Origin of the sequence: Kribbella sp. VKM Ac-2571, from assembly GCF_004362255.1 — a bacterium.
GTDB classification, from domain to species: domain Bacteria; phylum Actinomycetota; class Actinomycetes; order Propionibacteriales; family Kribbellaceae; genus Kribbella; species Kribbella pratensis.
Genome location: NZ_SNWS01000021.1, coordinates 1 through 56,900 on the forward strand (window position 1 = coordinate 1; position 56,900 = coordinate 56,900).

The window sequence follows — 56,900 nt, forward strand, 5'->3', positions numbered from 1 at the left end:
CAGACGATGCGAGACGCGGACGCGGTCGTGCGTAACGCACGCAGGGCGCTGCGCCGGGCCACCGGGCCGTCGGGTCAGGCGAAGGGCCGGCTGCACCGCGCGCTGGACGAGCTGGACACGACACTGGAACGCACCCGCCGGGTGGTCGCGCAGACCCGGACCCGGCTGGGCGGCCAGGTGCCGGACAGCGCGACTCGGCTGGTCAGCCTGCACGATCCCGATGCCCGGCCGATCCGCAAGGGCCGGCTGGGCAAGCCGGTCGAGTTTGGCTACAAGGCGCAGGTCGTGGACAACGCCGACGGGGTGATCCTCGACCACAATGTCGAGATCGGAAACCCCGCGGACGCACCGCAACTGGCTCCGGCGATCGAACGGATCACCCGCCGCACCGGGCGCCCACCGCGCGCGGTCACCGCCGACCGGGGCTACGGCGAAGCGAGCGTCGAACGCGACCTGCACGATCTCGGCGTGCGCAGCGTCGCGATTCCCCGCAAGGGGAAACCCGGTGCCGCACGCCGCGAACTCGAGCACCGAAGAGCCTTCCGCGACAAGGTCAAATGGCGCACCGGATCCGAAGGACGGATCAACCACATCAAACGCAGCTACGGCTGGAACCGCACCGAACTCACCACCATCACCGGCGCCCGAACCTGGTGCGGATACGGCGTCTTCGCCCACAACCTCACCAAGATCGGACCCTGGCAGCGTCAGAAACCACGCCGAGGCGGACCCTGCCCACCCGATCCGGTCACCCGCACCCAAACCAAGCACCAGCCGCACCCACCCTCACGACGACCGACACTTTTCAGGTCGAAGTAGCTAGACAGGTACGACGCACACCGGCTTCGGCCAGACGGCCGGTTCGCCCACCTGGGTGAGCCGGCCGTCGGCGATGGTGAACGTGGCGATCTGGTCGGAGCGCTCGTTCGCGGCGTACAGCGTTTTCCCGTCGTTGCCGAAGGCAAGGTGCCGCGGCCAGTCCCCGCCGGAGGAGATGGTCTGCACCAGCTCGACCGACTGCCCGTCGGCGGCGGTCTCGAACACCGCGATGGTGTTGTCGCCCCGGTTCGACCCGTACAGGAACCGGCCGTCGGCGGAGATCAGCAGCTCAGCGGGGAAGTTCTCGCCGGGCGAGTCGGCCGGCCGGGTCGAGGCGGTCTGCACGACCTGCAGCTTCCCGTCGGAGTAGTTGCAGACGGTCAGCGTCGAGTCGAGCTCGTTGATCACGTACGCCGCGTCCGCCGTCGGGTGGAACACCATGTGCCGCGGGCCGGCGCCGGGGTGGACGCGCAGCTGGTCGACCTCGTGCAGCACGCCGTCCTCGCCCAGCGTCGACGAGTAGACCGTGTCGGAGCCGAGGTCGATGTCGAACACGTACGCACCGGCCGGGTCGAACGCGATCTGGTGCGCGTGCGGTCCTTCCTGGCGCTCCGCGTTCGGTCCGGTGCCGGAGCGCTGGACGAAGTACGCGCGCTCGCCGAGCGAACCGTCCTCGTTCCGGGGGTGGACGGCGACGGACCCCGACGTGTAGTTCGCCGACAGCACGAACCGGCCCGACGGGTCGATGTCCAGGTGGCACGGGTGCACGCCACCGGTCGGCTGCTGGTTGAGCGGCTCGAGCCCGCCGTCCGGCTGGATCGCGAACGCCGCGACCCGGCCGTTGTCCTCCTCATCGCATGCGTAGAGGAACCGCCCGTCCGCGGAAATGACCAGGAACGACGGGTCGGCGATGGTCGCCACCGTCTTGATCCCGTCCAGCGGACCGAACGCGATCCCGTCCCCGCCACCGGCCTGACTGGTATAGCTCCCGACATAGATCCGCTCAGAAGTCATGCCCCATACCCTGCCAGGTCGTGGGGCTTAGGGCACACCCCTGTCCAGACCGTAGAGCGCGGAGCCCCAGCCGAAGTCGGGACGACGAGTTGCCATCCCAACCGCCGGTACAGGCGCGGTGCCGGACGGTCGTCTCCGTCATCGAACGAGGCGGCGAACACGTGCCCGAGCTCGTCGGCGATGGCGAGAGCGGTAACTCGGTCGAGGACGGTGATCACCTCGCTTAGCCTAAGGCGCATGGACACCAAGGCGCTGCTGCAGCGAATCGGAATCGACCGGTACGACGGTCCGCCGCGGCTGGAGGCGTTGTCGCAGTTGCACGCCGCGTACGTGGACCAGGTGCCGTACGAAACGGTGCAGTACCAACTCGCGCCGGGCGGTCCGTTCGAGCCGGAGGACGTGGCGAAGCGGATCATCGCGCGGGAGACCGGCGGGTACTGCTTCCAGCTGAACGGCACGTTCGCGCTCCTGCTGACCGAGCTCGGGTACCGCGTTCAGATGCACCGTGGCGGCGTACAGACCGTCAACCACCCCGGCGACATCGACGGCAGCCACATGGTGCTGACCGTCAGCGGACTGGTCGAGGACCCCGAGCGCCAGTGGCTCGTCGACGCCGGCCTCGGCGACGGGCTGCGTTACCCGATGCCGCTGGAGCCAGGCGAGATGGAGCAGTACCCGTTCACGTTGCGGCTCCGCCCGTCCGAGAAGACCGACGGCTGGCGGCTCGACCACGATCCGCGCGCGAGCCTGATCGGCATGGACTTCGAGTCGGCCCCGGTCACCATCGACGCGTTCGCAGCCCGGCATGCAGCGCTTTCCGCGGACCCCGAGTCCCCCTTCGTGCGGCTGGCATCCGCGTTCCGCCGTACGCCGGAATCCGTTGTCGTACTGCGTTCCGTCGGCCTGAGCGAAACGTTTTCCGACCGCGTCGACAGCACGCTGCTCGAGAACCCCACGGACTACTTCACTGCGCTCGCGGACGTTTTCCGGCTGCCGCTCCCCCACTACTCCGCCGCCGACCGCGACACCCTCTGGCGCCGCGTCTGGGCCCAGTACGAGGACTTCCAGGCGCGGGCTACCGCGTCGTAAAGCTCACGATGACGGCGTCGCCTTCGGCGTACGTCAGGGTGGCGATGTGAAGCGGGCCGTCCTGGTCGCTCCAGCTGACCGCAGCGAGGCCGCCGGCCACGCCTCCGGCACTGCCGCCGCCGCTGCGGCTGACGTCGGTGCCGCTCCTGCTCAGGGAGATGTAGCCCTTCGAGTCGGTGAGCTTGAGCGTGCCGTCCGCCACCGTCGCCGTGAACTTTGCCCCCTTCAGGTTGATGACGGCCTTCTTGCGGATCATCACCTCACAGACGCCGTCGACACACGCCTGGTAGTTCTGCCCGTCCTTGGCCGCGGGCACGGCTGCGCTGGTCGGCGTACCGGCGGGCGTACCCGACTGTGAACTCGGCGGTGTCTCGCTCTTGCCGGACCCGCCGCAGGCGACCAACGTGAACATCAGAAGCAGCCCGGCGATTCCTCGTGTGATCACCCGCCAGAGGCTATCGAGCGAAGCGACGACCGCCCCGGCTGTGACCGGAACCTGTCAGGTCGCCAGCGCGAACATGATGCTCGGCAGGACGGAGAGTACGGCGGCTACCGCGGTGCAGAGGGAGATCATCGTGACAGCCGGGGTTTCGATGTCGACCGAGAACGGGGCGTCGGCGGGGAGGCGGAAGAGTTCCGCGATCCAGCGGAGGTAGACGGCGAGGCCGATCATGACATTGAGGGCCATGACGATCGCGAGCCAGCCGAGGTGGCCGTCGATGACGGCCTGGAACGCGGCGAACTTGGTGAACAGGCCCGCGAGACCCGGCGGGAGGCCGGCCAGCACGACGAGGAAGAAGATGAGTGCCGCAGCCAGGCCGGGCTCGGAGCGGACCATGCCGCGGTAGTCGGTCAGCAGACCAGCAGGGCGATGACGCTGGACGACGGCGACCGCCCCGAAGGCGCCGAGCGTGACCACGACGTACGCCGCGAGGTACCCGACAACGGCCTGCGCGTTGTCCACGGCCAACGGCGCGAGCAGGAAGCCGATCTGGCCGATCGAGGACCAGGCCAGCAGCCGGACCGCCTCGACCTGACGCAGCGCTGCCAGGTTGCCGACCGTCATCGTGACCGCCGCCAGGATCGCGATCACCGTCCGCAGTTGCGAGCCGTCCGGCGCGATCCCGGACGTCACCAGCACGAGCAGCCCGGCCACACCGGCCGACTTCGATACGACCGCGAGGAACGTGGTCACCTCGACCGGCGCGCCGACGTACGTGTCCGGCAGCCATGCGTGGAACGGCACCGCCGCGATCTTGAACCCGAAGCCGACGATCACGAACAGCCCGGCTGCGAACGCGACCCGCGCGAGATCCGGATCCAGCCCGTTCAGCCGGTTCGCGATCGTGGACAGGTACAGCGACCCGGTCACGCCGTACAGGTAGGAAATCCCGAAGAGCATGACGGCCGTCGACAGCACCGACACCAGGAACGCCTTCATCGCGCCCTCGGAGCCACGCCGGTCCCGCCGCAGCGCAACCATCGCGAAGCTGGGCAGCGACACCACCTCGAGCGCGATGACCAGCGTCGCCAGATCCCGCGCACCCGCCAGCACCGTCGCACCGGTGAGCGCGCTCAGCAGCAGGAAGTGGTACTCCCCGATCGGCACGTCCGCTGCCAGCAAGCGGTACGCCGACAGTCCGACGACGCCGAGTCCGCCGATGAGCAGCACCGCCCACAACCCGGCCGTCAACGGTTCGAAGACCAGGCTGCACTGTGCCGGCCCCTCAACCGCGGGCCGGCAGAACGCGGGCATGAAGTCGTCCCGACGGGCCCACACGAACACGAGCCCGAACAGGATCACCACGCTGGTCAGCACCGTGACCACGGTGTGGCGGAGCTCGGCCGAGGCACTCTTCCAGAAGCTGTCGACCAGCAGCACGGCAACGGCGCCGATCGCCAGCACCAGCGGTACGGCGATTGCCTGCCAGTCGGTCCAGGTCAGGGTCATAGGGCAACCCACTGTTGCAGAAGGAGGCCGGGCCAGACGCCGAGTAGCACGGTCAGCGTGATCAGCGGGGCCCAGGTGACCAGCTCGATGCGGCTGAGGTCGACCGCGAACGCGGCCGGCGGGTTCTCGGCCGGATCGCCCTGGCACAGGTTGCGGACCAGGCGCAGGAAATACGCGGCAGTGAGCACCGTTCCGAGTCCGGCGATCACCATGAACACCAGGAACGTTGTCCGCGGCAACCACGGCGCCGGGTGGTACGCACCGAGCAGGACCAGCATCTCGCCCCAGAACCCGGCCAGCCCCGGCAACCCGAGCGACGCGAGACACGCGAACGTCAGCAGTGCGGCGATCCGCGGCAACCGTGCGTACAGCGCCCGCCCGATCGTCCGCAGGTCGCTGGTGTCGTGACGGTCCTTGATGGCACCGGCCAGGAAGAACAGCAGCCCGGTGATCAGCCCGTGCGCGATGTTCGCGAACAACGCGCCGCGCAGACCGGCCGGCGACAGCGTCGAGATCCCGAGTCCGACGAATCCCATGTGCCCGACGCTCGAGTACGCGATCAGCCGCTTCACGTCGGTCTGCGCCAGGCAGGCCAGTGAACCCGCGACGATCGCGACCGTCGAGAACGCCCCGAGGTACGGCGCGATCGTCGCCGTCGCGTCCGGCAGCACCGGCACCAGGATCCGGATCATGCCGTACGTCCCCAGCTTCAGCAGTACGCCGGCCAGCAGCACCGAGCCGACCGTCGGCGCCTTCGCGTGCGCGTCCGGCAGCCAGATGTGCAGCGGCCAGAGCGGCACCTTCACCGCCAGCCCGATCGCGATCAGCAGCGCCGCGACCAACGGGATTCCGTGTCCGCCGGCCACCGGCGACCGGGTCAGCTCGACGATGTCCAACGTCCCCGCCACCCGCTGTACCAGCAGGAAACCGAGCAGCATCAACGCGGAACCGAACACGGTCATCAGTACGAAAGTGTTCGCGGCGCGTTTCCGTCCGACCGGGTCGTGGTGGTCGCCCCAGATGTCGATGACCAGCCACATCGGGATCAGCACGATCTCGAAGCAGACGAAGAACAGCACCAGGTCCAGCGCGGAAAACGTTCCGATCACGCCGGTCTCGATCACCAGCAGCAGCGCGATCAGGGAACGGGTCCGGCCGATCCGCGGCGTGATCTTCAGCGAGTACAGGCAGCACAGGAAGGTCAGCAGCGCGGTGAGCACGATCAGCGGCACCGAGATCGAGTCGACCCCGAGATGGAACCGGACGCCGAGCGACGGGATCCACGCAGTGTCGATCTCGGCCAGGGGCCCGTCCTGCGGCGCGTACGCGACCCAGCCCTCGGTCCGCGGCCAGAGCAGCACCGACCCGATCAGCACCAGCCCGGAAATCACCGATCCGTACGCCGCCGCCAGCCGGTCCCCGATCGCCGCCGGGATCGACCACAGCGCGCCCGCGGCCAGGAGCGGCAGCACCAGGATCGCCAGCAGGACGGCGTTCACGAGCCGATCACCCCCGCCAGCACAGCCAGGGCGACAACGCCGATGACGGCCGCGGTGAGATAGGTCTGCACGTTCCCGGTCTGCAGCCGCCGGAACCCTTGTGAGGCCAGCGTCCCCGTCCGGCCGACCGCGCGGACATAAGCCCCGATGACATCGCGATCCCCCGCCACGGTCAGTTTCGCCAGCCACCGCACGGGGACGACGACCAGACCGTGGTACGCCGGGTCAGCGCCGAACTCACGCTCCAGCAGGAGCGGCCGCGGATCCGCCCCACGCCGCCACAGCGAGTACGCCGGGATCGCGCCGAGGAGCACGAGCGCGGTCGAGATCAGCCCGATCACCCAGTTGAGATGCACGCCGTCGGCGTACCCGAGCGCGATCGCGGCGACCGCCAGCAGAACGAGCGGCGCCAGCATCACCCAGGGCGCGTCGCGCAGCTTGGAAGTGTCGGGCTCGTCGAGGTCGGCCGCCGCGTCGCCGTCCTCGAACGCGCCGATGCCGCCGGCGAGCGCCGGCGTACGGAAGAAGGTCCACAGCCACAGCCGCACGCAGTAGAACGCGGTCAACGCCGCCGTCAGGCAGACCGAGACCAGCACGAGCCACCCGACGACCGACCCGTCGCGCGCCTTCTCCCAGGCAGCTTCGATCACCGTGTCCTTGGAGAAGAACCCGGCGAACCCGGGGACGCCGGCCAGCGCCGCCAGACCGACCGTCATCGTCAGGAACGTGACCTGCAGCGCTTTCCGCAACTTTCCGCGGCGCGTGTACCGGCGCAGGACGACGAGGGCCGCGCTGCCGACCTGGTGCAGGAGTACGCCGGCGCAGAGGAAAAGCAGGCCCTTGAACGCGGCATGCGTGACCAGGTGGAAGAGCGCCGCGTGCCGGCCGTCCGCCGTACCGAGGGACAAGGCGGAGAACATGATCGCCAGCTGGCTCACGGTCGACCAGGCGAGGACCCGCTTCACCTCGACCGCCGCGGACGCGCAGAGAGCGGCGAACAGCATCGTCACACACGCGACGATCGCCAGCACCGTCAGCGTCGTCCCCGACGCGGAGAACACCGGGTAGAGACGGGCGATCAGGAAGACGCCGGCGGCAACCATCGTGGCCGCGTGGATCAGGGCGCTGACCGGGCTCGGGCCCGGCATCGCGTCCGGGAGCCAGGTCTGCAGCGGCACCTGTGCCGATTTCCCGACCACACCGACCAGGAGCAGCAGCGTCCCGGTCGTGAGCACCCCGGGGGAAATCCGCGCCGGATCGATTTCGGAAATCCGGAAAGTGTGCGCACCGAGGCCGAGCACGAAGATTCCGAACAGGAATCCGACATCGGCGAACCGCGTCATCAGGAACGCCTTCACCGCGCCCGAGCGGGCATCACGGCGTTCCCAGTAGTGGCCGATCAGCAGGTACGAGCAGGCGCCCATCACTTCCCAGCCGATGAGCAGGAAGAACAGGCTGTCCGAGACCACCACGGTCACCATCGCCGCGGTGAACAAGGTGACCAGAGCGTGGTACGACGCCGCGCGCTGATGCAGGTATCCGAGTGAGTAGACCTGGACGCACGTCGCGATCACGCCGACGACCGCGAGCAGCAGGACGGTCAGGTCGTCGGTGCGGACCGCGAAGCCGATGGTCAGGTCGCCGACCTGGGAGTTCATGAACGCGTACTGGTCCGGGGTGGCGCCGTACAGGAGCGCGGCGATCAGGAGGATCAGCAGCGAGAAGCCGACGCCGGCCACCCGCCAGACGGTGGCGATCACGACGCCTCCTCCAGGTCGCGGGCCGCATCGGCGTCGACATGGCCGTGACCGCGGAACAGCAGCAGGACGATCGCGAGGCCGAGCCCGATCTCCGCGGCGGCCAGCGTGATCACGAAGATCGCGAGCGTCTGACCGGTGGCTTCGTCCACGCGCCACGCGTCGAAGGCGACCAGGTTCAGGTTCACGGCGTTCAGCATCAGCTCGAACGACATCAGCATCGTGATCACGTTCCGGCGCGCGAGCACGCCGTACACGCCGATGCAGAACAGGACCACGGCCAGCAGCAGCGGGAGGACCAACGGCATTTCGTCAGTCCTCCTTCTTCCGTTGGGACAGGGCGATCGCGCCGATCAGTGCCGCCAGCAGCAGCACCGAGAGGACCTCGAACGGGAGCACCCAGTTCTTGAAGATCTGCGTACCCACGGTCTTCGCGGATCCGTCGGTCACCGGCTTGATCTTCTCGTTGCCGAAGGCAAGCACAACACCGGCGCCGAGGATCAGCGCGAGCACCGCGGCGAGACCGGCCGCGAACGAGCTCCGGCCGGTGGTGAGCTCGGGCAGCGGCTTCATCGGCGCCTTGGTCAGCATCAGCGCGAACAGCACGAGAACGACGATCGCGCCGACGTACACCAGGATCTGGACCAGCGCGACGAACTCCGCCTGCAACGCACCGAAGCAGCCGGCGACCGCGCCGAGCGCGAGCACCAGCCAGAGCGCGGCGTGCACGATCCGGCGGGACACCACCACGACAACGGCGGCCACCACCGCCACCGCCCCCGCGACGGAGAACAGAGCAGTGGTCACGCTTCGTCCTCGGAAGCCTGTGGAGAGTCGGAGGCTCCGGACGCCTCGGACGCCGCCGGACCAGGGTCGATGGGCTGCGCCGCCGGACCGGGGTCGATGGGCTGCGGCGCGGGGACCGTCCACATCCAGTCGCGGAGCCGGTCCTTCTCGTGGGTCAGGTTCCGGATGTCGGTCTCGGCGTACTCGAACTCCGGCGACCAGAACAGCGCGTCGAACGGGCAGGCCTCGATGCAGATCCCGCAGTACATGCAGAGGCTGAAGTCGATCGCGAACCGGTCCAGCACGTTCCGGCTGCGCTCGCGGGCCTGCTCACCGACCGACGGCGCGGTCTCGGTGTGCGAGTCGATGTAGATGCACCAGCTCGGGCACTCGCGGGCGCACAGCATGCAGGAGGTGCAGTTCTCCTCCAGCAGCGCGATCACGCCACGGCTGCGCGGCGGCAACTCCGGCTGGACGTCCGGGTACTGCTCGGTGACGGAACGACGGGCCAGGGTCCTCGCGGTGACCTTCAACCCCTCGACCAGGCCCTTGCCAGGCAGTCCCACGCTCCACCTCCCGTCTCTTAGCAGGACATTAGCCGATCCGCGCGTCCTACAGCTCGCGTTCCAGGCGGGCCGCGACCTGGCGGTACCGGCTGACCGGTATCAGATGAACACCCTCGAAGGCCCCGGAGTCACGGATCTTCAGGATCTGCTCGCAGGCGTGGTCCACGCCGGCGTCCCGGTCCCGCTCCACCGCCTCGATCAGCTCGGCCGGGATGTTGAGCTGCGGCAGCCCGGCGAGGTTGCGGGCCATCTGGGCGGAGGCGAGCACCATCACTCCGGCGTACACCGGGATGTCGAGCTCGACCGATTCGCGCCAGCGGAGCAGCTCGTCGAGGTCGTAGCTGACCTGGACGTACAGGAAGTCGGCCTCGGCCTTCCACTTCGGCACCGGCCGGAGACGGGTGGCGGCCCCGACCTTGAACGGGTCACAGCCCGGGTACGTCGTCTCGCGGGTCTGCTCGATCATCCGCCGTACCGTCAACTGACTCGTGCGGGCGCCCTCCGCCGGGTCGTCCCCGTGCACGAACAGAAAACGCTGGACGCCGTACGCCGCCGCGGTCAGCAGGTCCCGCCGGAAACCGAGCAGATTCCGATCACGCGAGTTGAGGCAGGCGATCCCCTGCGCGCCCATCAGCTGCACTTCGTTGGCCACCGCAACACTCGAGACGGTCGCCCGCCCGATGTGGTTGTCCGGGATCAGGAACGCGTCGGCGATCGGACTCATCACCCCGATCTGATGCCGCACCTTCTTCAGATCCGGCCGCGTCGGCGGCTCCACCTCACAGATCAGCTCGAACACCCTCCGGACCCTACAGAAGGTCGGCAGACCGGGGTGGGCTATCTCATCCGCGTTCGGAGGAAATCCTGCTCGGCCTGGTTCGGGGTGCGCTCGAGGGCGGACTGGTAGGCGGCCTGGGCCTCGGGGATGCGGTCGAGCCGGGTCAGCAGGTCGGCTCGGATGGCGTGGAAGAGGTAATAGGTGTCGAGCGACAGGGCGTCGACGAGGGCGAGGGCGGCGGCGGGGCCTTGGACCTCGGCTACGGCGACGGCTCGGTTGAGGGCAACGACCGGCGTGGGTTCCAGCGTGAGGAGGTGGTCATAGAGCTGAAGGATCTGGCGCCAATCGGTGGCGTCGGGGGTTGCGGCGTCAGCATGGACGGCGTTGATAGCGGCCTGCAGCTGGTAGGGGCCGGGTTTGTTGCGGCGCAGGCATCGGCGGACGAGCGCCTGGCCTTCCTGCAGCAACGCGCGGTCCCACAAGTCGCGATTCTGGTCGCTGAGGCGGACGAGGGTGCCGTCGGACGCGACACGGGCCGGGCGACGGGATTGCTGGAGGAGCATCAGCGCGAGCAGGCCGACGGCTTCAGGCTCGTCCGGCATCAGCTCGACCAACAGCCGACCCAGCCTGAGAGCCTCGGTGGCGAGTTCGTCGCGGACCAGGGTTTCGCCGGACGAGGCGGCGTACCCTTCGTTGAAAATCAGGTAGACGACGGCGAGTACGCCGCGGACGCGCTCGGGCAGATCGGCCTCGTACGGGACGCGGTACGGGATGCCCGCGGTACGGATCTTGGCCTTGGCGCGGACCAGTCGTTGCGCCATCGTCGGCTCGGGCACCAGGAACGCGCGGGCGATCTCGGCCGTGGTGAGGCCGCCGAGCATCCGCAGGGTGAGCGCGACCCGGACGTTCAGCGCCAGCGCCGGATGGCAACACGTGAAGATCAGCCGGAGACGGTCGTCCCGCACGACGCCCTCCTCCACTGGCTCGTCCTGGGCATGCAACAGCGCAGCCCCGGCCTGCTTGTCCGGCCGCACCGATTCCCGGCGCAGGCGGTCGATCGCGCGGTTCCGCGCGGTCGTGATGATCCATCCGGCCGGGCTCGGCGGTACACCGTTTTCCGGCCATTTCTCGACCGCCGCGGCGAAGGCGTCCTGGACTGCGTCTTCGGCGATCTCGAGGTCACCGAAGACGCGCGTCAGTACGGCCACCGCCCGCCCGTGCTCGGCCCGGAAAATCGCGGCGATGTCAGGGGTCACGACTGCGAAGGCCTCACCTCGACGGGCAGGCCGAGGATCTTGGTGAGCCGGCGGGCCCAGTGCAGCGCGGCGTCGAGATCCTCGACCCGGATGACGATGAAGCCGCCCAGGTGTTCCTTGCCCTCGGTGAAGGGTCCGTCGGTGACGAGGATGTCGTCGCCGGACGCCTTCACGACGGTGGCGGTGTCCGGCGGGTGCATCCCGGCGTCGAACACCCAGACGCCGGCCGCCCGCAGCTCCGCGTTCAGGACCTCGAGGTCGCGCATGATCGGGTCCAGGATCTCGGGCTCGGGAGCCGGACCATCGGGCTGGTAGATGCTGAGCACGTACTGGTTCATCGTTTGCCTCCTTCTCGCCCTCTACACGAACAGCCTCAGCCCGGATCGACAGGCAGCGACACCCCACTTATTCGGCGCAGGGTGGATTCGAGGTCGAACGTCAGCCAGCGGGAGAGTTGGGGGTGGGTGGGGTGCTGCCAGAGGCCGTAGGGGCCTCGGCGGGATTCAAGCCAGGTGACCAGGGCTTGCACTCGGCGGTCGTCGGTGGAGGTGCCGCAGCGGGAGGCGAGGTCGAGGACGAAGGCGGGATCGGCGGTGACGTAGAAGGTGACCTGTCCCATCGCGCGTTCGAGGCCGACGAGGCGGGAGACTTCCCAGCCGAGGCCCGACTCGTCGCGGGTCTCACGGGCGAGGAGGTGGTCGACGCCGATGCGAGCTGCGTCGGACCGGTTGCGCTGAGGGTGCAGTGCGAGGCACGCCACCGCACCAGTTGTCGCCGATCGGCAACCGTCGCCGCGGGTGAGTCGCCGGTAGTCCTTCTCTGGCGGCGCAGGCCGTCCCGGACCACCGAGGTCGGCTTTGGGTCCTGAGGGCCACGAGCCGTCGTGGAATCGCTCGCGCAGAAGCCATTCGTATGCGCGTTCAGCGCGAGGATCGGTGGCGAACCCGGCTGCGGCGATGCCCCGCAACGGTACGACGGTCTGCATGGTGACGAACCGCGGTCCATCCGATGGTTTGCCAGCGGACCGGTCGTCGAGCCGCAGCGACCACGAGCCGTCCGGCTGCTGCTGGGAGAAGATCGCGTCGACGGCAGCGGCAAGCTCGGGGCCGCGGTAGCCGAGGTACACGAGTTGGCAGAGCAGGTACCCGGCGTCTTGAGGCCGCTCAGCCGCCGCGAGCCGCCCGAGGAGTGATCGTACGGCGTGGCTCGCTGCGATCTCGCCCTGCCAGGCCTTGACGTCGTCATCGTCATCGGTGGCGCCTTCGAGCTCGACAGCCGCGCGCCACCGCAGCGACGGCGACGGGTCTCCGAGCAGGAGCGTGTTCATGGCAATACCGCCCGTACGAACGGCGCCGTTGCCGTCTCGGCTTCGGCCAGCTCTTTGGGTGCACCCTCGAAGACGATCCTTCCGCCGTGAGGTCCACCGCCCGGGCCGAGTTCGATCAGCCAGTCGCAGGTGCCGAGCACCATCGGGTCGTGCTCCACCACCAGGACGGTGTTGCCTGCGTCAACGATCGCGTCGAGCGCGCACAGGAGTACGGCGACGTCGGTGGCCTGCAGGCCGACCGTGGGCTCATCGAGTACGTAGAGGCTGCCGGCCTTGGACGGACGGGCGAGCTCCTTGGCGAGTTTGAGTCGCTGCGCTTCACCGCCGGAGAGACTCCAACCAGGTTGGCGAACGACGAGGTAGCCGAGGCCTAGCGCGAGGGCCGCGTCGCCGACGCGACGTACGGCGTCGATGTCGCCCCACTCGTCGACCAGCTCACCGATGGTCAACGCTTCGATGTCAGCGAGCGTTCGGTCCCGCTCGCGGAGGGCGGCGACCTCGCGGCGGTAGCCGGAACCGCCGCAGGCGTCGCAGGTCTGGGTCACCGATGGCAGGAACGACATGCTCTGTTGCCAGGTTCCTTTCCCGCCGCACGCGTCGCAGCCGTAGCGGAGGTCCTTCATCGTCATGCCCTGCTCACGGGCCGCGTCGCTCGCGGCGAACGACCTGCGGACCGCGGTGACGAGCCCGAGGAAGCTGCCGGGAAACGTGATCTCCGCGCGGCTCTGGTCGGCGACGATCGTCCGCGCGGGAGCACCCGAAATAGCCTGGTGAACCCCAGGTTCGATGCGGACGAGGCCGCCGCCGGAGACATTGGTCATCGGTCGCGCCAGCCCGGGCGCGATCGTGTCGACGACGAGCGAGGATTTCCCCGACCCGGACACACCACACACGCCGACCCGCACGCCGAGCGGGAAGCGTACGTCGAGGCCGCGCAGGTTGTTCTCCCGCGCTCCCGTGACCTGCATCCAATCGGTCGGCACGCGGCGGTCACGCTGCGGGATCGCGATCCGTCCGTCGCGCACCGCACGGGTGACCGACTCGGCGCTGTCGAGGTCGACGAGCCGACCGCCTGCTCGGCCGGGACCGGGACCGATCTCGATGACGTCGTCGGCGGTACGAATGAGGGTGGCGTCATGTTCGACGGCGATGACGGTGTTGCCGGCGTCGCGCAGCTCGCGCAGGGTGCCGGCGAGCGCGTCCACTTCGGACGGATGCAGACCTCGGGACGGTTCGTCGAGCAGGACGGTCATGCCGACGAGGCCGCCGCCGAGCACCGACGCCAGCTTGATCCGCTGCGCCTCCCCCGCGGACAGCGTCCAGGTCGTCCGGTTCATCGTGAGATAGCCGAGCCCGACGCGGCCCAGGAATCCGAGCCGGTACGACGCAACGGTACGGGCGTGGGCCGCGTGCGGATCGTCCGGCTCGTCCATCGACGCCAGTACGTCGTACAGCTCGGCAAACGTGACCGAGAACAGGTCGTTGCGGTCGCGACCCGCGATGCGAATCGCCAAGTACGGAGCGCGGAGTCGCTTGCCGCCGCACTCCCGGCACGGAAACGCCTTGGTTTCCAGGCCGCCCAGGTCGAGCCTGGCCCAGTGGTTCAGCCCCACCCAGGACGAATCGCCGTACAGGATCCCGTGCCGGACTTCGTCGCTCAGCTCCGACCACGGCGTCGTACTCGGGTCGAACTGGTACCGCTCGGCGAATGTCCGCATCACGTCGTTGCTGCCGACCACCTCAGGACGGAACCACGCCAGGCCTCCGCCGAAGCAGCGAGCGAGCGGTGCGTCGGGCTGTATGAGCGCGGCGAAATCGAACTCCCGCTCGACGCCGATTCCCAGGCACTGCGGACAGACGGACGCGGGCGACCCCATCAGGTGACGCGGCTCGATCGGCACCGCGCTCGTCGCGCAGTCTCCGCAGACCCACGCTGCTTCCGTCGTCGGCGCGGACCGGCGAACCTGGTCGCCACCGCATTCCAGGCACGACCGCACGCCGGCGCGCGCCAGGACGAGGGAGATGAGGCGGTCGAGGTCGCTCGACCGGCCAACCGTCGTACGGGCGGCATCCCAGCGCCCGGGTCCACCCGGCGGGAAGGTCGTGCCGGAGGCGTCGATGCTGATCGTCGGACCCAGCCCGGTGAGCGAGTCGACCGGCGCCTCCGGCCCTTCGCGCACCGACTGTCGCTCGTACACCGACAGGCTCTCGAGCAACCGCCGGTCGGCCTCCGCCACGAGTACGTCGCCGACCAACGACGACTTGCCCGAGCCCGAGACGCCGGTCACGACCGTGAATCGTCCCTTGGCGAACTGGACGTCGATCCCTTGCAGGTTGTGGGCCCGGGCGCCGCGCACCCGGATGACCTCACTCGAGCGCCGGTCGGCCCGCGGCTTGGCGCGGGGCGTCACCCTCGGCCGCTTCTCGGCGACGGCGGGGCCGCAGTGCTGCAGGCGTCCGCCGTCGGGGCCACCACCCGGGCCGAGCTCGATGCGCCAGTCGGCAGCGGCGATCACGTCGGCCTGGTGTTCGACGACGACCACCGTGCAGCCGTCGGCCGTCAGCTTGTCGAGCACCGTGAGGAGCCGGTCCAGGTCGCCGGGGTGAAGCCCGGTGGTGGGCTCGTCGAGCAGCACGAGATTGCCGGCCTTCGCCTTCGTCACCTCGCGGGCCAGGCGGACGCGTTGCGCTTCACCACCGGACAGACTCGGCGAGGGTTGTCCAAGCGTCACGTAGCCGAGCCCGACCTCTTGCAGGGTCTGGAGGATGCGCGTCACCGCGGGGTGCTCGGCGAACAACGCGGCGGCCTCGTCAACGCTCAACTCCAGCACGTCAGCGATGGACCGGCCCTCCCAAGTCGCCTCGAGGACCTCGGGCCGGTACCGGCGGCCTTCGCAGATCTCGCACGGCACCCAGATCGGCGCCAGCTCCCTGAGGCTGATGGCAACCGCGCCCATCCCCTCGCAGTCCGGGCACGCACCCTCGCCGCGGTTGAACGTGAACTCCGACGCGGACCGACCGGTCTGCTGCGCGAACACGTCGCGGATCCGATCGAACACCTTGGTGTACGTCGCCGGATTCGACCGCGGGTTGTTGCCCAACGGTTTCTGATCGACGGCGATCGCCCGCATCGCAGGCGCGTCAACGGTCGAACAGCCGACCGGCGCGCCGGCTCGGATCGACCCCAGCAACACGTCGCGAGCGAGCGTGGTTTTGCCTGCTCCCGAAGGGCCTGTGATGACGGTCAGCGCCCCGAGCGGGATCTCACAGTCGACAGCGCGCAGGTTGCGCAGGCCGGCGCCGGTGATGCCGATCCGTCGTTCACCGATCGCGCGGGCCGCGCGCCGTACCCGGGTCGGCGCTGAGAAGCCGCGGCCCGAGGCGGTGTCGGCGCGCCACAGTTCGGCGGGGGTCCCTTGGAAGACAAGTTCGCCACCGCCGCGGCCGCCGGCCGGGCCGATCTCGACGACATCGTCCGCCAGCGCGATCGCCGTACGGTCGTGCTCCACCATCAGGACCGGGCCCGGCAACGACGCCATTGCCTCGAGCAACGGTCTGAGGTCGGTGTGATGCAGGCCGATGGTGGGCTCGTCGAGGACGTGCAGCAGATCCTCGAGACGGCCGCCGAGGACGACCGCGAGTCGGGTCCGTTGCGCCTCCCCCCGCGACAGCGTCGGCATCGGCCTGTCGAGGGCGAGATGGCCGAGGCCTAGCGTGACCAGCGGCCGCAGTCGCCGCAGCAGCTCGTCCTGAACGCGTACGGCGCGCGGACCGATCGCCAGGTCCTCGACGAACTCGAGGACTTCACGCACCGAGCGGGCGTGCAACTCGGTCAGGGCGATCCCGGCGATGCGATGCGACGACGTGTCGATCGCGGCGTCACGGAACGCCGACGGCTCCAGCGGCCGGACCCAGTCCGAGCAGCTCGGACAGATCGGTGCTCGGAGTACCGGCGTACCACCGAGACGAACCTCGTGTGAGCCCAATCCGTCGGCACGCTCAAGGACGCCACGAACCTCTGCCGCAGACGCGCTCGTCTGCAGGGTGGCGACGCGTACGACGACATCGTGCGGGACCATCGGGTCGAGCCGAGGCACTCTGCTCTTCGCGGCCCACGGACGCCCGTCGATCGTGACCGCGGCGAACTGGCCCCTGAGGCCGGCGAGGAGTCGCGCGTGACTTCCGTTGAGCTTCCGGACGACCGCCACTTCCACCGGGAGGCGGCCCTTGGCGGCGAGCAGGTCCAGGGCGATGGCGAGCCGTTCTTCTCGCGAGACAGCGTGCACCGGTACCTGGCACCGCGGGCAGGTGACGTCCGCGAATCGCGCGTACAGAATGCGGAGGAACGGGTGCAGGCCGACCGATGTTGCGACAGTCGAGGCGGGGTTGACGTTCAGTACGTTCTGAGCGATCGCCACCGCCGGACCCAGGCCATCGATGCTCTTCACCTGCGCCGCCGGCACGCGTGTCCCCGGACGCCCCAGTCCCAGCGACTCGACGAACCGGCGCCGCGCCTCGGTGTAGACCACGTCGAACGCGAGCGACGACTTCCCTGAGCCCGACACACCGACGACCGCGGTCAGGCCGGGTCCGAACGTGACGTCGACGTCCCGCAGGTTGTGCTCCGCCGCACCCTGAACTCTCATCGCTTACTTCCGGAACGCGGCTCTGGTCGCGGCCGCGGTGGAGCGGTAGTACTCCGGTGGCTCGATGAAGGCCCATTCGTCGAACGGCACGCCGTTGGTGACCGCGCGCCGGTAGCTGAAACAGACGAGGTACAGGGTGCGGATGTACATGACCGCCCCGAGCCGATCGAGCTCCTCGGCGGTCGGCTCGACGTGGCGGCGGTACGCCTTGACGGCCGCCTCGATGCGCTCTTCATTGGTGAGTCGCGTCGGAGACCAGTCCCCAGTCCCCCAGATCAGGTAGGCGAAATCGGCGAGGCGCGGTCCGCGTCCGGACGCCTTCCAGTTGATTGCCACCGGCCCCCGATCGCCGATCACCGCATGATCGGGGGCGTGCAGGAGGTTGCCGTGCAGCAGGCCCTCGGGAAGGCCGTGACCGTCGTCGGCCGAACGGACCTGGTCCCGGAGATGTTCGAAGCGCTCGCGATCGGCCGCGGCGACCTTCGTGTCGACCGCGTCGAGAAACGCGAGGCCCGCCAGCAGGTCCTGCCGCGGCGCACCTTCACGGCTGGGGTCCTCACCACTCGCGCCACCGGCGCGGCTGACCGACTCGTCGAGGGGTAGCGCATGCAGGCGTCCGAGCAGATCGCCCATGATGGCGAACTTCTCGGCACCATCGGGGAGGTGATCACCTTCGACGAAGCGGGTCACGAGGACCGTGCTTCCGTCGAAGTCGGACACCGCGTCGTCGACCGCGAGACGCTCCGCCGGAAAATCGTGCCGCTCCAGGAATCGCAGAATCGCGGCATCGCCCTCGACGCTGGTGCGCGGACGAGCAGGAGGGAAGGCCCGCGCGATCCACGGGTCGCCGTCGTTGCGGTCGATGCGGAACACGTAGGTCTTGTGCACACTGACCTTCGTCGCTGCGACCGCGTCGATGCCGTAGCGGTTCCGGAGGTGGGCGAGCAGCCGAGCGGCCACGGGCTCGTGGTCCATGCGGGAGCCGAGCCCCTCGAGATCGGTCAGCGCCTCGGTGTAGCGCTGCCCCGTCGCCGCGGCATGGCGCCGTACGACCTTCTTGAAGTTGCTGTCCCTGGTCATGACAAGCCTCCTCCGACACCCTCGTCCCCAGCGACGCGGTGTTGAGAGATGGCCTGCAGACATCGACGACCGAGAGGGCAAATCCCCTTCGCCACTGGAACCCCGGCTGGGCGGACGTTCCACAGCTCGGCGACCGGTCGACGCCGTCCCGCCAATCTCCCCGACCGGCATCGCCCTTGTCAAGAAGGGTCACGGGGCAGACTGACGGTTACCTGGAGGCCGCCGCCTTCCCGGGGGACGGCGGTCACAGTGCCGCCGTGGGCTTCGGTGACCGAGCGGACGATGGACAGGCCCAGCCCTGCCCCCTTCCCGCCGACCAGCCGCTCCGCACCGAGGCGGTAGAAGGGCTTGAACAGGCTGTCCACCTCGTACGGCGGGACCTCCGGACCGGTGTTCGTCACCACCAACTCGACCCGGTCGTCCGCCGTCCGGCTGAGCACCTGGACCCAACGCCCGGACGCCAGGCCCATCACATCGGCGGTTTCGCCGGCATCTCCCGCCTGCGCGCTGCCCGATCGGTCAATTGTGATGGCCTGGCGGTCCGCGTCCACGTTGTGGCGGATGCCGTTCTCGACCAGGTTGTGGACGAGGCGTTCGAGGAGGAGCGCATCGCCGCGGGTCGGCGCGTCGCCGGCTCCTCGGATCACCTCGACGCCGGCGGTGGTCGCCTCGCTCGTGAGCTGAGCGGTCACGTGGGTCACCACGTCGGCGAGGTTCACCGGGTAGACCGTGGTCAGCTGCTTCTCCGAGTCGGCCAGGATCAACAGTCCTTCGATCAGCTGCTCGTGGCGGGCGTTGATCGTCAGGAGGCTCTCGCCCAGTTCCTTGACGTCCGCGGACGCCGTACGTCGATGCATTGCCACTTCGACCAGCGCGCGGCCGAGGGTCAACGGCGTACGGAGTTCGTGGGAGGCGTTGGCGACGAAGCGGCGTTGGCCGTCGAAGGAATGGTCCAGGCGCTCGACCATCGTGTCGAAGGCGTCGGCCAGGTTCTTCACCTCGTCGTCGGGACCCCTGAGCGCGATCCGCTCGTGCAGCGCGGACGGTGATGCGGCGATGCGGCGCGCGGTGTCGGTGACTTGATGCAGCGGGGCCAGGACCCGCCCCGACACCAGCCAGCCGAATCCGGCCGCCAGCGCCCCGACCGCCAGGAGGGCGATGCTCCCCTGGGTCAGCAACGACTTCACCGCAGCCTGCCGTACCTGCTCGCGCTGCTGCTGCAACACCCGCTCCGCGTCCAAGCCGGTGAGGACATCGCCGTCCTTGTTGATCACGTAGGCCTGATTCGGCAGCCGCGGCGGCCTGCCGACCGACGGCGTACCGGTCGGCGCGGTGACGTAGGTGCCCTGGATGACCACCCGGTACTGCTGGCTCAGGTTGTTGGTGAACAGCACGTAGATGACTCCGAGCAGCAGTACGCCGGCCACCATGAACAGGCCGCCGTACAGCAGGGTCAGGCGGCCGCGCAGCGACAGTTTCCTCAAGGGATGCGGTAGCCGACGCCGGTGACGGTCTCGACCAGTGCCGGCTCGCCCAGTTTGCGGCGCAGCTTCAGGATCGTCAGCCGGACCGCTCCGGTGAACGGATCCACGTGCTCGTCCCATGCCTTCTCCAGCAGTTGTTCGGCCGACACGGTCGCGCCGTCGGCTCGCAGCAACTCCACGAGTACGGCGAATTCCTTCTTCGACAACGGCACGTACCGGCCGTCCCGGAAAACCTCGTGCCGCGCCGGGTCGAGGGTGACCCCGGCGCGGCGCAGTACGGGCGGATCGGCCGGGCGGCTCCGACGGCCGAGCGCCAGTACTCGCGCGGCCAGCTCGGCGAACGCGAAGGGCTTGGTCAAGTAGTCGTCCGCGCCCAGCCCGAGCCCCTCGACGCGGTCGGTCACGGCCGCCGCGGCGGTCAGCATCAACACCCGCGTGGCAGATCCGGAAGCCACCAACTGTCGGCACACCTCGTCCCCGTGGACGACCGGAATGTCGCGGTCCAGCACGAGTACGTCGTACGCGTTCACCGACAGCCGTTCCAGCGCCGCGCCGCCGTCACGGGCCACGTCGACGGCATGTGAGTCGTCGCGCAGCCATTCCGCGATCGCTGCCGCCAGCAACGGCTCGTCCTCGACCACCAGTACCCGCACGCACCCATGATCTCCGACATCGGTGTTTCCGCCGTGTTTCCGTACTCGGAAACGGTCCGGAAACGGCCGACCGAGAAGGGTTTGGCGGAAACGAGAGGAGCACCGATGCGCAACACCATTCTGGCCGTTTCCGTTCTGGTCGCCGGCCTGAGCCTGACCGGCTGCGGGGCCGACGAGCCCGATGCCCAGGTCGCCTCCGGGGGCGGAGGGCAGCAGTCGACGGCGCCGAGCAGTGCGCCGGCCAGCCTCAGCCGGGACGAGATGGCGGTCAAGTTCACCCAGTGCCTGCGGGAGAACGGCCTGAACGTCCCGGACCCGGAACCGGGTAAGGGCCCGATGCTGAGGTTCGACAAGGGCTCCGGAGTCACGCAGGAGCAGGTCGAGAAGGCCATGCAGGCGTGCCAGCAGTACAACCCGCAGGCCCAGGGCAGCGCGAATCCGCAGCAGGCGGAAAACGGCAGAAAGTACGCCGAGTGCATGCGGAAAAACGGCGTCGAGAAGTTTCCGGACCCGAAGCCGGACCAGCGCGGCATCATGATCGGGCCGGGCGTGGCGGACGATCCCGACTTCAAGAAGGCGCAGGACGCCTGCCAGAGCATCCTGGCGGGACGCTGATGCGTAAGGCACTCACGGCTGTGGCCGTCCTGGCGGCCGGGGGCGCAGCAAGCGCGTTCCTGGTGAGCCGGGGCGACACCAGCCAGGCATCGAACCCGGCTGCGCAGGCCGTGCCGATCAACACGACCAAGGTCACGCAGCAGACCTTGAAGGACACCGAGACCCAGGACGGCACGCTCGGATTCGGTACGTCGTCCTCCGCGGTCAACCGGGTCGCCGGCACGGTCACCGCCGTACCGGACAGCGGGCAGGAGCTGCGCCGCGGAAGCACCGTGTACAGCATCGACAACAAGCCGACGACCTTGCTGTACGGCGCGCTCCCGGCATATCGCAGGCTCGCGGTCGGGACCGAGGGCACCGATGTCCTGCAGCTCGAGCAGAACCTGAAGGCGATGGGCTACACCGGGTTCACCGTGGACGACGAGTACACCGACGCGACCGCCGCCGCGGTCGAGGAGTGGCAGGAGGGCCTCGGTGTGGACGAGACGGGTGTCGTCGAGCTCGGCAGCGTCCTGTTCGCGCCCGGTCATCTGCGGGTCGACAGCGTGCAGGCCGAGGAAGGTTCGCCGCTCGGCCCGAACCAGCCCGTGCTCACCTACACCGGCACCACCCGGGCCGTCACCGTCCAGCTCGACGCGGCGGACCAGCGGCGGGCGACGCTCAACGCGGCGGTCACGGTCGGACTCCCGGACGGAAAGTCGGTGGCCGGAAAGATCCAGAAAGCTTCCACGGTGATCATTCCGGCGGAAAGCCCGGACAAGGATCCGGAAACCAAGGTCGAGGTGATCGTTGCCGTCGCCGACCAGAAGGCGGTGGCTGCCTGGTCGTCCGCGGCCGTCGACGTCACCTTCACGGCCTCGGAACGCAAGAACGTGCTGACCGTTCCGGTCGCGGCCCTGGTCGCGCTCCGGGAGGGCGGCTTCGGCGTCGAGGTCACGGACGGTACGACGTCGCGGTACGTGCCGGTGAAGACCGGGCTGTTCGCGAGCGGGCAGGTCGAGATCAGCGGCACCGGCATCGCGGCCGGCACCACGGTGGGGATCCCGAAGTGATCGAGCTGAGCGAGGTGACAAAGGTGTACCCGGGCGGGGTGAATGCGCTCGCCGGCGTGAGTCTGCGGATCGATCCCGGCGAGCTGGTCGCGATCGTCGGCCCTTCGGGCTCCGGTAAATCGACGATGCTGAACGTCCTCGGCACCCTCGACCGCCCGACCTCCGGAACGGTCCGGATCGACCGGTACGACGTGGCGCGGCTGTCCGACGCGGGGCTGTCGGCGTTGCGCGCGACGCGGATCGGGTTCGTGTTCCAGCAGTTCCATCTCGCGGCCGGCGTACGGGCGGTCGACAACGTCGCCGACGGGCTGCTCTACTCGGGCCTCCGCCTGTCGGTACGCCGGAAGCGTGCGGCGGCTGCTCTGGAACGGGTCGGGCTCGCGCACCGCCTCGATCATGAGCCGCACGAGCTGTCCGGCGGCGAGCGGCAACGCGTCGCTGTCGCGCGGGCAGTCGCCGGCGAACCCGCCGTACTGCTGGCCGACGAGCCGACCGGGGCACTGGATTCCGCGTCGGGTGCAGGCGTGATGCAACTCCTCCGAGACCTGCACGCCGCCGGTACGACGGTCGTCGTCATCACGCACGACCGCGACATCGCCGCCTCCCTCCCCCGCCAGGTCCGAATGCGCGACGGCCGCATCGTCGAGGAGGTGCACGCATGAACGACGACTTTGTGCACCAGGTCCGTACGACAACCGGCGAAAAGCACGGACGTCGTGCACAAGGTGCCCGGGAACTCAGACCCGCGACGTTGGGTGTGCGGGACGTGGTGCGGGTGGGTGCGGTCGGGTTGCGGACGCGGCCGATGCGGGCGTTCCTGTCCGCGCTGGGGATCGCGATCGGGATCGCCGCGATGGTCGCGGTGGTCGGCATCTCGTCGTCCTCGCGGGCCGAGCTCGACGGGCAACTCGATGCCCTGGGCACCAACCTGCTGACCGTCACCCCCGGCACCCGCCTGACCGGCGAACAGGCTCAACTCCCGCTCGCCGCCGAATCCATGGTCCGCCGGATCCCACCGGTCCGCGCCGAGTCCGCGATCGGAAAGGTCGATGAAGCATCGGTCTACCGGACCAACAAGATCCCGGACGTCCAGACCAACGGCATCATCGCGTACGCCGCCCGTACCAACCTCCTCGACACCATCGGCGCAACCATCCGCAGTGGAAAGTGGATCGACGCCGCGACCGGCAGTTATCCGGCGACCGTCCTCGGTGCGAGCGCAGCCGAGCGGCTGGGGATCACCAAGGCCGGCCCGGATACGCAAGTGCTGATCGGCAACCAGTGGTTCACCGTGCTCGGCATCCTCGAACCGGCCGCGCTCGCACCCGAGCTGGACAGCGCCGCACTGATGGGCTGGCCTGCAGCGAGCGATCTCTCCTTCGACGGGCACCCGACCACGATCTACACCCGCTCGGACGACACTCAGGTGCCGGCGGTCCGATCGGTCCTCGGGGCAACGGCCAACCCGGAAGCGCCGAACGAGGTCGAGGTGTCGCGCCCGTCCGACGCACTCGCCGCGAAGCAGGCCGCCGGCCAGGCATTCACCGGACTACTGCTCGGCCTGGGCGCGGTCGCGCTGCTGGTGGGCGGCGTCGGGGTCGCGAACATCATGGTGATCTCGGTGCTCGAACGCCGCGCCGAGATCGGTCTGCGCCGATCGCTCGGAGCGACCCGCGGCCAGATCCGCACCCAGTTCCTGACCGAGTCGCTGCTGCTGTCCGCGCTCGGCGGGGCCGGCGGAGCATTACTCGGATCCGCGGTCACCGCAGCCTATGCGTCGTACCAGAACTGGCTGACCGTCATCCCGGTCTGGGCACTGGCCGGCGGGGTCGGGGCGACGCTGGTGATCGGTGGCCTGGCCGGTCTCTACCCCGCCATCCGCGCCTCCCGCCTCTCCCCGACAGAGGCTCTCGCGACGCCATGACGGTTGGGGAGGATTTCGTCCCGCTCCGGGAAGGAATCCTCCCCAACCTGTCAGAACAGGGTGACGCCGATGCCCGTGAAGGCGAGCTGGATCAGCGCCACTGGCACCAGGGCCTGCCACGCCAGCTTCTGCAGCTGGTCGGCGCGCATCCGCGGGAACGAGACCCGCACCCAGATCACCACGACCGAGACGAAGGCGACCTTCAACAGCGTCCAGATCCAGCCGATCGACTCCGGCCCGGGGCCGCTCCAGCCGCCGAGGAACAGGACCGTGGTGAGACCCGCGAGTACGACGATCCCGGCGTACTCGGCGAGCAGGAACATCGCGAACCGGAGCCCGGTGTACTCGGTGTACGGGCCGAAGATCACCTCGGAGTCCGCGACCGGCATGTCGAACGGCGGCCGCTGCAACTCGGCCAGGCCCGCGATGAAGAACACGACCAGACCGGGCAGCTGCCAGAGCAACCACCACGGGTTCCAGGCGTGCGCGATGCCGGTCAGGCTGAGCGACCCGGCCGCGACCGCGACACTCGCCGCGGAAAGCACGAACGGCAGCTCGTAGCTCATCAGCTGCGCCGCGACCCGGAGCCCGCCGAGCAGGCTGTACTTGTTCCCGCTGCCCCAGCCGGCCATCAACGACCCGAGGACACCGATGCTCATCACCGCGAGCACGAAGAACAGGCCCGAGTCCAGGTCGGCGCCGACGATCCCCGGCGCCAGCGGGATCGCGGCCAGCGCGGCCATGTACGGCAGGATCGCGACGATCGGGGCCCACTCGAACACCCGCTTGTCGGCGGCGGCCGGGACCACGCTCTCCTTCTGGACGAACTTCACCCCGTCCGCGACCAGCTGCGCCCAGCCGTGGAACCCGCCGGCGTACATCGGGCCGAGCCGCGACTGCATGTGCGCCATCACCTTGTGCTCGGCCTGCCCGACCAGCAAGGGCGCCACCAGGAAGGCGACCAGAACGCCCACCACCCGCACCACGAACTCCAGCATGACTGCCAGCCTAGTGGCTTCTGCTTGACCTCAACCAACGTTCAGGTCCCAGGCTGGGCCCCATGACTGCATTGATGCCACGCCTCCGGCGCGGCGGGTCATGGGGCTTTTGCTCCCGGCCTTCCCTCGTCGCTCCTGTCGCTCCGCCCCCTCCACTCCTCAGTCCAGGCCGGGAGGCCCCATGACCACGATTCTTGTTACCGGAGCGACCGGCCGCGTCGGCCGCCATGTCGTCGACGGGCTGCGCGCTGCGGGCGTGACCGTCCGAGCCCTCGTCCGTACGCCGGACCTCGCCGGCTTCCCGCCGGACGTCGAACTGATCAAGGGCGATCTCTACGATCCCACCGCCGTACGCCGGGCTGCGGCGGACGTCGACGCCGCGTTCCTGCTCTGGCCGTCGTTCAGCGCCGACGGAGCCGCCGACGTGGTGACCGAACTGCCGCGGCGGGTCGTCTACCTGTCCTCGTTGAGCGCGCCGTCCGGCGGGGTGTGGGGTGACGTCGAAGAGCTCCTGCGGGACAAGGATTGGACCTTCGTGCGCCCGGGTGGATTCGCGGTCAACGCGCAGACCTGGGCTGAGCAGTTCCGCAGCGGTGACGTCGTCCGAGTTGCATCGCCAGAGGCCGGGCGGTCGTTGATCCACGAGCGGGACATCGCCGCGGTCGCCGTACTCGCGCTCCTGAACGACCAGCACATAGGCCAGACCTACAACCTCACCGGACCCGAGGTGCTGACGCAGGCCGAGCAGATCCAGACGATCGCGCGGGCGATCGGCAAGGAGATGCGGGTCGAGGCGCTGACCGACGCGGAGGCGCGGCAGGCGATGCTTGACCTCGGCGCCGACCCGATTCTCGCCGAGAGCTCGGTCGCCTACTGGGCCTCGCTCGTCGACAACCCCGAGCCGGTCACCACGACCGTCAGCGAACTCACCGGCCGCCCCGCGCTCACCTTCGCCGAGTGGGCGGACGAGCACGCCGACGAGTTCCGCGTCCTGTCCGCGGCTGAGGTCGCCCGGCGGTACGTCGACGCGCTGTCGACCGGCCGCCTCGACCAGGCACTCGCCCTCTTGGCCCCCGAGGTCGTGCGCGTCGCACCCCTCGAGACCGGTGGCGAGGAGATCGAGGTCAAGGGCGCCGACGCCATCCTCGAGAACGCACGCCGCCTGAACGCCGACATCGAGTACCTCGGCGTCGGCATCGTCGGCCCACTACTCCTCGACGACCACTTCGCCATCCGCTTCACCTTCGACCAACTCAACGTCCGAACCGGCACCCGCTCCCAAACCACCAAACTCTCCCTCTGCACCGTCGACGCCGGTCGAATCATCCGCGAGGAAGTCTTCTACTACACCCCCGCCACCCTCTTGATATCATCAGATATCGAATAGCAGGAGGTATCTCATGAGCGACGTATTGATTCGCGACGTGCCTGACGACGTGCTCGCGGTGATCGACAAGCGAGCAGCCAGCCAGGGCTTGTCCAGGAGCGAGTATCTGCGCCGGCAACTCAGCCAGGAGGCCGGGCGCTCCGAGGTTACCGTGACCCTTGCAGATTTCCAGCGATTGTCGGAGCTGGCTCGCGATCTGGAGGATCCTGAGGTTATGCGCCAGGCTTGGTCATGACGCCAACTCTCGACTCCCGGCGCTGGCTGATCGACAAGTCAGCCCTGGTGCGCCTCAGCGACGCTCCCGATTGGGAGGATTGGGCAAACCGCGTCAACCGCGGGCTCGTCCACATCACCACCATGACCCTGCTCGAGGTCGGGTTCTCGGCCCGATCCGCGGACGAGCACCGCTCTCTCCTGCAGCAGCCACCCGTCGCAGCGATGCCGGTGGAGAACATGACCCCTGCGACCGAGCGTCGTGCCGTCGTCGTGCAGGCGCAACTCGCGTCAGCCGGCCAGCATCGAGCACCTTCGGTTGCGGACCTGCTGATCGCCGCGACCGCGGAGCAGACCGGCCTTGTCCTTCTCCATCTGGACAAGGACTTCGAACTCATCGCCAACCTGACCGGTCAGCCGACTGAGCGACTCGCTCAGGCCTAGCCGAGGGGGCGTTGAAGCCAGCCGCCTATGTCTTGGCGGCCGGATTTCAGGGCGGCGGTTCGGGCGCCGTGGTTGGCTTCGTGGATGGTGCCGATCAGGATGCGGGTGGGGTCGGGGAGGGACTGGGCGAGAAGGGCGCTGAGGTGGGGGCCGTAGCCGTGGCCTCGGTGTTGTGGGGCCAGGACCAGTTCGCGCACGACGTACGCGGGGAGGCCTAGTGCGTCGTCGGGCTTGATGATGGCGGCGGCGTACCCGGCCCACTCGTCGTTCACCGTGACGTCGAACAGCAGGCCTTCGTCCGCTGCCTCCTGGAGGTCCTCGCGATCCTGGATGGTTGCTTCCTCGGGATGGTGCGGGTGGTCGGCGTCGACCGCGGCGTACGCGCGGCGGGCCTCGTCGTAGTGGTCGACGGTCTTCGCGGGACGGAGCGCCAGGCCGGGTGGTACGTCGTGCGCGCGGAGCTCACGGATCGGCGCGGCGAGGAAGCGGCGGTCGGGGACCGTACCGGGGATGCCTGCGTCGGCGCTCCACAGGCGGACGTAGAGCGGGTGGTGGATGCCGTAGTGCTCTTGAGCGGCTGCGGCTAGGGCGGGTAGATCGGATGGCTTCGGCGAGCGGCTCATCGGGGTTGCGTCGACGAACGGCCTTGTGGGGTTCAGGTTTTCGAAGCGCATGCCGAACATCGCGTGCAGGTCGTTGCCTACGGCAATCCAGCGGTTGAGCATCGCCTCGGGCGGTTTTCCCGGGGCCAGTCGTTCGGTGCGCTGGGTGGCGATGTCCAGGTCCTCGGCCAGCAGGATGTCCAGCGCGGCATGCTCCTCGGCGAGCGTCGCCAGGCGTTGCGCGTCGTCCACCCAGGCCCGGGTGATCGGATGCTGCCGCTCCAGGGTGTACCGCGCCAGCTCGTCCGCAGACGGAATCACGACGACTCAGCCGACGGCGGATCAGCAGGCGGCGGGTCGGCGGGTGGTGCGGCGGGGGGTGGCTGGCGGCGGGTTCGGCGTTCGCCTCCTGCGCCTGCACGGCGGGGGCGGGCGGGAGTGGCGGCGGCTTCAGCCGGGGCCAGGGGGTCGGGGTCGGGGGATCCGGGTGGGCGGGGGCCCCAGGTTTCTGGGTCGGGGACGCCGGGTGGGAGCGTGCGGCGCCGGCTGGGGGCGCCCGACGGCGCGTGATCCGACTCGCCCGGCTCCTTCGCACCGGGCCACGGCTTCGCGACCCGCGACGCGAGCACGAACTCCTTCCGCAGCGGGTGCCCCTCGAACTCGTCCGGCAGCAGCAGCGTCGTCAGGTTCGGATGCCCCTCGAAGGCGATCCCGAACATCTCGTACGTCTCCCGCTCGTGCCAGTTCGCCCCGGCGAACAACTCCGACAATGTCGCCAGTACGGCGTTGTCGCGCGGCACCAACGTCCGCACGAGCACGTGGTCGACATGCGACCCGCCCCAGAAGTCCGCGAGGTGCGACACCACCCGGAACCCGTCCTTGAGCTCGTCGGAGGCGCTCAGGAAATCGAAGAACGTGAGACCGACGGCGTCCCGCAGTACCTCGTGCGCCGCGACCCACGACTCCGGCGGTACGTCGAGCGCGATCGGCCCGAAGCTGTCCGCCGACGTCGCGGCGATCCCGGCACTCGTCAGCGCCTCGAGAGCGTCGGTGCTCAAGGCTGCACCAGCCCCCGGGTGAGAGCGGCCGCGGACGGCTCGTCGTACCGGCTCGCCAGTGGCTCCCCGGCGATCTTCTCCTGCAGCTTGAGGATGCCCTGCAGCAACGCCTCCGGCCGCGGCGGGCAACCCGGCACGTAAACGTCGACCGGGATGATCTGGTCGACGCCCTTCGTCACGCAGTACGAGTCCCAGTACGGGCCGCCGGAGTTCGAGCAGGAGCCGAACGAGATCACGTACTTCGGCTCCGGCATCTGGTCGTACAGCCGCTTGATCGCCGGCGCCATCTTGTCCGTCACGGTGCCCGAGACCACCATCAGGTCGGCCTGCCGCGGTCCGGGCGCGAACGGGATCACGCCGAGCCGGATGAAGTCGTGGCGGCCCATCGACGCCGCGATGAACTCGATCGCGCAACACGCCAGGCCGAAGTTGAACACCCAGAGCGAGTACTTCCGGCCCCAGTTCAGCAGGTACCGCACCGGCTCCGGTGCGAGCCTCGCCAACGCACCCACCGCCGGCCGCACGGTCGGCATCCCCAGCTCGATCTCACCCACGCACCTCACCCTAGTCCGCTGATCGCGACTAGGCGCATCTTTGAGAAGCCACCGATCATTTCAGGTCACGAAAAACGGTCGGTGGCTTCTCAAAGTTGGCGGGTTGACCGTGACGTCGCGCCAGGCCTACCGTGATTGAACAGGACTGAACAGGTCCTTCGAAGGAGCCGAGATGACCGACCAGGTCGAGGTGCAGCAGCCCCGTGCGCTCGCGGTGGAGAGCAACGGGCTGAACGTGATCGCGGACGCGGAACGGAGGGGCCGTCCGAACCAGCTGTTCTGGCCGTGGTTCGGCGCCAACGTGTCCGTGCTCGGGCTGAGCTACGGCGCGTTCGCGCTCGGGTTCGGGATCTCGTTCTGGCAGGCGGTGATCGCCGGGCTGCTCGGGGTGGTGTTCTCGTTCCTGCTCTGCGGGCTGATCGCCCTCGCCGGAAAACGTGGTTCGGCGCCGACGATGGTGCTCAGCCGGGCCGCGTTCGGTGTCCGCGGAAACAAGATTCCGTCGCTGGTTTCCTGGCTGTTGACCGTCGGCTGGGAGACCGTGCTGACGATCCTCGCGACGCTGGCGACCGCGACCGTGTTCGAGCGGCTCGGCTGGGGCGGCGGCACGCTGACCAAGGTGATCGCGCTGCTCGTGGTCGGTCTGCTGACAGTCGCCTGCGGCGTACTCGGGTTCGACCTGATCATGCGGGCGCAGACAGTCATCACGATCGTCACCGGCGTACTCACGGTCGTCTACATCGTCCTGGTCGCCGACCAGATCCACTGGAGCACCGTCTCCGGGCTGCCGAGCGGGTCCGCGCAGTCGGTGATCGGCGCGCTGGTCTTCCTGATGACGGGCTTCGGGCTCGGCTGGGTGAACGCGGCCGCCGACTACTCGCGGTACCTCCCGCGCCGGGCGTCGAGCGGCGGCGTGGTCGGCTGGACCACGTTCGGCGGTTCGCTGGCTCCCGTCGTACTGCTGGTGTTCGGTCTGCTGCTGGCGGGGTCGTCGGAGGATCTGTCGAAAGCGATCGCCGCGGACCCGATCGGGGCGCTGGCGGCGGCGTTGCCGACGTGGTTCCTGGTGCCGTTCGTGATCGTGGCGGTGCTCGGGCTGGTGGGCGGCGCCGTACTCGACATCTACTCGTCCGGGCTCGCGTTGCTCTCGCTCGGGTTGCCGGTGAAGCGGTACGTCGCGGCGTTCATCGACGGTGTGGTGATGATCGCGGGGACCGTGTACGTGGTGTTCTACGGCGGCGAGTTCCTGGGGCAGTTCCAAGGGTTCCTGATCACGCTCGGCGTACCGATCGCGGCGTGGTGCGGGATCATGCTCGCCGACATCGCGTCCCGGCGGCGCGACTACGCGGAGGACGACCTCTACCGGCCTGCGGGGCGGTACGGCGATGTGCAGTGGCTGCCCGTGGCGACGATGGTCGTTGCCACCGGCATCGGGTGGGGTCTGGTCACGAACACGCTGGCGTCGTGGCTGACGTGGCAGGGGTACCTGCTCGGAGCGTTCGGTCTCGGCGGCAAGGAAGGCGCGTGGGCCTACGCGAACCTCGGCGTACTGGTCGCGCTGGTGCTCGGTTTCGTCGTGCAGTGGTTCGGCGGGCGGTCCGCCGTACGGCGTCAGGAGACCTGATGGTGCTGGCCCTCATCGATCTGCAGCGGATCTTCGCGGATCCGGCGTCCGGGTGGGCGGCACCGGATTTCCGGCGGGTGGTCGAGCCGACCCGGGAGCTGATCAAGCTCTTCGCGCCGGATGTGGTGTTCACGCGGTTCGTCGCGCCGGAGCGGCCGGACGGAGCGTGGGTCGGGTACTACGAGGAGTTCCCGTTCGCGTTGCAGCCGGCGGACTCGGAGGACTATCAACTGGTCGACGAGTTCAAGGGCGCTCCAACTCTCGACAAGACCACGTTCGGTGCCTGGGGCCCCGAGCTGGCGGCGCGAGCCGACGGGCGGCTGGTGCTGGCCGGGGTGTCGACCGACTGCTGCGTGATCAGTACGGCGCTTGCCGCGGTGGACGCCGGCGTACAGGTCCAGGTCGTCGAGGAGGCGTGCGCCGGGTCGACCGCGGAGAACCACGCCAAGGCGATCGACGTGATGCGGCTGTACGCCCCGATGCTGGAGATCGTGAGCGTGGAGCAGTTGCGGTGATGCGCCGGATCTCCCTGAAACACGAGCGGATCGCGCGGGTGCTCGCGCGGGAGATCAAGTCCGGCGTGGTACGGCGGGGCACGCAGCTGCCCGGTGAGGTCGAGCTGGCGAAACGGTTCTCGGTCAGCCGGAACACGGTCCGCGCCGCGCTCGCCGTACTCGCCGAGGACGAGCTGATCGCGACGCACACCGGCAAGGGGTCGTACGTGCTGTTCGACGGGCGGCCGCTGGACGGGCGGCTCGGGTGGACGCACGCGTTGTCCGAGCAGGGCGTGGAGACCCGGATGCGGACGGTTCGGATCGAACTGGAGGAGGATCCCGCGCTGGCTGATCGGCTCGGGCTGGCGTCGCCCGAGGTGGTCGTGATCGAGCGCGTCCGGCAGCTCGCGGACGGTACGGCGATCTCGCTCGAGCGCAGCCGGGTTCCGGCGATCGAGTCGCTGCGGGACCTGCCCGAACGCGGGTTGGACAACGGGTCGATCAGCGTCACGCTGAACCGCGCCGGCCTGTACCTCGACCACTGCGAGCAACGCCTCCGCGGCCGTCCGCTCACCCCCGTCGAGGCCGGCCACCTGGCCCGCCCGGACGGCACCTGGTTCCTGCACACCACCAGAACCAGTTGGACCGCCACCGACACCTTCGCCGAACACACCGACGAACTCCTAGACCCCACCCACTACGAACTGAGCCTGACCTACCGCAGCTAGCCCGGTGGTGGACGCGCACGCAGGCAGAAGTAGCTCCCGCGCGGCGTGTCACTGCCGTGTTGGGGGGTTATGCCTGCGTGGCGGTCCACCTAAGGAGGTTGTTGCCTCGGGCATAGGGAGTTGTGCTGATGTGGGGGGCTGCCTCAGGCGAGCACTGTCTTCTCATCGACAGGAGCTCGGAGGACATCATGTTTGTTTACTCGACTGACGCGGTGCAGGCAGAGATCAAGTACCGGCAGGACCGGATCCGGCGGGACTACCAGCGTCCGCTGTGGTTCCTGCCCAAGCGTGCGCCGCAGCCGCCCCAGCCCTGCGCGCCCGAGCTTCGGGCCCGTCCCGCGATGTGACCGCACGATCACCGCCCCAGCCCCCCTTCCCCAAGGCGCGGCCGGCTCTTCGGAGCCGGCCGCGCCACCGTCTTTTCAGGCGTCCCCAGGCACCCCCTAGGACCCCCTCAGAGCACCTAGGTACCGCCCACCCCCGGGGATAGGGAGGACTTCCGATGTGCCGGCCCTCCTCAGACGAGCAGATTTACACCTGTCGGCAAGCAGCCGGCACAGACAACGGAGGAACACATGTTCACCAACGCATCGGTCAAGGCAGAGGTCGACTACCGCAGGGAGCGCCTCAGCCGTGACTTCCGGCAGACCCGGAACACCCGGAGCCGCCGGACCATCAGCCACCTGTTCGGCCGGAAAGCCTGAAGGGAGGGAAAACCATGATGATCAACATGCCACTGACCCCGGACGCCGTGAAGGCGGAGACGACCTACCGGCTGGAGCGCGCCAAGCGTGACTTCCGGGTCGCGAACCGCCGGCAGCGCACGGAGCGGACCGCACAGTCCGAGCCGCGCCACGCCCTTCGACCCCGCCCGGCCGCATGACCGCCGAAACCGCCGTCCCCGATCGAGAACTCGTGATCAGGGACGGCGTTTCTGCGCCTGGGAGAAAGACCGGGAGCAGCCAGCGGACGGGATACCGTCGATTTGTGTCGGCGCCAGGGGCGAAGATGGACGACGTGCCCTGGAACTCGACACCTCTCGTCGGCCGCTCGTCCGAGATGGCCACTCTGCTCAGCGCCGTGGACGACGCCAAGACGCGTCGGGCCGGCGCCGTGCTGCTGTCCGGTGACGCCGGCGTCGGCAAGACCCGGTTACTGGACGAGGTGGCGACCGGTGCGCACGAGCGCGGGTTCGGCGTCCTGGTCGGGCACTGCACGGACTTCGGCGACGCCGGCCTGCCGTACCAGCCGTTCTCGGAGATCTTCGGCCGGCTGGCCGGCGACCGCCCCGACCTCGTCGAGGGCGTGCTGACCAACTTCCCGGCGATCGGCCGGCTGCTCCCGGCGCATCGCCTGCTGAGCGCGCAGCCGGTGCCGCAGGAGGGCCAGCTCGACCGGGCCGCCCTGTTCGACGCCGTCCTCGGCGCGTTCACCGCGCTGGCCACCAGCGAGCCGCAACTGGTGATCATCGAGGACGCCCACTGGGCCGACGACTCGACCCGGGACCTGATCGGTTTCCTGATCACCCGGCTGACCTCGCAGCGCCTGGCCCTCGTGGTGTCGTACCGCAGCGACGACCTGCACCGCCGGCACCCGCTGCGCCGCCCGATCGCCGAGTGGTCCCGCAACCCCCGGGTACGTCGCGTGAACCTGCTGCCCCACGACGCCGACGAGGCCCGGACCCTGCTGAACCTGCTGCTCACCGAACCGCTGTCCCCGGCCGAGGAGCGCCGCATCCTCGAGCGGGCCGGCGGCAACGCGTTCTTCACCGAGGAGCTCGCCGCCGCGGCCTCGATGGGTGACGGCGACGCGGTTCCACCCGACCTCGCCGACCTGCTGCTGGTCCGGCTCGACCCGCTGTCCGACGAGGCCCGCCAGATCGCTCGCGTGATCGCGGTCGCCGGCCGCCGCGTCCCGCACGACCTGCTCAGCGCGGTCGCCAAGCTGCCGGATCGTGAGCTCGACGACGCCCTGCGCGAGCTGATCGACGCCCACATCATCGACGTACCGACCAGCGATCGGTACTACTTCCGCCACGCCCTGCTGGCCGAGGCCGTGTACGACGATCTGCTGCCGGGCGAGCGTGTTCGCCAGCATGCGGCGTACGTGCAGGAGCTGGAGAGCCAGACCGTCGCGGGGACCGCGGCCGAGCTGGCCGGGCACGCCACCCGATCCCATGACCTGGCCACCGCGTTCGAGGCTCGGGTCCGGGCCGGTCAGGAGGCGCTCTCGGTCGCCGCGCCGCAGGAGGCGCTGAAGCACTACGAGATGGCCCTCGAGCTGTTCCCGAACGCAGCGCCGACGAGCACGGTCGACAAGACCTGGCTGATCGTGGACACGGCGATGGCAGCCACCCTGTCCTCCCAGCACCTGCGTGCCGTCAAGCTGCTCCGGAAGGCGCTGGCCGACCTGCCGCCCGACGCGCCGAAGCTGCAGCGGGCCGAGCTCCTGCTGCCACTGGCGGACATCGCGCTGGTCATCGACCAGGACAAGGAGGCGAGCGAAGCGATCTCGCAGGCCCTCAAGCTGGTCCAGGACGAGCCGGCCAGCGTGTTCAAGGCGCAGGTCGCGTCGCTCTACGCCCGTGTGTCCGACGCCCTCGGCCGGCCGATGGAGGCGGAGCGCTGGGCGCACAAGGCGCTCGAGATCGCCCGCGAGGCCGGTCAGGAGTCCGCGGCCAGCGACGCCGGGATCACGCTGGCCCAGCTGCGTCGCCGGGCCGGCGATCCGGAGACCGCCGTGAAGCAGCTCGAGGAGGCCGCCGTACGGGCGCAGCTCACCGGCGACTCCGCCGCCGAGGTGCGCAGCCGGTTCCTGCTCGGGTCGACGCACTACGAGCAAGGTGACCTGCTGAACGCGAAGGCCGCGCTGTCGTTCGCGATGAAGCGGGCCGCGGAGCTGGGGCGGCAATGGGCGGCGTACGGGTTCGACGCACGCCGGATGCTGGCGCTGACCCAGTTCATGCTCGGCGAGTGGGACGAGGCGGCGGCGACCGCCCGGACGGACGCGATGACACCGGCTGCGGCCGCGGCGGCGTTGCGGGCGGTGGAGTTCTCGGTCCGCAGCGGCCGGGGCGACACCGCGGTCGCGGAGGAGTACGAGCTGTCCCGGAAGTGGTGGGACCTCGACGTGATGCTGCCGATCATCGGGCTGCAGCCGGCCGTGGAGGCGTACCTGCAGCTGGACAAGCCGGCTGAGGCGGAGAAGCTGATCGTCGACGTCCACACGCTGGTCTCCGACGTGTTCCAGACCGAGTGGCACCTCGCCCGGATCCGGTTCTCCGCGCTCGGTATGCAAGTTTTGTGCCACCGGGCGGCCGGGGAACCGTCAGCTGCCGCCGACCTGGTCGCCCGCGGAGCCGAACTCCTCGCGATCGGACAGACGACCGCGGAGAAAGGGCTGCCGCCGGGCCGGTTGATGGGTGTCGAAGGGCTCGCCTGGCTGGCGCGGGTGGAGTCGGAGTGGGACCGGCTGCGGTGGCTGACCGGGATCGACGCGCCGACGCCGGAGGAGCATGTCGCCTCCTGGACGCGGACCACGGACGCCTTCGGGTACGGATACGTCTTCGAGCAGGCGTGGTCGCGGGTCCGGTTGTCGGCCGCGTTACGCGCCGCGGGGCGGGTCGCCGAGGCGAACGAGCAGTTGGCGCTGGCGGCCGAAGTCGGCCGGGAGTTGAACGCGCGGCCGCTCCTGGAGGAGGCAGGCGGCGTGGACACCGGTGGCGCCAGTGCGCTGACGTCGCGGGAGACCGAAGTACTGCGATTGCTGGCGGAGGGACGCACCAACCGGCAGTTGGCGCGCGAGCTGTACATCAGCGAGAAGACCGTCAGCGTGCACGTCTCGAACATCCTCGCGAAGCTCGGCGTCCGCTCCCGCACGGAAGCAGCCGCGGTAGCCCGCCGCGACGGACTCCTCGACGCGGATTAGGCCGCTAGCCGTGCTTGCGGGGCCGGTCGCCGGATTCGGTCTGCAGATGCCGGGCCCGGGCACGGGCCAGGTCGTCATCCGCAGGCATCGGTTCGGCGGGAGGCGCGGCCTTGGGACGGTCGAGCTCGGTGATGTCGTCGAAGACCTTGCGGGCGTGCCGCATCCGCGCCGCGGCCAGCAACACGATCCCGGCCGCAGTGAGAGCAATCAATACCCACAGTTGCCACGCCATAGCCTCACCGCCACGTATTCGCCCCGTGTCCCCGAGTAATCACCATAGTCCTGATATGGGCGCTTGGCGACCAGTTGTAAGCATTCCGTCATTTCGGCGCTCGGAACTCACGTTTTGTTGCCTACTGCAAACACATACGGTGATCGGGCAACAAGCCAGGAGCGGCGAGAAGTGACTACTTTCCGTGACTACGTGGCGTGAGCCGGCCACCCCGGAACAGGTACGTAGCGCGGCCGTCGACCGCCTCGCGGAAGGCGAGCACCTCGTGCGTCCCGTGCTCCGCCTCGGCCGCGATCAACCGGGTATCGTCGAGGGCGACGAATCTGGTCCGGTGCGGCTCCGGGTACAGCAGCCGTGCCTCGTCACTGACCGCCTCGTCGAGCACCCAGAACTCCCCGTCCTGGACGCTGATCGTGGCCTGTGCCAGTACGCCGGTGTAACGACCGGTGACCAACTCCGGTGAGATGTCGACCGGCTCCGTCGGCGGCAACGGCCGGGCCGGCAGCTCGACCCCGGCCGTCTCGCGGAGGATGTGGCCGACCAGTTCGTCGTGCAAGGGTCCGGTGCTGCCGCCGTTGGTGAGGAGCACGACCGCGACGCCCTTCTCCGGCACCAGCCGGAAGAACGCCGACTGGCCGACCGTCCCGCCGTCGTGGCCGTACAGCGGCCCGCCCTCGACGTCGAAGATCATCCAGCCGACTCCCCAGCGCTCCGCGAACCCCGCGGTCGCCGGTACGTCGACCTGCGGCTCCCACAACCCTTCGATCGTGGCCCGGTCGAGCAGCGTCGCGTCCATGTAGGAGCGACCGAACGTGAGCAGGTCCCGAGCGCTCATCGCCAGCAACGACCCGGCCGGGGCCATCGCATGCACCAGACTCCACACCGGCGCGGTCTGCAACGACGCACCCGGCTTCGGCGCCACATGCCCGAGCGCCGCGCGGTACAGGAGAGCCTCGTCCGCGATCGTCGCGACGTGCTCCAGCCCGAGCGGTACGGCGATACGCTCCCGGATCAGCTGGTGGAACGGCTTCCCGAACAGCACCTCGGCGATCCGCCCGAGCACCACGAAGCCGGCGTTGTTGTACGAGAACCCGGCGCCCGGTGGCACCTCCTGCGCCAGCCCCGGCAACACATCCCGGACAAACAACTCGACCGCGTCGTCACCACGCGAGGTCGGGGTGAAGGCGTCGCCGGAGAACCCGCTGGTGTGGGTGAGCAGCTGCCGCGGCGTGGTCCGCGCGGCGGCCTCCTCGTCGGCTAGCTTGAACTCGGGCAGGTAGTCCCGCACCGGCCGGTCGAGATCGATCTTGCCGTCGGCAACCAGCTGCACGATCAGCGTGGTCGTCCAGAGCTTCGTGATCGACCCGATCTGGAACACCGAGTCGACGGTCGCCTCGACCCCCGTGTCGAGATTGAGGACGCCCGCGGCCGCCGTACTCACCTCGCCGTCGGCCAGGACGGCGACCGAGGCGGCCGGTACGCCGTGCTTCGTGATCAGGTCCGCGAGGTTGCCGTCCAGCCAGCTCTGCACGTCGTCACTCCTTGGATGCGAGAACCCGGACCAGGTTCTGGCCGAGAACCTTCCGGATGGTTGCTTCGGGCAGTCCCCGGGCCAGCAGGGCGTCGGTCACCAGGGGCATCCCGGCCGGGCCTTCGAGGCCGGGGACATACAGCTCGGCGTCCAGGCCCTGGATGACCACCGGCCGGTCGCAGGCCGGGATCTTCTCGCTGAAGACCTCCGCGACGAAGTCGCTGCCGAGCCCGACGTGGTCCTCGCCGGCGACGTCGAGGAGGTGCAGGACGTGGTCGGCCAGGTGGTCGACGGTCGGCTTCTCGGCGGTGGTCAGGAAGCCGGCGAAGAAGTTCACGCAGATCACGCCGCCGGTCGCGGCGATCGCGCGGAGCTGGTCATCGGTCAGGTTGCGGTGGTGCTCGCGCAGGGCGAACGCACTGGAGTGCGAGGCGACGACCGGCCTGGTGGCGAGCTCGAGGATGTGCTCGGTGCCGGCGCGGCCGACGTGGGAGACGTCGATCAGTACGCCGAGATCCTCGAGAAGCCGTACCGCCTCGACGCCGGCGTGTGTCAGCCGGCTGCCGGTCGCGTCCTCACCGGATCCGTCGCCGAGCGCGCTGCGCCCGAAGTGCGTGAACGAGACCATCCGGACGCCGAGTCGCTGGAGGGTCTGCAGAAGCTCGACGTCGGTGTCGATCTGCGGGCAGCCTTCGAGCGCCAGCACCAGCGCGATCTTGCCCGCCGCGGTCGCGGTCTCGATGTCGCCGGGCGCCGTACACAGCGCGACCTCGTCGGCGTTCGCGTCGGCGATCCGGTGCGCGGCCTCGATCATCCGGAGCGTCTCGCGCAGCGCGCCCTCGGGCAGGAACTCCGAGTCGATGAACACGGGCAGGACCTGTACGTCGATCCCGCCGTCCCGCAACTGCGGGATCCACCGCTCCCGGAAGTACGCGGACCAGACCTGCTTCGGCCGCCGCGCGACCAGCATCAGCAGGTCGTTGTGCGCATCCGCCACCACCGCGTCGCGGTGCAGGTCCATCGTTCCCCCCTCGACGTCAGTGGTCAGGTCCAGCGCCTCAGGTCCAGCGCAGTACGCCCTTGCGGTACGCGTACAAGAGGCCGACGGCGACAAAGGCCAGGAAGACGAACATCTCGATCAGGGTCGCGACGCCGAGGGTCGCGAAGATCGTCGCCCACGGGAACAGGTAGATCGCGTCCACGGCGAAAATCACGTAGAGGTACGCGAACAGGTAGTACCGGATGTGGACCTGGGCCCAGCCCTCGCCGACCGGGTCGACGCCCGACTCGTAGGTCTTGAGCTTGCCCTCGGTCGGATACGTGACCGTCAGCGCCTTGTTCAGCGCGAACGCGCCGAGCAGCCCGACGAGGCCGAGCGCGACCACCGCGGCGATGACGCCATAGCTGTCCGACACGGGCAGCAGTCTAATTGGTGCAGAGCAGCAGGGAGTCGATCGAGACGTACGGGCCGTAGCCGGAGCGGACGTCGGCGACCTGGAGGCGCAGGCGGGTGACGCCGGTGATGTCGTGGTTCAGCCAGGTCTCGGTCTCCTGCTGCATCCGGACCGAGGTCAGCGCCTGCGTGCCGTTGTGCAGCGACACCCGGACCAGCCCGTCGGTGAGGTTGCCGAGCCAGTTCCGCGAGTACCGGCAGCCGGTCGAGTCGACGTCGCCCCAGACGTACCCGCCCTGGTCCGCCAGCAGGTCCGCCTCGGATCGCCGCGGCCCTTCCTTCGGCGGTACGACGGTGAACTGCGGCTGGCCCGCCCCGCCCGCGGCCAGCAGCCCCTTCTTGAACATCCCCCGCCACACGTAGTGCTTGAAGCTGATCATCGGCGAGATCGCCGCGGCGTACGGCGCCTGCGGGCCGATCGCGATCCGATACGTGCGGATCGACCCGGGCTGCACGGTGGTGATCGTCACGCTGCTGCCCGACGAGTACCCGTGCGCGACTTCCTGCCAGCGCTTCAGCGACGGGATCCATTGGTGCAACGGGATCCTGGTGCCCGCGGCGGGCGCCGGCGAGAGCGTGCCGACGACTGTGATCACGCCCTTGGTCGCGTCCGTCGTACGAATGCTTGAGATCGTCGCCGTCCGCGCCGGTGACGGAACCGCGGACGCGATCGGCGCAGCGCACCCCAGCATCAGCAGCGTCAGCAGTCCGATCAGCTCACGGCGCATGCGGCAACTCCCTGAATTCACAACTAGATGACGCCACCCTGCCGGTTCTCACTCCGGATCGCAAGCGAGCGCTTGCACACGGTGACGCGCGCGGGTTTCGCCACTACCTGAACCGACCACCTGTTAACACCGCGTCCCAGGCTGTGGACCACCGGGGCTTCCGCATGATTCCGTTCTAAGGGCGAACTAATATTGGGGTTATCGCCCTGCACGGGGGGATCGACCTGTCGCTCACACGGTGGCAAGCCGACCCAAGCTTCGACTTGGAGATGAACAGAACAGTGACCATCGAGGTCAAGCAGCTCGACCGCGTGGTGATCCGCTTCGCCGGCGACTCCGGCGACGGGATGCAACTCACGGGGGACAGGTTCACAGCGGAAACGGCATCGTTCGGCAACGACCTGTCGACGTTGCCCAACTTCCCAGCAGAGATCCGGGCACCAGCCGGCACTCTGCCGGGAGTCAGCTCGTTCCAGCTCCACTTCGCCGACCACGACATCCTCACGCCGGGTGATGCGCCCGACGTGCTGATCGCCATGAACCCGGCGGCGCTGAAGGCGAACCTCAAGGACGTGCCGCGGGGCGCGACCCTGATCGTCGACACCGCCGACTTCACCGCGCGCAACCTGAAGCGGATCGGGTACGACGAGAACCCGCTGGAGACCGGCGAGCTCGACGGCTACCACGTCGTACCGCTGAACCTGACCGGCATGACGGTCGAGTCGGTCAAGGAGTTCGGCCTGTCCCGCAAGGACGCGTCCCGGGCGAAGAACATGTACGCGCTCGGCCTGGTGTCCTGGCTGTTCCAGCGGCCGGTCGAGTCGACGATCACGTTCCTGCAGACCAAGTTCGCGTCCAAGCCGGACATCCGCGACGCGAACATCGCGGCCTTCCGCGCGGGCTACAACTTCGGTGAGACCGCCGAGGAGTTCTCGGTCCGGTACGAGGTGAAGCCGGCCCACATGGCCACCGGCACCTATCGGAACATCTCCGGCAACCTCGCGCTGGCGTACGGCCTGGTGGCGGGCGCCCAGCGGGCCGGGCTGCCGCTGGTCCTCGGCGCGTACCCGATCACCCCGGCCTCCGACGTACTGCACGAGCTGTCCAAGCTCAAGCGGTTCAACGTCACCACGATCCAGGCCGAGGACGAGATCGCCGGTGTCGGCGCCGCCCTGGGCGCGTCGTTCGGCGGCGCGCTCGGCGTGACCACGTCGTCCGGTCCTGGGATCAGCCTGAAGTCCGAGACGATCGGCCTAGGGGTGATGCTCGAGCTGCCGCTGGTCGTCTGCGACATCCAGCGCGCCGGCCCGTCGACCGGTATGCCGACCAAGACCGAGCAGGCCGACCTGCTCCAGGTGATGTTCGGCCGCAACGGCGAGGCGCCGCTGCCGGTACTCGCCGCCCAGTCCCCCGCGGACTGCTTCGCGATCGCGGTCGAGGCGGCCCGGATCGCGATCACCTACCGCACACCGGTGATCGTGCTGTCCGACGGCTACCTGGCCAACGGTTCCGAGCCGTGGCGGATCCCGGTCATCGACGAGCTGCCGACGATCGACCCGGACTTCACCGTCGAGCCGAACGCGACCGACGACAAGGGCGCCCCGAAGTACCTCCCCTACCTGCGCGACCCGGAGACCCTCGCCCGAGCCTGGGCGATTCCCGGTACGGCGGGCCTGGACCACCGGATCGGCGGTCTGGAGAAGGAGGACAAGACCGGGAACATCTCCTACGACCCGGCCAACCACGACCTGATGATCCGGACCCGCCAGGCGAAGGTGGACGGGATCACCGTCCCGCCGGTGCAGGTCGACGACCCGGACGGTACGGCGAAGGTCCTCGTGCTCGGGTGGGGTTCGACGTACGGCCCGATCGGAGCGGCTGTCCGCCGGGTCCGCAAGGTGGGCGGCAAGATCGCGCAGGCCCATCTGCGGCACCTCAACCCGTTCCCGTCCAACCTCGGCGACCTGCTGAAGTCGTACGACAAGGTCCTCGTGCCGGAGATGAACCTCGGCCAGCTGGCGATGCTGCTGCGCGCCAAGTACCTGGTCGACGTCGTCTCGTACGCGCAGGTCCGCGGTATGCCGCTCGGCGCCGCGGAGCTGGCCGAGGTGATCGGCAACCTGGTCGAGGAGACCGAGGGCATCGACGACGACGCCCGCCACCTGGGGGCGGCCGCGGCCGCCGTCAAGCACGGCGAGGCACTGGCCGACCAGAACGGTCATCTCAAGACGGAAGGTGCACGATGAGCGCCGTAGAGCTCGGTATGCCGAGCCTGCCGAACGGACTGCAAGGCGTCCCGGCCGCGACCGAGCCGCAGAACCGCAAGGAGTACGTGTCGGACCAGGAGGTCCGCTGGTGCCCGGGGTGCGGTGACTACGCCGTACTCGCGGCCTTCCAGGGCTTCCTGCCCGAGCTCGGGATCAAGCGCGAGAACGTGGCGATGGTGTCCGGGATCGGCTGCTCGTCCCGGTTCCCGTACTACCTGTCGACGTACGGCATGCACTCGATCCACGGCCGGGCGCCGGCGATCGCGACCGGGCTCGCGACGGCCCGGCCGGACCTGAGCGTGTGGGTGGTGACCGGTGACGGCGACGCGCTGTCGATCGGCGGCAACCACCTGATCCACACGCTGCGGCGGAACGTGAACATGAAGATCCTGCTGTTCAACAACCGGATCTACGGCCTCACGAAGGGGCAGTACTCGCCGACGTCGGAGCCGGGCAAGGTGACGAAGTCGACGCCGATGGGATCGGTCGACAACCCGTTCAACCCGGTCTCGCTGGCGCTCGGCGCGGAGGCGACGTTCGTGGCGCGCACCGTCGACTCCGACCGCAAGCACCTCACGTCGGTCCTGCGGGCCGCGGCCGAGCACCGCGGGACGGCGTTCGTCGAGATCTACCAGAACTGCCCGATCTTCAACGACAACGCGTTCGAGGCGTTCAAGGATCCGGAGACCCGGGACGACGCGATCATCCCGCTCGTGCACGGGGAGCCGATCCGGTTCGGCACCGACGGGCATCTCGGCGTGGTGCGCGACGGCTTCGCCTCGCTGGCCGTCCGCGAGGTCGCCGACCTGCCCGGCGGCGAGTCGGACCTGGTCGTCCACGACGCCCACACCGACGACCCGGCGTACGCGTTCGCCCTGTCCCGGCTGACCGACGGCGGTGTCCTGCACCAGGCCCCGATCGGCGTCTTCCGGTCCGTCGAGCGTCCGGCGTACGACGACCTGGTCCGGCAGCAGATCACCACCGCCCAGGAAACCCAGGGCACCGGCGACCTGCAGGCCCTGGTCACCGGCGCGGACACCTGGACCGTGAACTAGAGGAGCTCGAGCAAGGTCTGCCCGGCCGCGCGGTCCAGATGCCGCGCGGTCAGGCCGGCCGCTTGTGCCGCCACGACGTCCAGCTCGAGGTTGTCGCCGATCATCAGCGCATCGGACGGTTCGACTCCCAGGGCTTCGCAGACCTGGTGATAGGCCCGCGGGTCGGGCTTGCTGAAGCCGAGCGATTCAGATGTGCAGACGACATCGATCAAATCGGCCAGGCCGATCTTCTCCAGCTTCGCGTTCTGCTGCCGGGTGCTGCCGTTGGTGAGCACGCCGATCCGCCATCCGTTGCCCCGAGCAACTTCCAGCGCGGGCCGTGCGTCCGGGTAGGCGATCCAGTTGTTCGTGTACTGCGTGAGGTACCCCGTGAACACCTCGTCCAGCTCGGCCTCGCTCGCCGGCACCGGCAGACCGAGCACCGGAAGGAACGCCCGCAGCCGCCCGCGCCGCTGCCCCTGATGCGTGAGCTCTCCCGCCAGAAACCGGTTGAACTGATCCTCCTCGATCACGAACCACTCGGCGATCAGCTCATCCGTCGGCACGATCCCAAGCCCGGCCACCCAACTCCGAACCCCCGCCACCGCACACCCCGTGTGATCGAACAACGTGTTGTCCAAATCAAAAACAACCGCCTTCACAGCCCAGCGCCCCTGCTGCTTGACTCCCACGGGTCGGCCAGGTTTTGGTCGATCAACTCCCGGTCGGACGTCCAACGCTCATCGGTACGCCGACGCAAAACGTCCGCGATCCCGTCGCAGCTGTTGGTGTCGTGATCCTTCTCAGCCACCCGTCCTCCTCCGTCTGCCCGGGTCCGCGAGCCTGAGCCGGACTGCGAACAGGAGGCGGAGTCTGCGGACAGGCTATTACGGCTCTTGTGTTGCCGGGGGACGAGACATCTGGTGGGGGCTGCGGACAGGGAATATCAGGTCCCGGCCCACCAGAACCTGTCTGACGCCCCGGCAGTTCACCCACGCATTATGCGCGGGCTACCGAGTCGCGGTTTAGTTCTCGGTGGTTGGCGTGGCCGGAGAGGGCCAGGGTCAGGTCCAGTTCGGCGAGGAAGCAGCGGAGGACGTGTTCTACGCCGGCTTGGCCGGCCAGGGCGAGGCCGTAGAGCAACGGGCGGCCCAGGAGGATCGCCTTCGCGCCGAGGGCGAGTGCTTTGGCCGCGTCGGCGCCGGTGCGTACGCCGGAGTCGAAGAGGATCGTGAGCTGTTCGCCGACCGCGTCCGCGATCGCCGGGAGTGCGTCCAGTGAGGCGATCGCGCCGTCGACCTGGCGGCCGCCGTGGTTCGAGACGACGAGGCCGTCCACGCCGTGCTCGGCCGCGAGCTTGGCGTCCTCGACGTGGGTGATGCCCTTGAGGACGATCGGGCCGTCCCAGTTGTCGCGCAGGAACGACAGGTCGTCCCAGGACAGGCCGACGTTCGGGAACATCTGCGCCCAGTGCATCACCGCCGCACCAGGATCCTCCTCGATCGGCTTGGCCAGCTTCGACCGGAACGCCGGATCGCTGAAGTAGTTCGCCAGCCCCTCCCCCTTCAGGAACGGCAGGAACCCGCGGTCCAGATCAGTCGGCCGCCACCCGATCGTCCCGGTGTCCAGGGTGACGACGAGTACGGCGTACCCCGCGGCCTTCGCGCGCTGCAGGAAACTCAGGCAGACGTCGCGGTCGGTCGGGTAGTACAGCTGGAACCACTTGCTGGTCGCCTCGATCTGCTCGATCGCGTGGCTGGCCTGGGTCGAGTGCGTGTAGGTCAGGCCGAGGGTGTTCGCGGCGCGTGCGGTCGCCAGCTCACCGTCCGGGTGCGCGAGGGTCTGTACGCCGATCGGCGCGATCAGGACCGGCGCGGGCATCGCCGTACCGAGGACCGTGCAGGACAGATCGCGTTCGGTGCTGCCGCGCAGCATCCGCGGCACCAGTCGCCAGCGCTCGAACGCCGCCTGGTTGGCCCGCGCGGTCGCGCCGCTGCCCGCGCTCGGCACGATGTACCCCATCGCCTCGAGCGGCAGCTTCCCGGCCGCCTGCGACTCCAGCCGCGCCAGATCGGTCGTGATCTCCGGCGTCACCCCCTGCAGCATCCCCTGCAGGTAGATCTGCAACTGATAGTCCCCGAAGTTGGCCATGCCGGATGCTCCCACAATGCCATGACATCCGTCAGCACAGGATCCGGACGGATCGCATCCGCGCGACCGGTCGCCGGCCACGAGAGTGATGGGTATGACGATGACCGCCCCAAGGCAGAACAGCGTGAAGCGCAGCCTGCCCGCCCTCGGCCTGTTCTTCCTGTCACCCCTGGTGGCGGAATTCCTGCTCGGAAACATTCCGATCAGCGCGCTGTTCGCCTTGCTGGGCCTGGCCCGCTGTACGGCGGCGGCGCGGTCCTGATCCGCGAGATTGTCCGGCGACGCGGCTGGGGCTACCCGAGCGTGATGATCCTCGCGCTCGCGTACGGCGTTCTCGAGGAGGGCATCACCACGCAGTCGTTGTTCAACCCGAACTACGCCGGCCAGCGACTCCTGGACCCGGGACATGTCGGCTTTCTCGGGATGGGAGCGCCGTGGACGCTGCTCGTGCTCGGACTGCACACGATCTGGAGCATCACGGTGCCGATCGTGCTGGTCGAGTCGATGTCGCGACGGCCGCGCGAACCCTGGCTGGGCAAGGTCGGTCTGAGTGTGTACGGCGCCTTGTTCGTGCTCGGCATCGTCGCCACGACCGCCATCCAGCTCGGGACGGACCCGTTCGTCGCATCCCCGGCCCAGTTCGCGGGCGTAGTGGTCGCCGTTGCCGTCCTGGTCGTCCTCGCGGCACGCGTCGGCCGACGTGCCCCGCGTCGTACTCCGGGAACCGTGCCTTCGGCGTGGGTGTTCGCGGTGGCAGGTCTGGCGGTGAGCTCGGGATGGATGCTGACGAGCGACCTGGTGAAGAACGGCCGGCTGGGTGCTGCGGTAATGCTCGCCATCGACGTCCTGGCGGCGGTCGTTCTGGTGCGCTGCTCGCGCCGTACGGGCTGGACGCCGAAGCACGCGATGGCGCTGGCGGGCGGCACCTTGCTGACCTACGCATGGCACGCGTTCCCCGAGGAGCCGGTCTTCCCCGCGCCGCACACGGTGGACCTGATCGGGAACGCGGTCTTCGCCCTGCTCGCGGTGGCTCTGCTGGTCTTTGCGACAATCAGGTGTGACAACTTCAGTCGGTCCTGACACCGCGCGGCACGTCAATCTGGCGTTGTTCGCGTTGGCGACGGGTGGGTTTGCGATCGGGACCACCGAGTTCGTCACGATGGGGCTGCTGCCGCAGATCGCGGAGGGCGTACACATCTCGATCCCGACGGCCGGCCACGTGATCTCGGCGTACGCGCTGGGCGTCGTGGTCGGCGCTCCGGTGATCGCGGCGCTCGGCGCGCGGACCGGGCGCAAACGGTTGCTGCTCGGGCTGACGGCGGTGTTCGTGGTCGGCAACGTGCTGTCGGCGGTTGCCTCGAGCTACGAGTTCCTGCTGGCCGCACGGTTCCTGTCCGGCCTGCCGCACGGCGCGTTCTTCGGGATCGGCGCGGTGGTCGGCGCGTCGCTGGTGCCGCCGGACCGGCGCGCCCGCGCGGTGTCGGTGACGATGGTCGGGCTCCCGATCGCGAACATCATCGGCGTGCCGGTGACGACGCTGCTGGGCCAGCAACTCGGGTGGCAGGTGCCGTTCCTCGCGGTCGGCGTACTGGGCCTGCTGACGCTGGTCGCGGTCTGGTTCTGGGTGTCGCCGCAGCCGGTCGGGAGCGACGTCAACGTGCGCAGCGAACTCAGCGCGCTGGCCCGGCCGCAGGTGTGGATGGCGCTGCTGGTCGGGATGGTCGGGTTCGGCGGGATGTTCGCGACGTACTCGTACATCACCCCGACGATGACGGAACTGGCCGGTTTCTCCGAGTCCGCCGTGACGATCGTCCTGGGCGTGTACGGCGTGGGCATGACCGCCGGCACCGTCCTCGGTGGACGCCTCGCCGACCGGTGGTTGATGGGCAGCGTGTACGGCGGGCTGGTCGCGGTCGCCGTCGTACTGGGAACGTTCGGCTGGCTCGCGCAGACCCGGCCGGGCGCGCTGGTCGGTGTGTTCGCGATGGGCTGCTCCGCGAGCATCCTGGTGCCGGCGCTGCAGACCCGCCTGATGGACGTCGCGCACGAAGGGCAGTCGCTGGCCGCGTCGCTGAACCACTCCACGCTCAACATCGCCAACGCGCTCGGTGCCTGGCTCGGCGGCGTCGTACTGGCCGCCGGCTACGGCTACGAATGGCCCAGCCGCCTCGGTGCCGCCCTCGCCGTCGCCGGGCTGATCCTGGCCGCGATTTCCGGTCTCATGGAACGACGCGGGGCCACTCAGGTACTTGCCTGAGGGGTTCCTCACCGCCGACTTGGTTAGATCGGGGTATGGCGACCTTGACGTTGGGCACGGCCGATCTGGTACGGCGGCGTGGGCTGCGGCGGATGCGGTCGGTGGCGTTGGCGCTGCTGGTGCTGGCCGCGGTGATCTACGTGGTGACACTGCACCGCAGCGGCGGCTGGGCGTACGTGAACGCGGCGGCCGAAGCGGCGATGGTGGGTGCGTTGGCGGACTGGTTCGCGGTGACGGCGCTGTTCCGGCGGCCGCTCGGGCTGCCGATCCCGCACACCGCGATCGTGCCGACCCGGAAGGACAGCCTGGCCGAGAGCCTGGAGCAGTTCGTCACCGAGAACTTCCTCTCCGAGGAGGTCGTCGGGGAGAAGATGCGGACCGCGGAGGTGAGCCGGCGGGCCGGTGAGTGGCTTGCGGCCGGCAACCACGCCGAACGGATCGTTGCCGAAGGCGCGCGCACGGTCGGAGCGGCGCTGCCGAAACTCGGCGACGACGACGTGACCGCGTTCGTCAGCGGGTCGTTGCTGCCGCGGTTCGTGAAGGAACCGTTGAGCCCGATCGCCGGGCACTTCGTGGAGTCGGTGGTCGAGGACGGCGCCCACCACGCGCTGCTGGATCTCCTGTTGGTCGAGGCGCACGACTGGCTGGCCGACAACCGGGACCTGCTGGCGGATGTCGTCGGGCCGCGGGCGCCGCGATGGTCACCGCAGTGGGTGGACCGGATGGTGATCGACCGGATCCATCGCGAGGCGCTGGCGTGGCTGGCCGACGTCCGGGACAACCAGTCGCATCCGGCCCGCCGGGCGATCGACCGGCTGCTCGCGCAGCTGGGGGCCGACCTGCAGCACGACGCGGACACGATGGCGCGGTTCGAGGCGTGGAAGGCGCGGATGCTGACCCATCCGGACATGGGCTCGAGCCTGACCGCGGTCTGGGACGCTCTGCGCACCGCTTTGATCGACTCGATCAACGATCCTCAGAGCACGCTGCGGGCCCGCGGGGTCCGGGCTCTGCAGGAGCTGGGGCAACGGCTCCAGGACGACGAGGCGCTACGTGCGAAGGTCGACAGCCGCGCGGCCGAGGCCGTCGGGTACGTCGTCCGCACGTACGGCCAAGAGATCGTCTCGGTCATCTCCGACACCATCGAGCGCTGGGACGGCCGCGAAGCCGCCGCCCGCATCGAACTCCACGTCGGCCGCGACCTCCAGTTCATCCGCATCAACGGCACCGTCGTCGGAGCCCTGGTCGGCCTCACCATCCACACCGTGAGCCAACTGCTGTGAACCCGAGGGCCACCCCCACCCCACCTACGCAGGCTCCTCCCCAAACCAGTTCGGGGAGGAGCCTGCGCATCAACCGGGGAGTCCTACCTCCTGATCCGGGGAGGCGCTCCTCCCCAAACCGGTTTGGGGAATGTCTGCGCACAGACCGGGGAGTCCTACCTCCCGATTCGGGTAGGCAGGACTCCCCAAACCGGTTTGGGGAGTCCTCACGAGCACGTCACGCCGCCGTACGGGCATACGACGCTGACCGGCCGAGCTGACGGACTTGCGACCCGAACGATTCTTGTCGGGGCACTAGATGCCGCAGTTGGGGGCGCTCCAGGAGTTGGTGGTGCGGATGTCTACGTGGGTGTGGTCGTTGTGGTCCGGGTAGCCGGGGCCGAAGATGCCACCGAAGCCGTGGTAGCGAGCTTGCTTGGCGAGAGTGCAGAGCGAGGGACTGCCGACCAGGTCCGCGGACCGGCCGTAGAGGTGCTGGCTGTTGCTGGCGCCGCCGACCTGGCTGTTGCACGAGTAGCTGCGGAAACCGCTGGTGATGTTGAGCGGCTGGTCACCGAGCGCGTGCCGCATCGCCTCCAGGTGCCACATCGTCTCGAGCGCGTTGGCCTTGGTCGCCGCCTCGGACAGCGGACCGCCGTCGTACCCCGATCCGCCGCAGCCGTCGTCGAGCTCGGCGTACGTGAAGTGGATCGGCGTGCAGTCGTCGTCCTGCAGCGCGTAGATCTTGCTGAACGTGGCCGAGCCGGCGACTCCGTCCTGGGTCAGCCCGTAGGCCGCCTGGAAGCGCTGCACCGCAGCCTTCGTGGCCGGGCCGAACTCGCCGTCGATCGCCAGGTGCGCGCCGTACCCGGGATATCCGGAGACCCGGATCTGCAGCTGCCGCACGTCCGCGCCGGACATGCCTTCGCTGAGCTGGCGGCCCCACGTGTAACAGCCGTCCGCATGGGCGACGGTCGTGGCCACGACCTGTGAAGCGGTGAGAGTCGCTACGAACAGCAGGAGTACGGCGAGCAGCCGCGGCAACGGTCGAGTGCTGGACATCGGACACCTCCGGGGCGGTGAAGGAATCTGTCCCGGAACAGCATTCCGTCATTTTCCGCCTCTTGGTCAGCGCTCACGGGAAATTTCCGACACGCAGCAGACTTTCCGACACGGCAGGCAACTTTCCGCAACGGCCGGCCGGTCCAGCAGGATGTGAGCATCGACGACGGAGTCCTGGCGACGGGGGTGACCGCGGTGCACGACGACGACGGCACGGACACCTTCGACACGTTCGTCACCGCGCGCTCGCGGGCCCTGCTGCGGACCGCCTACCTGCTGACCCGCGACCACGCGCTGGCCGAGGACCTGGTCCAGACCGCGCTGGCGAAGGCGTGGTTCCATTGGTCCCGGATCCGCGAGGACAACCCGGAGCCGTACGTCCGGCGGATCCTGGTCACGACGTACTCCTCCTGGTGGCGACGCCGCTGGAACGGTGAGATCCCGACCGAGGAACTCCCCGAGGCTCCCACCGCGGACGGCGACGACGGGCTCGACCTGTGGGACGCCATCGGCCGCCTCCCCCGCCGTCAACGCGCGGTCGTCGTACTGCGCTTCTACGAAGACCTCAGCGAGGCCGAGACCGCCCGCCTCATGGGCAGCTCCGTCGGCACCGTCAAGAGCCAGACCGCCAAGGCTCTCGCCAAGCTCCGCCTCGACCCTTCCCTTGCCACCCCAGCAGAACTGGAGACCCCGTGATGAACCTCCAGGACCTGCGCGACGAGCTCACCACTCGCGCCACCACCGCCGACCAGCACCCGGGCGACCTGTTGCCCGGTGTGCGGCAGAAGATCCGCCGCACCAAGCAGCGCCGTACCTTCGCCGCGCTCGGTGTGGTCGCCGTACTCGCGGCCGTCGCGGCCACCGTCGTCCCCACCATGCGGCCGACGCCACCGGCCGACAACCCACCCGAGGACTACACCCGCGACGGCCTCACGGTCCCCGGAACGGTCGGCAACGACAAGTTGCTCAAGGCATGGATCGGCGACCGCGGCCAGAGCAGTCTGTCGTTCGCGTGGACCCCGACCACCGACTCGATCACCGTCCACGCCAACTGCGAGGCCGCTGCCGGCATGTCCGCGATCCGCTTCCGCATCAACGGCTGGTACCTCGGCGACGCGAGCTGCGACAGCGGCCCGGACTCGTGGGCGATCGACAGCGGCGTCACACTTGCGCCCGACTCGGCCTTTTGGCTGGGCTCCCCGGTCGGCAGGCCGGCCCAGGTCTCCGCCGAGCTGATCGATCTCGAGTCCGGCAAGCCGGCCGGCGAGAGCGGCCGGATCTGGTTCGGCATCTACTCCACCTCGCCCAACCCGCCGAGCAGCAACGGCGCACCGGCACGGTACGCGCCGGTCGACGCGGGCGCGTACCAAAAGGACGGCGTGGTCTACCGGAGGACGATCGGTGGCGATACCTTGGCCGCCGCGAAGGTCGCCGATCCGGGACGCCTCGAGGTGCGGTTCAGCTTCACCTCAACGGGGGCCAAGCTGTCCTTGCGCCCGTTCTGTACGGCGAACGCGGGGTCCGGCGGCGACCGCAACCCGCCGTACACCGTGGAGATGCGTATCGGCCCCGGGCAGCCGTTCACGGCGACCTGCGACGCGAGCTCGACCGACGCCGGGAAAGGCAGCGGCTTCACGATCGCCTCGCCGGCACCGGCTGGGCAACGCGTCGATGTGGTCGCGAAGGTCCTGCCGACCAGCCCGAACCTGGTCGGCATGCCGCCGGATGTCCGGCTGGGTCTGGGCATCTACTTCCAGGGACCGCAGCGGGTCATCGACGGGATGGAACTCCCGGAGCAGACGGAGGTGGCCGGGTATCGGTACCGGCTCGCGCAGGTGAAGACCGCTCCTGGCCCGGACCGGCGTCTCGTAGCGGACACCCCGGCGGATCAGCCGTACGTCGTCGCCTATGGAGGCTCGATGCTCGGCACCGGCGAGTTCCGGGCCAGTCTCACGGTTGGCAAGACCGAGACCGGCCTCGGCGTCGCGCCGGACGCCGGCGGCATGGGCATCGGCTGGGACGCACACGGCGCCGCCCGCTCCGAGCGCGCCATCCTCACGATCGCCGAGGGCAAACCCACCAAGGGAACCCTGATCCTGGCGATCTACCTCCCGGACTAGGACCGGGCTGGGTTGTCAGACCCAGCTGTGGAGGTCGGCGGCGTCCTTGGTGAGCTGCTCGGGTGAGTCGTCCGCGACGAACTCCAGCAGCGCGTTGATCTCGCGCGGCTCGGCGGCGAGGCGGTCGAGGACCGGCCGCCACAGCGACTCCCGGGCCGCGAGCGGCAGCCGGTTGTTCGACGGCCACCACGAGAACACGTGCACCGTGCTCAGCCACGGCATCAACGCCTCGAGCTGCTGCAGGCACTCCGCGTCGTCGAGATCGACCGGCGGCTGCCAGTACGTCGTGAGGTTCGGCGCGCCGACGTCCAGCAGCAGCGTGATCGTCGAGTCGACCTCGTCGGTGAGCGTGTTGCGATGGAACTCCATCGCGATCTCGATCCCCGCACCGGCGGCCATGTCGGCGAGCTCGCCCAGTCCACGGGTCACCGCCATCCGGTCGCCGACGCCCGCCTCCGCCGTACCGACATTGCCTGCCCAGACCCGGATCCGGCGCGCGCCGAGCGCCTCGGCGGTGGCGACCGCTGAGCGCATCTCCTCGCGGTCCACGCTGCCCGCCCGCAGATAGGAGCCGTACGCCGCGACTTGCAGGCCGTGTACCTCGGTCAGGTTCCGGACCCGCTTGGCGTTGACCAGGTTGCCGAGCGGGACGTGCACGTCACCGCCCCATTCGATCGCCGCGAGCCCGGACTTCGCCGCCACCTCCACCACCTGGTCGACCGGCAACTGACGAAACGTCACCGAGACCAGACCGGTCCTCACACTCACGTGCGCCTCCTGGTGTCCACACCTCCATCCAACCGCATCACACCAGCGGCCTCACGTCACACGTCATCCGATGGACGGTCCACGCCTGTACACACCGACCTCTTTCTCTCTGGTAACTGCCACTCCGGCCTTGACGGCGACGACCGGAGCGGCCACCGCACCGGCTCCGGCGGCAGTACCGGCGGCCGCACCGGCGGCGGCACCCGCGGCGGCAGCAGGTGCCTGGGACGGTCCACCGGGCGCTTTCCTGGCCGCCGCCTCCGCGGCGAACACCACCGCGTGCGCGATGTAGTCCTCGGCGCGCCCGGTCCGCTGCGCGTCCATGGTGTTGGTCCGGCTGTCGGCGGCCAGCAGCTCCGCCGCCAGCTTTCGTGCCGCCGCTGTTTCCGGCCGTGCCTGGTCCTGCTCGACGTGCGGCCGGTCGTTGCTGTTCAGGTAGGCGCTGAACGGCTCCGCTTCAGGACTGTCCTGCTGGCCGACGGTCGCCGCGACCACATCGCGGTGCGCCCCCATGGCCTCCGCTGCGATCGCCTGCCGCACCCGCTGCCCGGCCAGCACCCGATCCTCCGCGGTGAGGTTGGCCGAAGCGAGCGCCGTCCGTGTGACGTCGTCGGTCAACTCGTCGATGAGCTTGCCGCGGGACTGCGCCATCCGATTCCTCCTGTGGGTCCGTGAAGTGCGCACAGGGTATCCACGCGGGAGGCCGCGCCCGTCTCACGTCATGAGCAAAGTGATTGGATGCGGCTGTCGGTCAGGCATAGGCTGAGCACCGTGCCAGAACAGCGAAAAGGATTCACCTACGGGTTCGCCGCGTATCTGATCTGGGGCCTGTTCCCGCTGTACTGGAAGCTGCTCGACCAGTCCGGGGCCCTCGAACTCCTGGCCCACCGGGTGCTCTGGTCGCTGGTCACGATCGTGATCCTGGTCGCCGTACTGCGGAAGTTCGCGGCCGTGAAGGCCCTACTGGCCGAACCACGGCGGCGGTGGCCGTTGATCGCGGCGGCGTTCCTGATCTCGGTGAACTGGGGCACCTACATCTGGGGCGTCGGCAACGGTCACGTCGTGGAGACCTCGCTCGGGTACTTCATCACGCCGCTGTTCACGGTCCTGCTCGGCGTCTTCGTCCTCAAGGAACGGCTCCGGCCGGTGCAGTGGACCGCACTGGGGATCGCGTTCGTGGCCGTCGCCGGGCTGACCGTCGAGAACGGGCGGCCGCCGTGGGTGGCGATCATCCTGACGTTCTCGTTCGGGTTCTACGGGCTGGCGAAGAAGCAGGCCGGCGCCGGCGCGATCGAGGGGATGGCGATCGAGTCCGGCACGGTCCTACCGTTCGCGGTCGCGGGGATCGTCGCCCTCGGGCTGCACGGCGACGCCACGGTCACCCACCACGGGACGGCGTACCTCGTGCTGGTGCTGCTGACCGGGCCGATCACCGCCGTACCGCTGCTGCTCTTCGGCGCCGCGGCCACCCGGGTCTCGATGACGACCCTCGGGCTGCTGAACTACATCGCGCCGATCATGCAGTTCATCTGCGGCCTGGTGATCTTCCACGAGCAGATGACGCCGATGCGCTGGGTCGGCTTCGGCCTGGTGTGGGTCGCGCTGGCGCTGTTCACGTTCGACAGCATGCACACCCGCCGCCGCAACCTCGCCCTCGAACGCGCGGCGGTCACAGCTTCCGCGATTTGAGGCGTCGGCTGCTGAACCACGGTTTTGTTACGGCGGTTGCAGGTTGCTGCAACCGCCGTAACAAACGTTCGAGTATCTCGATATACGGGCGAACGAGAACCTTCCGGTTCTCGCCGTCCCGATTCGAGGAACCCTGTGCGCACGACCTTCCGAGTGCTCGCGCCGATCGCGCTGGCCGCTGTCGGCCTGACCGCGGCCCTGCCCGCCTCCGCGCTGCCCGCCCCCACCAAGGTGACTCGAGCGGCGAAGTTGCCGTCCACCCCGCTGGACGTCAAGCTGGCCGGCACCCTGACGGGCGTCGATCTGCGCTGGACGGCGGCGCCGGACGCCAACGACGACGGCGTGACCGGCTACAACATCCACCGGGTCGTCGGCGGCACCGACACGGTCCTGCCCTGGCAGCCCGCCTGGAACGACGTCGGGTACCAGTGGCACGAGTCGGAGCACATTCCCGGCGCGACCTACTCGGTCGCCGCGAAGAACGCCGAGGGCGAAGGTTCGGCCAGTACGCCGATCACGCTTCCGGCCGCCCATCGGGCGATCACCGTCGGCCACACGATCTGGCTCGAGAACGGCAACACCCGCACGTACGCGGGCCAGATCGCCGTACCCGGCGGTCAGCAGGTCGTCCCGCTCGCGCCGGACGGCCCGACCCAGATCATCGGCGACGTCGTCGCAGCCTCGCCCGACGGACGGGAGATCGCCTTCGCGAAGGGGCAGCTCGCCATCTGGCGCGTGCGGGCCGACATCCCGCACGCGACGCCGGTGCAGATTCTCGACGGCTCCTCCGGCATCATCCGCCTGGCCTGGTCGCCGGACGGGTCGAGGATCGCCTTCGAGCGACTGCAGCCGAACGCCGGTTCCTGCGTGGAGATCGTGGCCGCAACCGGCGGGACGCCGATCCGGGTGGGCTGCAACCTGCAGATGCCGACCTGGTCGAGCAACTCGAACCTGATCGTGAAGGACCAGACCAGCGGACGGCTGGCCATCGTCGAGGCCAAGGCCGCCGGAGTCATGACCGGCACCTTCGCGGGCACCGAGCAGAGCACCATGCCGTCGGTGTCGCCGGACAACCGCTGGATCGCGTACATCGACGGCAACGCCCCCGCGATCCGCCCGGTCGGCAGCGGTACGCCGAAGCTCGGCACCGCGACCGAACAGCGGCCGGTGGGCATCACGTGGTCACCCGACGGCTCCGAGGTGCTGATGACACAGCCGATCGCGTTCGGCGGCAGCGCCCTCGTGACGTTGCCGGTCGGGGCCGACGGCACCCTCGGAGCGGGCGAGACCATCTACCGCACGCAAGGCACGGACCGCATCGGGTCGGCGGTGTGGCAAGGCGCGCGCGTGAGCATCGGTTCGACCTCCACGCCGATGGGCACCACCGTGAGCATCCCGTTCGACACCAACGGCATGGCAGGTCCGGTGACCACGACGTGCCAGCTGGACGAGACGCCGGCCGTTCCGTGCACCTCGCCGTACCAGAAGAGCGGAGTGTCGGTCGGCTCCCACAAGTTCCGGGTGAAGGCGGTCGACGCCGACGGGCACGCCAGCGTTGCCTTCCGGTACGTGCTGGTCGACATGAGCGCGCCCAACGTGTGGATCACCGGGCCGGTCTTCGACGTGACGAAGGCGGCGACCGCCACCGTCACCTACACCGCCTCCGACGACAGCGGCACGCCGGTCGCCTCGTACGACTCCCGCTGGCGGATCGCACCGACAGCAGGCAACTTCGGCGCGTACGCCCCGGTGAAGTCCGGTACGACGGCCACCTCGGTCACGATCGGCCTGGCGCCCGGGTACGAGTACTGCGTCTCGGTCCGGGCCCGGGATGTCGTCGGCAACCTGTCCACCTGGACTGCCGACCGCTGCTTCTCCCGTCCGTCGGACGATCGCGCGATGAGCGCCTCGACCGGATGGACCCGGACGACCAACTCGGCGTACTACCTGGGCACCGCGACGGTCACCACCAAGACCGGGATCTCCGTTGCGCGCAGCAGTGTCCAGGCCAAGCGCCTCTG

Annotated in this window: 55 protein-coding genes and 2 pseudogenes (1 of these 57 running past the window's edge); 26 read left to right on the forward strand and 31 right to left on the reverse strand. The window is 69.2% G+C overall.

The window, feature by feature from the left end; genetic code table 11:
* A pseudogene (locus tag EV651_RS34890) lies at window positions 1-693 on the forward strand (transposase); the annotation flags it as partial.
* Between the two features lie 126 nt (window positions 694-819).
* Here the strand turns inward: EV651_RS34890 and EV651_RS34895 are convergent.
* Window positions 820-1,833 carry a lactonase family protein gene (locus tag EV651_RS34895; RefSeq protein ID WP_133789532.1) on the reverse strand — a complete coding sequence of 338 codons (1,014 nt, stop codon included), beginning with the start codon at window positions 1,831-1,833 and terminating at the stop codon, window positions 820-822.
* A 237-nt stretch (window positions 1,834-2,070) separates the two neighbouring features.
* On the opposite strand from EV651_RS34895, the gene EV651_RS34900 reads away from it, so the two are divergent.
* A complete protein-coding gene (locus EV651_RS34900) occupies window positions 2,071-2,922 on the forward strand; it encodes an arylamine N-acetyltransferase (RefSeq protein ID WP_166658888.1) in 852 nt (283 codons plus the stop codon).
* Here the strand turns inward: EV651_RS34900 and EV651_RS34905 are convergent.
* The 15 genes and pseudogenes from EV651_RS34905 to EV651_RS34975 all read right to left on the reverse strand — a co-directional run bounded on the left by EV651_RS34905 (window position 2,909) and on the right by EV651_RS34975 (window position 20,705).
* Window positions 2,909-3,367, reverse strand: coding sequence for a hypothetical protein (locus EV651_RS34905; protein ID WP_133789534.1), 459 nt, complete (start codon window positions 3,365-3,367; stop codon window positions 2,909-2,911). The two genes, EV651_RS34900 and EV651_RS34905, sit on opposite strands and share 14 nt — an antisense overlap.
* 54 nt (window positions 3,368-3,421) lie before the next feature.
* Window positions 3,422-4,873 (reverse strand): NADH-quinone oxidoreductase subunit N, encoded by a 1,452-nt coding sequence (locus EV651_RS34910; protein WP_133789535.1) that lies wholly within the window; start codon window positions 4,871-4,873, stop codon window positions 3,422-3,424.
* On the reverse strand, window positions 4,870-6,372 hold the full coding sequence (locus EV651_RS34915) for a NuoM family protein (RefSeq protein WP_133789536.1): 1,503 nt from the start codon (window positions 6,370-6,372) through the stop codon (window positions 4,870-4,872). Before EV651_RS34915 ends, EV651_RS34910 begins: the two co-directional genes overlap by 4 nt.
* Window positions 6,369-8,132: an NADH-quinone oxidoreductase subunit L gene (locus EV651_RS34920; RefSeq protein WP_133789537.1), complete on the reverse strand. Its 1,764-nt coding sequence runs from the start codon at window positions 8,130-8,132 to the stop codon at window positions 6,369-6,371. The genes EV651_RS34915 and EV651_RS34920 overlap by 4 nt, the downstream gene beginning before the upstream one ends.
* Complete coding sequence (gene nuoK, locus EV651_RS34925; RefSeq protein WP_130384764.1) at window positions 8,129-8,437, reverse strand: NADH-quinone oxidoreductase subunit NuoK; 309 nt, start codon at window positions 8,435-8,437, stop codon at window positions 8,129-8,131. The genes EV651_RS34920 and nuoK overlap by 4 nt, the downstream gene beginning before the upstream one ends.
* 4 nt (window positions 8,438-8,441) lie before the next feature.
* The gene (locus EV651_RS34930) at window positions 8,442-8,936 is read right to left on the reverse strand and encodes an NADH-quinone oxidoreductase subunit J (protein ID WP_133789538.1); all 495 of its coding nucleotides are present in this window, start codon (window positions 8,934-8,936) and stop codon (window positions 8,442-8,444) included.
* A gap of 194 nt (window positions 8,937-9,130) precedes the next feature.
* Window positions 9,131-9,322 (reverse strand): annotated as a pseudogene (locus tag EV651_RS42715) (4Fe-4S binding protein); the annotation flags it as partial.
* Between the two features lie 205 nt (window positions 9,323-9,527).
* Window positions 9,528-10,280 (reverse strand): methylenetetrahydrofolate reductase, encoded by a 753-nt coding sequence (locus EV651_RS34940; RefSeq protein ID WP_238157389.1) that lies wholly within the window; start codon window positions 10,278-10,280, stop codon window positions 9,528-9,530.
* Between the two features lie 38 nt (window positions 10,281-10,318).
* On the reverse strand, window positions 10,319-11,515 hold the full coding sequence (locus tag EV651_RS34945; protein WP_133789541.1) for an RNA polymerase sigma factor: 1,197 nt from the start codon (window positions 11,513-11,515) through the stop codon (window positions 10,319-10,321).
* Window positions 11,512-11,853, reverse strand: a complete 342-nt coding sequence (locus EV651_RS34950; RefSeq protein WP_133789542.1) for a YciI family protein — start codon at window positions 11,851-11,853, stop codon at window positions 11,512-11,514. The genes EV651_RS34945 and EV651_RS34950 overlap by 4 nt, the downstream gene beginning before the upstream one ends.
* A 35-nt stretch (window positions 11,854-11,888) precedes the next feature.
* Window positions 11,889-12,842 (reverse strand): hypothetical protein, encoded by a 954-nt coding sequence (locus tag EV651_RS34955; RefSeq protein ID WP_133789543.1) that lies wholly within the window; start codon window positions 12,840-12,842, stop codon window positions 11,889-11,891.
* Window positions 12,839-17,488 carry an ATP-binding cassette domain-containing protein gene (locus tag EV651_RS34960; protein ID WP_133789544.1) on the reverse strand — a complete coding sequence of 1,550 codons (4,650 nt, stop codon included), beginning with the start codon at window positions 17,486-17,488 and terminating at the stop codon, window positions 12,839-12,841. The genes EV651_RS34955 and EV651_RS34960 overlap by 4 nt, the downstream gene beginning before the upstream one ends.
* Before the next feature lie 3 nt (window positions 17,489-17,491).
* The gene (locus EV651_RS34965; protein ID WP_166658889.1) at window positions 17,492-18,568 is read right to left on the reverse strand and encodes a phosphotransferase enzyme family protein; all 1,077 of its coding nucleotides are present in this window, start codon (window positions 18,566-18,568) and stop codon (window positions 17,492-17,494) included.
* Between the two features lie 179 nt (window positions 18,569-18,747).
* Complete coding sequence (locus EV651_RS34970) at window positions 18,748-20,052, reverse strand: HAMP domain-containing sensor histidine kinase (RefSeq protein WP_238157390.1); 1,305 nt, start codon at window positions 20,050-20,052, stop codon at window positions 18,748-18,750.
* Window positions 20,049-20,705: a response regulator transcription factor gene (locus tag EV651_RS34975; protein WP_133789546.1), complete on the reverse strand. Its 657-nt coding sequence runs from the start codon at window positions 20,703-20,705 to the stop codon at window positions 20,049-20,051. The genes EV651_RS34970 and EV651_RS34975 overlap by 4 nt, the downstream gene beginning before the upstream one ends.
* 6 nt (window positions 20,706-20,711) lie before the next feature.
* On the opposite strand from EV651_RS34975, the gene EV651_RS34980 reads away from it, so the two are divergent.
* From EV651_RS34980 to EV651_RS34995, 4 genes are read left to right on the forward strand one after another with little or no spacing between them, the layout of a single operon-like run.
* Entirely contained in the window at window positions 20,712-21,320 is a 609-nt protein-coding gene (locus tag EV651_RS34980) for a hypothetical protein (protein ID WP_238157391.1), read from the forward strand.
* Window positions 21,320-22,372, forward strand: a complete 1,053-nt coding sequence (locus EV651_RS34985) for a peptidoglycan-binding protein (RefSeq protein ID WP_133789547.1) — start codon at window positions 21,320-21,322, stop codon at window positions 22,370-22,372. Before EV651_RS34980 ends, EV651_RS34985 begins: the two co-directional genes overlap by 1 nt.
* Window positions 22,369-23,034 (forward strand): ABC transporter ATP-binding protein, encoded by a 666-nt coding sequence (locus tag EV651_RS34990; RefSeq protein ID WP_133789548.1) that lies wholly within the window; start codon window positions 22,369-22,371, stop codon window positions 23,032-23,034. The genes EV651_RS34985 and EV651_RS34990 overlap by 4 nt, the downstream gene beginning before the upstream one ends.
* Window positions 23,031-24,296, forward strand: coding sequence for an ABC transporter permease (locus EV651_RS34995; RefSeq protein WP_133789549.1), 1,266 nt, complete (start codon window positions 23,031-23,033; stop codon window positions 24,294-24,296). Before EV651_RS34990 ends, EV651_RS34995 begins: the two co-directional genes overlap by 4 nt.
* A gap of 50 nt (window positions 24,297-24,346) precedes the next feature.
* On the opposite strand, the gene EV651_RS35000 is transcribed toward EV651_RS34995, so the two are convergent.
* Window positions 24,347-25,294 (reverse strand): complex I subunit 1 family protein, encoded by a 948-nt coding sequence (locus tag EV651_RS35000; protein ID WP_238157392.1) that lies wholly within the window; start codon window positions 25,292-25,294, stop codon window positions 24,347-24,349.
* 181 nt (window positions 25,295-25,475) lie between these two features.
* Here EV651_RS35000 and EV651_RS35005 point away from each other — a divergent pair, with 181 nt between their 5' ends.
* From EV651_RS35005 to EV651_RS35015, 3 genes are read left to right on the forward strand one after another with little or no spacing between them, the layout of a single operon-like run.
* On the forward strand, window positions 25,476-26,681 hold the full coding sequence (locus tag EV651_RS35005; protein WP_133789551.1) for an NAD(P)H-binding protein: 1,206 nt from the start codon (window positions 25,476-25,478) through the stop codon (window positions 26,679-26,681).
* Window positions 26,682-26,694: 13 nt separating this feature from the next.
* Entirely contained in the window at window positions 26,695-26,916 is a 222-nt protein-coding gene (locus EV651_RS35010; protein ID WP_133789552.1) for a ribbon-helix-helix protein, CopG family, read from the forward strand.
* Window positions 26,913-27,338: a PIN domain nuclease gene (locus EV651_RS35015; protein ID WP_133789553.1), complete on the forward strand. Its 426-nt coding sequence runs from the start codon at window positions 26,913-26,915 to the stop codon at window positions 27,336-27,338. Before EV651_RS35010 ends, EV651_RS35015 begins: the two co-directional genes overlap by 4 nt.
* Here EV651_RS35015 and EV651_RS35020 read toward each other — a convergent pair.
* Genes EV651_RS35020 through EV651_RS35030 form a run of 3 tightly spaced genes read right to left on the reverse strand, consistent with a single transcriptional unit; the run spans window position 27,335 to window position 29,531 of the window.
* Entirely contained in the window at window positions 27,335-28,261 is a 927-nt protein-coding gene (locus tag EV651_RS35020) for a GNAT family N-acetyltransferase (RefSeq protein WP_238157393.1), read from the reverse strand. The two genes, EV651_RS35015 and EV651_RS35020, sit on opposite strands and share 4 nt — an antisense overlap.
* A complete protein-coding gene (locus EV651_RS35025; protein WP_133789554.1) occupies window positions 28,258-28,998 on the reverse strand; it encodes an NADH-quinone oxidoreductase subunit C in 741 nt (246 codons plus the stop codon). Before EV651_RS35025 ends, EV651_RS35020 begins: the two co-directional genes overlap by 4 nt.
* Window positions 28,995-29,531, reverse strand: coding sequence for an NADH-quinone oxidoreductase subunit B (locus tag EV651_RS35030; protein ID WP_133789680.1), 537 nt, complete (start codon window positions 29,529-29,531; stop codon window positions 28,995-28,997). Before EV651_RS35030 ends, EV651_RS35025 begins: the two co-directional genes overlap by 4 nt.
* 193 nt (window positions 29,532-29,724) lie before the next feature.
* Here EV651_RS35030 and EV651_RS35035 point away from each other — a divergent pair, with 193 nt between their 5' ends.
* The 7 genes from EV651_RS35035 (at window position 29,725) to EV651_RS43150 (ending at window position 36,325) form a co-directional block, all read left to right on the forward strand.
* Window positions 29,725-31,176, forward strand: coding sequence for a cytosine permease (locus EV651_RS35035; protein ID WP_133789555.1), 1,452 nt, complete (start codon window positions 29,725-29,727; stop codon window positions 31,174-31,176).
* Window positions 31,176-31,691 (forward strand): cysteine hydrolase family protein, encoded by a 516-nt coding sequence (locus EV651_RS35040; protein WP_133789556.1) that lies wholly within the window; start codon window positions 31,176-31,178, stop codon window positions 31,689-31,691. The genes EV651_RS35035 and EV651_RS35040 overlap by 1 nt, the downstream gene beginning before the upstream one ends.
* Complete coding sequence (locus EV651_RS35045) at window positions 31,691-32,398, forward strand: GntR family transcriptional regulator (protein ID WP_133789557.1); 708 nt, start codon at window positions 31,691-31,693, stop codon at window positions 32,396-32,398. The genes EV651_RS35040 and EV651_RS35045 overlap by 1 nt, the downstream gene beginning before the upstream one ends.
* Window positions 32,399-32,586: 188 nt before the next feature.
* Complete coding sequence (locus tag EV651_RS41640; protein WP_166658890.1) at window positions 32,587-32,745, forward strand: hypothetical protein; 159 nt, start codon at window positions 32,587-32,589, stop codon at window positions 32,743-32,745.
* Window positions 32,746-32,973: 228 nt separating this feature from the next.
* Window positions 32,974-33,102, forward strand: coding sequence for a hypothetical protein (locus EV651_RS43065; RefSeq protein ID WP_255512288.1), 129 nt, complete (start codon window positions 32,974-32,976; stop codon window positions 33,100-33,102).
* A 14-nt stretch (window positions 33,103-33,116) separates the two neighbouring features.
* On the forward strand, window positions 33,117-33,281 hold the full coding sequence (locus EV651_RS41645) for a hypothetical protein (protein WP_166658891.1): 165 nt from the start codon (window positions 33,117-33,119) through the stop codon (window positions 33,279-33,281).
* A 104-nt stretch (window positions 33,282-33,385) separates the two neighbouring features.
* Window positions 33,386-36,325 (forward strand): helix-turn-helix transcriptional regulator, encoded by a 2,940-nt coding sequence (locus EV651_RS43150; RefSeq protein WP_305000132.1) that lies wholly within the window; start codon window positions 33,386-33,388, stop codon window positions 36,323-36,325.
* Between the two features lie 4 nt (window positions 36,326-36,329).
* On the opposite strand, the gene EV651_RS35055 is transcribed toward EV651_RS43150, so the two are convergent.
* The 5 genes from EV651_RS35055 to EV651_RS35075 all read right to left on the reverse strand — a co-directional run bounded on the left by EV651_RS35055 (window position 36,330) and on the right by EV651_RS35075 (window position 40,269).
* A complete protein-coding gene (locus EV651_RS35055; protein WP_133789558.1) occupies window positions 36,330-36,557 on the reverse strand; it encodes a hypothetical protein in 228 nt (75 codons plus the stop codon).
* Window positions 36,558-36,732: 175 nt separating this feature from the next.
* Window positions 36,733-38,088: a serine hydrolase gene (locus tag EV651_RS35060; protein ID WP_133789559.1), complete on the reverse strand. Its 1,356-nt coding sequence runs from the start codon at window positions 38,086-38,088 to the stop codon at window positions 36,733-36,735.
* Window positions 38,089-38,092: 4 nt separating this feature from the next.
* The gene (locus EV651_RS35065) at window positions 38,093-39,109 is read right to left on the reverse strand and encodes a dipeptidase (RefSeq protein WP_133789560.1); all 1,017 of its coding nucleotides are present in this window, start codon (window positions 39,107-39,109) and stop codon (window positions 38,093-38,095) included.
* A 37-nt stretch (window positions 39,110-39,146) separates the two neighbouring features.
* Entirely contained in the window at window positions 39,147-39,503 is a 357-nt protein-coding gene (locus EV651_RS35070; protein ID WP_131286606.1) for an NADH-quinone oxidoreductase subunit A, read from the reverse strand.
* A gap of 10 nt (window positions 39,504-39,513) precedes the next feature.
* Window positions 39,514-40,269 (reverse strand): hypothetical protein, encoded by a 756-nt coding sequence (locus EV651_RS35075; RefSeq protein ID WP_133789561.1) that lies wholly within the window; start codon window positions 40,267-40,269, stop codon window positions 39,514-39,516.
* A gap of 269 nt (window positions 40,270-40,538) precedes the next feature.
* Here EV651_RS35075 and EV651_RS35080 point away from each other — a divergent pair, with 269 nt between their 5' ends.
* Window positions 40,539-42,515 carry a 2-oxoacid:acceptor oxidoreductase subunit alpha gene (locus tag EV651_RS35080; protein ID WP_238157394.1) on the forward strand — a complete coding sequence of 659 codons (1,977 nt, stop codon included), beginning with the start codon at window positions 40,539-40,541 and terminating at the stop codon, window positions 42,513-42,515.
* Window positions 42,512-43,591 (forward strand): 2-oxoacid:ferredoxin oxidoreductase subunit beta, encoded by a 1,080-nt coding sequence (locus EV651_RS35085; protein ID WP_133789562.1) that lies wholly within the window; start codon window positions 42,512-42,514, stop codon window positions 43,589-43,591. The genes EV651_RS35080 and EV651_RS35085 overlap by 4 nt, the downstream gene beginning before the upstream one ends.
* Here the strand turns inward: EV651_RS35085 and EV651_RS35090 are convergent.
* The 3 genes from EV651_RS35090 to EV651_RS35095 form a co-directional block, all read right to left on the reverse strand.
* Window positions 43,588-44,262, reverse strand: coding sequence for an HAD family hydrolase (locus EV651_RS35090; RefSeq protein WP_370353880.1), 675 nt, complete (start codon window positions 44,260-44,262; stop codon window positions 43,588-43,590). The genes EV651_RS35085 and EV651_RS35090 overlap by 4 nt on opposite strands.
* Complete coding sequence (locus EV651_RS41650; protein ID WP_166658892.1) at window positions 44,229-44,381, reverse strand: hypothetical protein; 153 nt, start codon at window positions 44,379-44,381, stop codon at window positions 44,229-44,231. The genes EV651_RS35090 and EV651_RS41650 overlap by 34 nt, the downstream gene beginning before the upstream one ends.
* 188 nt (window positions 44,382-44,569) lie before the next feature.
* Window positions 44,570-45,721 (reverse strand): alpha-hydroxy-acid oxidizing protein, encoded by a 1,152-nt coding sequence (locus EV651_RS35095; RefSeq protein WP_133789564.1) that lies wholly within the window; start codon window positions 45,719-45,721, stop codon window positions 44,570-44,572.
* A gap of 94 nt (window positions 45,722-45,815) precedes the next feature.
* Between EV651_RS35095 and EV651_RS41655 the strand changes: the two genes are divergently transcribed.
* Genes EV651_RS41655 through EV651_RS35110 form a run of 4 tightly spaced genes read left to right on the forward strand, consistent with a single transcriptional unit; the run spans window position 45,816 to window position 49,261 of the window.
* A complete protein-coding gene (locus EV651_RS41655) occupies window positions 45,816-45,983 on the forward strand; it encodes a hypothetical protein (RefSeq protein WP_166658893.1) in 168 nt (55 codons plus the stop codon).
* Between the two features lie 44 nt (window positions 45,984-46,027).
* Complete coding sequence (locus EV651_RS35100; protein ID WP_133789565.1) at window positions 46,028-46,801, forward strand: hypothetical protein; 774 nt, start codon at window positions 46,028-46,030, stop codon at window positions 46,799-46,801.
* Window positions 46,779-47,978, forward strand: coding sequence for an MFS transporter (locus EV651_RS35105; RefSeq protein WP_238157395.1), 1,200 nt, complete (start codon window positions 46,779-46,781; stop codon window positions 47,976-47,978). Before EV651_RS35100 ends, EV651_RS35105 begins: the two co-directional genes overlap by 23 nt.
* A 35-nt stretch (window positions 47,979-48,013) precedes the next feature.
* A complete protein-coding gene (locus EV651_RS35110) occupies window positions 48,014-49,261 on the forward strand; it encodes a DUF445 domain-containing protein (RefSeq protein ID WP_133789567.1) in 1,248 nt (415 codons plus the stop codon).
* A gap of 294 nt (window positions 49,262-49,555) precedes the next feature.
* On the opposite strand, the gene EV651_RS35115 is transcribed toward EV651_RS35110, so the two are convergent.
* Entirely contained in the window at window positions 49,556-50,302 is a 747-nt protein-coding gene (locus EV651_RS35115; RefSeq protein ID WP_133789568.1) for a D-Ala-D-Ala carboxypeptidase family metallohydrolase, read from the reverse strand.
* 153 nt (window positions 50,303-50,455) lie between these two features.
* Between EV651_RS35115 and EV651_RS35120 the strand changes: the two genes are divergently transcribed.
* Complete coding sequence (locus tag EV651_RS35120) at window positions 50,456-50,998, forward strand: SigE family RNA polymerase sigma factor (RefSeq protein WP_133789569.1); 543 nt, start codon at window positions 50,456-50,458, stop codon at window positions 50,996-50,998.
* On the forward strand, window positions 50,998-52,422 hold the full coding sequence (locus tag EV651_RS35125) for a hypothetical protein (RefSeq protein WP_133789570.1): 1,425 nt from the start codon (window positions 50,998-51,000) through the stop codon (window positions 52,420-52,422). The genes EV651_RS35120 and EV651_RS35125 overlap by 1 nt, the downstream gene beginning before the upstream one ends.
* Window positions 52,423-52,437: 15 nt before the next feature.
* Here the strand turns inward: EV651_RS35125 and EV651_RS35130 are convergent, their stop codons facing one another.
* Both EV651_RS35130 and EV651_RS35135 read right to left on the reverse strand, forming a co-directional pair.
* Window positions 52,438-53,190, reverse strand: a complete 753-nt coding sequence (locus tag EV651_RS35130; RefSeq protein WP_133789571.1) for a sugar phosphate isomerase/epimerase — start codon at window positions 53,188-53,190, stop codon at window positions 52,438-52,440.
* Window positions 53,191-53,253: 63 nt separating this feature from the next.
* The gene (locus EV651_RS35135) at window positions 53,254-53,841 is read right to left on the reverse strand and encodes a hypothetical protein (RefSeq protein WP_166658894.1); all 588 of its coding nucleotides are present in this window, start codon (window positions 53,839-53,841) and stop codon (window positions 53,254-53,256) included.
* Between the two features lie 120 nt (window positions 53,842-53,961).
* Here EV651_RS35135 and rarD point away from each other — a divergent pair, with 120 nt between their 5' ends.
* Together rarD and EV651_RS35150 are read left to right on the forward strand one after the other, a co-directional pair.
* Window positions 53,962-54,879, forward strand: a complete 918-nt coding sequence (gene rarD / locus EV651_RS35145) for an EamA family transporter RarD (protein ID WP_133789574.1) — start codon at window positions 53,962-53,964, stop codon at window positions 54,877-54,879.
* A gap of 135 nt (window positions 54,880-55,014) precedes the next feature.
* Window positions 55,015-56,900, forward strand: partial view of a PD40 domain-containing protein gene (locus EV651_RS35150; RefSeq protein WP_133789575.1) — the 5' portion only. Its footprint extends 217 nt past the window's final position; only the first 1,886 of its 2,103 coding nucleotides appear in the window; it begins with the start codon at window positions 55,015-55,017; its stop codon lies beyond the right edge, outside the window.

Bases quoted from the DNA above. Each gene is read 5' to 3' on its own strand.
- EV651_RS34965 (WP_166658889.1), bottom strand. From the start codon at position 18,568: ATGACCAGGGACAGCAACTTCAAGAAGGTCGTACGGCGCCATGCCGCG.
- EV651_RS35100 (WP_133789565.1), top strand. From the start codon at position 46,028: ATGATCCTCGCGCTCGCGTACGGCGTTCTCGAGGAGGGCATCACCACG.
- EV651_RS34955 (WP_133789543.1), bottom strand. From the start codon at position 12,842: ATGAACACGCTCCTGCTCGGAGACCCGTCGCCGTCGCTGCGGTGGCGC.
- EV651_RS43065 (WP_255512288.1), top strand. From the start codon at position 32,974: ATGTTCACCAACGCATCGGTCAAGGCAGAGGTCGACTACCGCAGGGAG.
- EV651_RS34895 (WP_133789532.1), bottom strand. From the start codon at position 1,833: ATGACTTCTGAGCGGATCTATGTCGGGAGCTATACCAGTCAGGCCGGT.
- EV651_RS34995 (WP_133789549.1), top strand. From the start codon at position 23,031: ATGAACGACGACTTTGTGCACCAGGTCCGTACGACAACCGGCGAAAAG.
- EV651_RS34960 (WP_133789544.1), bottom strand. From the start codon at position 17,488: ATGAGAGTTCAGGGTGCGGCGGAGCACAACCTGCGGGACGTCGACGTC.
- EV651_RS34910 (WP_133789535.1), bottom strand. From the start codon at position 4,873: ATGACCCTGACCTGGACCGACTGGCAGGCAATCGCCGTACCGCTGGTG.
- EV651_RS35015 (WP_133789553.1), top strand. From the start codon at position 26,913: ATGACGCCAACTCTCGACTCCCGGCGCTGGCTGATCGACAAGTCAGCC.
- nuoK (WP_130384764.1), bottom strand. From the start codon at position 8,437: ATGCCGTTGGTCCTCCCGCTGCTGCTGGCCGTGGTCCTGTTCTGCATC.
- EV651_RS35040 (WP_133789556.1), top strand. From the start codon at position 31,176: ATGGTGCTGGCCCTCATCGATCTGCAGCGGATCTTCGCGGATCCGGCG.
- EV651_RS35135 (WP_166658894.1), bottom strand. From the start codon at position 53,841: ATGGCGCAGTCCCGCGGCAAGCTCATCGACGAGTTGACCGACGACGTC.
- EV651_RS35010 (WP_133789552.1), top strand. From the start codon at position 26,695: ATGAGCGACGTATTGATTCGCGACGTGCCTGACGACGTGCTCGCGGTG.
- EV651_RS35055 (WP_133789558.1), bottom strand. From the start codon at position 36,557: ATGGCGTGGCAACTGTGGGTATTGATTGCTCTCACTGCGGCCGGGATC.
- EV651_RS35065 (WP_133789560.1), bottom strand. From the start codon at position 39,109: ATGGACCTGCACCGCGACGCGGTGGTGGCGGATGCGCACAACGACCTG.
- EV651_RS34985 (WP_133789547.1), top strand. From the start codon at position 21,320: ATGCGTAAGGCACTCACGGCTGTGGCCGTCCTGGCGGCCGGGGGCGCA.
- EV651_RS41655 (WP_166658893.1), top strand. From the start codon at position 45,816: ATGACGATGACCGCCCCAAGGCAGAACAGCGTGAAGCGCAGCCTGCCC.
- EV651_RS35005 (WP_133789551.1), top strand. From the start codon at position 25,476: ATGACCACGATTCTTGTTACCGGAGCGACCGGCCGCGTCGGCCGCCAT.
- EV651_RS35110 (WP_133789567.1), top strand. From the start codon at position 48,014: ATGGCGACCTTGACGTTGGGCACGGCCGATCTGGTACGGCGGCGTGGG.
- EV651_RS35035 (WP_133789555.1), top strand. From the start codon at position 29,725: ATGACCGACCAGGTCGAGGTGCAGCAGCCCCGTGCGCTCGCGGTGGAG.
- EV651_RS35115 (WP_133789568.1), bottom strand. From the start codon at position 50,302: ATGTCCAGCACTCGACCGTTGCCGCGGCTGCTCGCCGTACTCCTGCTG.
- EV651_RS34980 (WP_238157391.1), top strand. From the start codon at position 20,712: ATGATCTCCGACATCGGTGTTTCCGCCGTGTTTCCGTACTCGGAAACG.
- EV651_RS35000 (WP_238157392.1), bottom strand. From the start codon at position 25,294: ATGCTGGAGTTCGTGGTGCGGGTGGTGGGCGTTCTGGTCGCCTTCCTG.
- EV651_RS35095 (WP_133789564.1), bottom strand. From the start codon at position 45,721: ATGGCCAACTTCGGGGACTATCAGTTGCAGATCTACCTGCAGGGGATG.
- EV651_RS35085 (WP_133789562.1), top strand. From the start codon at position 42,512: ATGAGCGCCGTAGAGCTCGGTATGCCGAGCCTGCCGAACGGACTGCAA.
- EV651_RS41640 (WP_166658890.1), top strand. From the start codon at position 32,587: ATGTTTGTTTACTCGACTGACGCGGTGCAGGCAGAGATCAAGTACCGG.
- EV651_RS35075 (WP_133789561.1), bottom strand. From the start codon at position 40,269: ATGCGCCGTGAGCTGATCGGACTGCTGACGCTGCTGATGCTGGGGTGC.
- EV651_RS41645 (WP_166658891.1), top strand. From the start codon at position 33,117: ATGATGATCAACATGCCACTGACCCCGGACGCCGTGAAGGCGGAGACG.
- EV651_RS35080 (WP_238157394.1), top strand. From the start codon at position 40,539: ATGAACAGAACAGTGACCATCGAGGTCAAGCAGCTCGACCGCGTGGTG.
- EV651_RS34950 (WP_133789542.1), bottom strand. From the start codon at position 11,853: ATGAACCAGTACGTGCTCAGCATCTACCAGCCCGATGGTCCGGCTCCC.
- EV651_RS35125 (WP_133789570.1), top strand. From the start codon at position 50,998: ATGAACCTCCAGGACCTGCGCGACGAGCTCACCACTCGCGCCACCACC.
- EV651_RS35045 (WP_133789557.1), top strand. From the start codon at position 31,691: ATGCGCCGGATCTCCCTGAAACACGAGCGGATCGCGCGGGTGCTCGCG.
- EV651_RS35030 (WP_133789680.1), bottom strand. From the start codon at position 29,531: ATGCCGACCGTGCGGCCGGCGGTGGGTGCGTTGGCGAGGCTCGCACCG.
- EV651_RS34900 (WP_166658888.1), top strand. From the start codon at position 2,071: ATGGACACCAAGGCGCTGCTGCAGCGAATCGGAATCGACCGGTACGAC.